Annotated in this window: 53 protein-coding genes and 1 other RNA gene (2 of these 54 cut by a window edge); 22 read left to right on the top strand and 32 right to left on the bottom strand. The window is 54.2% G+C overall.

Features of this window, described 5'->3' with window-relative positions; genetic code table 11:
* Window positions 1-1,051: the 5' portion of an MFS transporter gene (locus SD961_RS06850; protein ID WP_318789646.1), read on the bottom strand. It extends 113 nt beyond the left edge of the window; the window shows 1,051 of its 1,164 coding nt (coding positions 1-1,051); it begins with the start codon at window positions 1,049-1,051; the stop codon falls past the left edge of the window.
* A gap of 475 nt (window positions 1,052-1,526) precedes the next feature.
* Here SD961_RS06850 and SD961_RS06845 point away from each other — a divergent pair, with 475 nt between their 5' ends.
* Window positions 1,527-2,150 carry a serine protease gene (locus SD961_RS06845; RefSeq protein ID WP_318789645.1) on the top strand — a complete coding sequence of 208 codons (624 nt, stop codon included), beginning with the start codon at window positions 1,527-1,529 and terminating at the stop codon, window positions 2,148-2,150.
* A gap of 34 nt (window positions 2,151-2,184) precedes the next feature.
* On the opposite strand, the gene SD961_RS06840 is transcribed toward SD961_RS06845, so the two are convergent.
* A complete protein-coding gene (locus tag SD961_RS06840; RefSeq protein WP_318789644.1) occupies window positions 2,185-2,697 on the bottom strand; it encodes a cupin domain-containing protein in 513 nt (170 codons plus the stop codon).
* A gap of 321 nt (window positions 2,698-3,018) precedes the next feature.
* On the opposite strand from SD961_RS06840, the gene SD961_RS06835 reads away from it, so the two are divergent.
* On the top strand, window positions 3,019-3,735 hold the full coding sequence (locus SD961_RS06835; RefSeq protein ID WP_318789643.1) for a LuxR family transcriptional regulator: 717 nt from the start codon (window positions 3,019-3,021) through the stop codon (window positions 3,733-3,735).
* Window positions 3,736-3,738: 3 nt separating this feature from the next.
* On the opposite strand, the gene SD961_RS06830 is transcribed toward SD961_RS06835, so the two are convergent.
* The 6 genes from SD961_RS06830 to xerD all read right to left on the bottom strand — a co-directional run bounded on the left by SD961_RS06830 (window position 3,739) and on the right by xerD (window position 10,961).
* Window positions 3,739-4,377 carry an acyl-homoserine-lactone synthase gene (locus tag SD961_RS06830; RefSeq protein ID WP_318789642.1) on the bottom strand — a complete coding sequence of 213 codons (639 nt, stop codon included), beginning with the start codon at window positions 4,375-4,377 and terminating at the stop codon, window positions 3,739-3,741.
* Window positions 4,378-4,761: 384 nt separating this feature from the next.
* The gene (gene lysS, locus SD961_RS06825; protein WP_318789641.1) at window positions 4,762-6,282 is read right to left on the bottom strand and encodes a lysine--tRNA ligase; all 1,521 of its coding nucleotides are present in this window, start codon (window positions 6,280-6,282) and stop codon (window positions 4,762-4,764) included.
* Between the two features lie 9 nt (window positions 6,283-6,291).
* A protein-coding gene (prfB, locus tag SD961_RS06820) for a peptide chain release factor 2 (RefSeq protein ID WP_318789640.1) occupies window positions 6,292-7,390 on the bottom strand; the annotation gives its coding sequence in 2 pieces (ribosomal slippage) (window positions 6,292-7,314 and window positions 7,316-7,390; 1,098 coding nt in all).
* 181 nt (window positions 7,391-7,571) lie between these two features.
* Window positions 7,572-9,290: a single-stranded-DNA-specific exonuclease RecJ gene (gene recJ, locus SD961_RS06815; protein WP_318789639.1), complete on the bottom strand. Its 1,719-nt coding sequence runs from the start codon at window positions 9,288-9,290 to the stop codon at window positions 7,572-7,574.
* Entirely contained in the window at window positions 9,290-10,000 is a 711-nt protein-coding gene (gene dsbC, locus SD961_RS06810; protein ID WP_318789638.1) for a bifunctional protein-disulfide isomerase/oxidoreductase DsbC, read from the bottom strand. Before dsbC ends, recJ begins: the two co-directional genes overlap by 1 nt.
* A gap of 34 nt (window positions 10,001-10,034) precedes the next feature.
* Window positions 10,035-10,961 (bottom strand): site-specific tyrosine recombinase XerD, encoded by a 927-nt coding sequence (gene xerD, locus SD961_RS06805; protein ID WP_318789773.1) that lies wholly within the window; start codon window positions 10,959-10,961, stop codon window positions 10,035-10,037.
* 66 nt (window positions 10,962-11,027) lie between these two features.
* On the opposite strand from xerD, the gene fldB reads away from it, so the two are divergent.
* Window positions 11,028-11,546 carry a flavodoxin FldB gene (fldB, locus tag SD961_RS06800; RefSeq protein WP_318789637.1) on the top strand — a complete coding sequence of 173 codons (519 nt, stop codon included), beginning with the start codon at window positions 11,028-11,030 and terminating at the stop codon, window positions 11,544-11,546.
* Window positions 11,547-11,710: 164 nt separating this feature from the next.
* Here fldB and SD961_RS06795 read toward each other — a convergent pair whose 3' ends face one another.
* Window positions 11,711-12,109, bottom strand: a complete 399-nt coding sequence (locus tag SD961_RS06795) for a protein YgfX (RefSeq protein WP_318789636.1) — start codon at window positions 12,107-12,109, stop codon at window positions 11,711-11,713.
* Complete coding sequence (gene sdhE / locus SD961_RS06790; protein ID WP_318789635.1) at window positions 12,090-12,356, bottom strand: FAD assembly factor SdhE; 267 nt, start codon at window positions 12,354-12,356, stop codon at window positions 12,090-12,092. Before sdhE ends, SD961_RS06795 begins: the two co-directional genes overlap by 20 nt.
* 217 nt (window positions 12,357-12,573) lie before the next feature.
* Here sdhE and ygfZ point away from each other — a divergent pair, with 217 nt between their 5' ends.
* A complete protein-coding gene (gene ygfZ / locus SD961_RS06785) occupies window positions 12,574-13,557 on the top strand; it encodes a tRNA-modifying protein YgfZ (RefSeq protein WP_318789634.1) in 984 nt (327 codons plus the stop codon).
* Between the two features lie 29 nt (window positions 13,558-13,586).
* On the opposite strand, the gene trhA is transcribed toward ygfZ, so the two are convergent.
* Window positions 13,587-14,240 carry a PAQR family membrane homeostasis protein TrhA gene (gene trhA, locus SD961_RS06780; protein ID WP_318789633.1) on the bottom strand — a complete coding sequence of 218 codons (654 nt, stop codon included), beginning with the start codon at window positions 14,238-14,240 and terminating at the stop codon, window positions 13,587-13,589.
* A gap of 249 nt (window positions 14,241-14,489) precedes the next feature.
* On the opposite strand from trhA, the gene SD961_RS06775 reads away from it, so the two are divergent.
* The 4 genes from SD961_RS06775 (at window position 14,490) to SD961_RS06760 (ending at window position 19,122) form a co-directional block, all read left to right on the top strand.
* Window positions 14,490-15,098: an HD domain-containing protein gene (locus tag SD961_RS06775; RefSeq protein WP_318789632.1), complete on the top strand. Its 609-nt coding sequence runs from the start codon at window positions 14,490-14,492 to the stop codon at window positions 15,096-15,098.
* Window positions 15,099-15,229: 131 nt separating this feature from the next.
* The gene (locus tag SD961_RS06770) at window positions 15,230-15,958 is read left to right on the top strand and encodes a MurR/RpiR family transcriptional regulator (protein ID WP_318789772.1); all 729 of its coding nucleotides are present in this window, start codon (window positions 15,230-15,232) and stop codon (window positions 15,956-15,958) included.
* 157 nt (window positions 15,959-16,115) lie between these two features.
* On the top strand, window positions 16,116-17,627 hold the full coding sequence (locus tag SD961_RS06765) for a PTS transporter subunit EIIC (protein WP_318789631.1): 1,512 nt from the start codon (window positions 16,116-16,118) through the stop codon (window positions 17,625-17,627).
* Between the two features lie 55 nt (window positions 17,628-17,682).
* A complete protein-coding gene (locus SD961_RS06760) occupies window positions 17,683-19,122 on the top strand; it encodes a 6-phospho-beta-glucosidase (protein WP_318789630.1) in 1,440 nt (479 codons plus the stop codon).
* 140 nt (window positions 19,123-19,262) lie between these two features.
* Here the strand turns inward: SD961_RS06760 and SD961_RS06755 are convergent, their stop codons facing one another.
* The 4 genes from SD961_RS06755 to gcvT all read right to left on the bottom strand — a co-directional run bounded on the left by SD961_RS06755 (window position 19,263) and on the right by gcvT (window position 24,523).
* Entirely contained in the window at window positions 19,263-20,006 is a 744-nt protein-coding gene (locus SD961_RS06755; protein ID WP_318789629.1) for an SDR family oxidoreductase, read from the bottom strand.
* Window positions 20,007-20,067: 61 nt separating this feature from the next.
* Window positions 20,068-22,941, bottom strand: coding sequence for an aminomethyl-transferring glycine dehydrogenase (gene gcvP / locus SD961_RS06750; protein WP_318789628.1), 2,874 nt, complete (start codon window positions 22,939-22,941; stop codon window positions 20,068-20,070).
* 71 nt (window positions 22,942-23,012) lie between these two features.
* Window positions 23,013-23,399, bottom strand: coding sequence for a glycine cleavage system protein GcvH (gcvH, locus tag SD961_RS06745; RefSeq protein WP_318789626.1), 387 nt, complete (start codon window positions 23,397-23,399; stop codon window positions 23,013-23,015).
* A 29-nt stretch (window positions 23,400-23,428) separates the two neighbouring features.
* On the bottom strand, window positions 23,429-24,523 hold the full coding sequence (gcvT, locus tag SD961_RS06740; protein ID WP_318789625.1) for a glycine cleavage system aminomethyltransferase GcvT: 1,095 nt from the start codon (window positions 24,521-24,523) through the stop codon (window positions 23,429-23,431).
* Between the two features lie 406 nt (window positions 24,524-24,929).
* On the opposite strand from gcvT, the gene SD961_RS06735 reads away from it, so the two are divergent.
* Window positions 24,930-26,219: a hypothetical protein gene (locus tag SD961_RS06735; RefSeq protein WP_318789624.1), complete on the top strand. Its 1,290-nt coding sequence runs from the start codon at window positions 24,930-24,932 to the stop codon at window positions 26,217-26,219.
* Between the two features lie 28 nt (window positions 26,220-26,247).
* Here SD961_RS06735 and ubiI read toward each other — a convergent pair whose 3' ends face one another.
* The 4 genes from ubiI to SD961_RS06715 are packed head-to-tail and all read right to left on the bottom strand — an operon-like array spanning window position 26,248 to window position 30,557.
* Window positions 26,248-27,450, bottom strand: a complete 1,203-nt coding sequence (ubiI, locus tag SD961_RS06730) for an FAD-dependent 2-octaprenylphenol hydroxylase (RefSeq protein ID WP_318789623.1) — start codon at window positions 27,448-27,450, stop codon at window positions 26,248-26,250.
* Between the two features lie 13 nt (window positions 27,451-27,463).
* Window positions 27,464-28,642, bottom strand: coding sequence for a 2-octaprenyl-6-methoxyphenyl hydroxylase (ubiH, locus tag SD961_RS06725; protein WP_318789622.1), 1,179 nt, complete (start codon window positions 28,640-28,642; stop codon window positions 27,464-27,466).
* The gene (pepP, locus tag SD961_RS06720; RefSeq protein WP_318789621.1) at window positions 28,642-29,955 is read right to left on the bottom strand and encodes a Xaa-Pro aminopeptidase; all 1,314 of its coding nucleotides are present in this window, start codon (window positions 29,953-29,955) and stop codon (window positions 28,642-28,644) included. Before pepP ends, ubiH begins: the two co-directional genes overlap by 1 nt.
* Before the next feature lie 23 nt (window positions 29,956-29,978).
* Window positions 29,979-30,557 carry a YecA family protein gene (locus SD961_RS06715; protein ID WP_306210721.1) on the bottom strand — a complete coding sequence of 193 codons (579 nt, stop codon included), beginning with the start codon at window positions 30,555-30,557 and terminating at the stop codon, window positions 29,979-29,981.
* A gap of 171 nt (window positions 30,558-30,728) precedes the next feature.
* Between SD961_RS06715 and zapA the strand changes: the two genes are divergently transcribed.
* The 3 genes from zapA to SD961_RS06700 all read left to right on the top strand — a co-directional run bounded on the left by zapA (window position 30,729) and on the right by SD961_RS06700 (window position 32,161).
* Entirely contained in the window at window positions 30,729-31,058 is a 330-nt protein-coding gene (gene zapA, locus SD961_RS06710) for a cell division protein ZapA (RefSeq protein WP_318789620.1), read from the top strand.
* Window positions 31,059-31,100: 42 nt separating this feature from the next.
* Window positions 31,101-31,284: non-coding RNA, 6S RNA (gene ssrS / locus SD961_RS06705), on the top strand.
* Window positions 31,285-31,573: 289 nt separating this feature from the next.
* A complete protein-coding gene (locus tag SD961_RS06700) occupies window positions 31,574-32,161 on the top strand; it encodes a 5-formyltetrahydrofolate cyclo-ligase (protein WP_318789619.1) in 588 nt (195 codons plus the stop codon).
* 126 nt (window positions 32,162-32,287) lie between these two features.
* On the opposite strand, the gene serA is transcribed toward SD961_RS06700, so the two are convergent.
* Together serA and rpiA are read right to left on the bottom strand one after the other, a co-directional pair.
* Window positions 32,288-33,523, bottom strand: a complete 1,236-nt coding sequence (gene serA / locus SD961_RS06695; protein WP_318789618.1) for a phosphoglycerate dehydrogenase — start codon at window positions 33,521-33,523, stop codon at window positions 32,288-32,290.
* Between the two features lie 304 nt (window positions 33,524-33,827).
* Entirely contained in the window at window positions 33,828-34,487 is a 660-nt protein-coding gene (gene rpiA / locus SD961_RS06690) for a ribose-5-phosphate isomerase RpiA (protein ID WP_318789617.1), read from the bottom strand.
* A gap of 198 nt (window positions 34,488-34,685) precedes the next feature.
* Here rpiA and SD961_RS06685 point away from each other — a divergent pair, with 198 nt between their 5' ends.
* A complete protein-coding gene (locus SD961_RS06685; protein ID WP_318789616.1) occupies window positions 34,686-35,582 on the top strand; it encodes a LysR family transcriptional regulator ArgP in 897 nt (298 codons plus the stop codon).
* Between the two features lie 98 nt (window positions 35,583-35,680).
* Here the strand turns inward: SD961_RS06685 and SD961_RS06680 are convergent, their stop codons facing one another.
* From SD961_RS06680 to tkt, 7 genes are all read right to left on the bottom strand, one after another.
* Window positions 35,681-36,406 (bottom strand): oxidative stress defense protein, encoded by a 726-nt coding sequence (locus SD961_RS06680; protein WP_318789615.1) that lies wholly within the window; start codon window positions 36,404-36,406, stop codon window positions 35,681-35,683.
* A 156-nt stretch (window positions 36,407-36,562) separates the two neighbouring features.
* Window positions 36,563-37,183, bottom strand: coding sequence for an arginine exporter ArgO (argO, locus tag SD961_RS06675; protein WP_318789614.1), 621 nt, complete (start codon window positions 37,181-37,183; stop codon window positions 36,563-36,565).
* 240 nt (window positions 37,184-37,423) lie between these two features.
* Window positions 37,424-38,329 (bottom strand): small-conductance mechanosensitive channel MscS, encoded by a 906-nt coding sequence (gene mscS / locus SD961_RS06670; protein ID WP_318789613.1) that lies wholly within the window; start codon window positions 38,327-38,329, stop codon window positions 37,424-37,426.
* Between the two features lie 181 nt (window positions 38,330-38,510).
* Window positions 38,511-39,590 (bottom strand): class II fructose-bisphosphate aldolase, encoded by a 1,080-nt coding sequence (gene fbaA / locus SD961_RS06665; protein ID WP_318789612.1) that lies wholly within the window; start codon window positions 39,588-39,590, stop codon window positions 38,511-38,513.
* A gap of 94 nt (window positions 39,591-39,684) precedes the next feature.
* Window positions 39,685-40,845 carry a phosphoglycerate kinase gene (gene pgk / locus SD961_RS06660; RefSeq protein ID WP_318789611.1) on the bottom strand — a complete coding sequence of 387 codons (1,161 nt, stop codon included), beginning with the start codon at window positions 40,843-40,845 and terminating at the stop codon, window positions 39,685-39,687.
* Window positions 40,846-40,895: 50 nt separating this feature from the next.
* Window positions 40,896-41,915: an erythrose-4-phosphate dehydrogenase gene (epd, locus tag SD961_RS06655; RefSeq protein WP_318789610.1), complete on the bottom strand. Its 1,020-nt coding sequence runs from the start codon at window positions 41,913-41,915 to the stop codon at window positions 40,896-40,898.
* 431 nt (window positions 41,916-42,346) lie between these two features.
* The gene (gene tkt, locus SD961_RS06650; protein ID WP_318789609.1) at window positions 42,347-44,338 is read right to left on the bottom strand and encodes a transketolase; all 1,992 of its coding nucleotides are present in this window, start codon (window positions 44,336-44,338) and stop codon (window positions 42,347-42,349) included.
* Window positions 44,339-44,623: 285 nt separating this feature from the next.
* Between tkt and SD961_RS06645 the strand changes: the two genes are divergently transcribed.
* Entirely contained in the window at window positions 44,624-45,376 is a 753-nt protein-coding gene (locus SD961_RS06645; protein WP_318789608.1) for a M48 family metallopeptidase, read from the top strand.
* Window positions 45,377-45,433: 57 nt separating this feature from the next.
* Here SD961_RS06645 and speB read toward each other — a convergent pair whose 3' ends face one another.
* The 3 genes from speB to SD961_RS21700 are packed head-to-tail and all read right to left on the bottom strand — an operon-like array spanning window position 45,434 to window position 48,437.
* Entirely contained in the window at window positions 45,434-46,354 is a 921-nt protein-coding gene (gene speB, locus SD961_RS06640; RefSeq protein WP_318789607.1) for an agmatinase, read from the bottom strand.
* 12 nt (window positions 46,355-46,366) lie between these two features.
* The gene (gene speA / locus SD961_RS06635; protein ID WP_318789606.1) at window positions 46,367-48,343 is read right to left on the bottom strand and encodes a biosynthetic arginine decarboxylase; all 1,977 of its coding nucleotides are present in this window, start codon (window positions 48,341-48,343) and stop codon (window positions 46,367-46,369) included.
* Entirely contained in the window at window positions 48,336-48,437 is a 102-nt protein-coding gene (locus SD961_RS21700; RefSeq protein ID WP_412916661.1) for a virulence promoting factor, read from the bottom strand. Before SD961_RS21700 ends, speA begins: the two co-directional genes overlap by 8 nt.
* Window positions 48,438-48,927: 490 nt before the next feature.
* Here SD961_RS21700 and metK point away from each other — a divergent pair, with 490 nt between their 5' ends.
* The 8 genes from metK (at window position 48,928) to ruvX (ending at window position 56,372) form a co-directional block, all read left to right on the top strand.
* Window positions 48,928-50,082, top strand: a complete 1,155-nt coding sequence (metK, locus tag SD961_RS06630; RefSeq protein WP_318789605.1) for a methionine adenosyltransferase — start codon at window positions 48,928-48,930, stop codon at window positions 50,080-50,082.
* A gap of 404 nt (window positions 50,083-50,486) precedes the next feature.
* Window positions 50,487-51,884, top strand: coding sequence for a sugar porter family MFS transporter (locus tag SD961_RS06625; RefSeq protein ID WP_318789604.1), 1,398 nt, complete (start codon window positions 50,487-50,489; stop codon window positions 51,882-51,884).
* 77 nt (window positions 51,885-51,961) lie between these two features.
* Window positions 51,962-52,486, top strand: coding sequence for a SprT family zinc-dependent metalloprotease (locus SD961_RS06620; protein ID WP_318789603.1), 525 nt, complete (start codon window positions 51,962-51,964; stop codon window positions 52,484-52,486).
* A gap of 107 nt (window positions 52,487-52,593) precedes the next feature.
* A complete protein-coding gene (gene endA / locus SD961_RS06615; protein ID WP_318789602.1) occupies window positions 52,594-53,307 on the top strand; it encodes a deoxyribonuclease I in 714 nt (237 codons plus the stop codon).
* A 74-nt stretch (window positions 53,308-53,381) separates the two neighbouring features.
* Window positions 53,382-54,113: a 16S rRNA (uracil(1498)-N(3))-methyltransferase gene (rsmE, locus tag SD961_RS06610; RefSeq protein WP_318789601.1), complete on the top strand. Its 732-nt coding sequence runs from the start codon at window positions 53,382-53,384 to the stop codon at window positions 54,111-54,113.
* A 237-nt stretch (window positions 54,114-54,350) separates the two neighbouring features.
* On the top strand, window positions 54,351-55,295 hold the full coding sequence (gene gshB / locus SD961_RS06605) for a glutathione synthase (protein ID WP_318789600.1): 945 nt from the start codon (window positions 54,351-54,353) through the stop codon (window positions 55,293-55,295).
* A gap of 91 nt (window positions 55,296-55,386) precedes the next feature.
* A complete protein-coding gene (locus tag SD961_RS06600; protein ID WP_318789598.1) occupies window positions 55,387-55,950 on the top strand; it encodes a YqgE/AlgH family protein in 564 nt (187 codons plus the stop codon).
* Window positions 55,950-56,372, top strand: coding sequence for a Holliday junction resolvase RuvX (gene ruvX, locus SD961_RS06595; protein WP_318789597.1), 423 nt, complete (start codon window positions 55,950-55,952; stop codon window positions 56,370-56,372). The genes SD961_RS06600 and ruvX overlap by 1 nt, the downstream gene beginning before the upstream one ends.
* A 7-nt stretch (window positions 56,373-56,379) precedes the next feature.
* Here ruvX and SD961_RS06590 read toward each other — a convergent pair whose 3' ends face one another.
* Window positions 56,380-57,199: the 3' portion of a type IV pilus twitching motility protein PilT gene (locus tag SD961_RS06590; RefSeq protein ID WP_318789596.1), read on the bottom strand. The gene runs 206 nt beyond the window's last position; the window shows 820 of its 1,026 coding nt (coding positions 207-1,026); the start codon falls outside the window, past its right edge; its stop codon occupies window positions 56,380-56,382.

Raw genomic sequence — 57,199 nt, 5'->3', positions numbered from 1 at the left:
AACCGCTGCCAATCACCGCGCCGCCAGCCCAGGCCCCAAAGGCGTTGCCCACGTTAAACGCCGAAATATTCAGCGTAGAGACCAGATTCGGTGCCTCTTTGCCATGGCGAACCACGTTAATCTGCAGGCCAGGCACGGTGGCAAAGGTCGCCATCGCCCACAGGAACAGCGTGAGTTCCGCCAGCCACAGCGCATGGCTGGTCCAGCTGAAGATCAGAGAGAAGACCGCAATAAGCGAGAAGCTGAGGATCAGGCTGAGCGACAATTTTCTGTCCGCCAGTTTGCCGCCCAGGATATTGCCTACCGTCAGGCCGCCGCCAATCAGGAACAGCGTCCAGCTTACACCTTTGTCGCTGATCCCCGTCACCTGCAGCAGCAGCGGCGCAATGTAGCTGAACAGGGCAAACATCGCCGCAGCAAAGAAGACGGTCATCAGCAGCGACAGCCACAGCTTGCCGTTGGCCAGCGCGCTGATCTCACTGGCAAGATGAACCGGTTTCTCATCCCGATTGGTCGGCAGGCTGACAATCAGCGAGATAAACGCCAGAATGCCAATCACAGAGACGCCCCAGAAGGTGGCGCGCCAGCCAAACAGCTGACCAAACCAGGTGCCGAGCGGGACGCCCAGTACGTTCGCCAGCGTCAGGCCGGTGAACATCAGCGCCACCGCTGAAGCCTGTTTGCCCGGTGCGACCAGGCTGGCTGCCACCACGGCGCCAATGCCAAAGAAAGCGCCGTGACAAAGCGCCGTAATAACGCGGGCGGCCATCAGCAGGTTGTAGCTGTAAGCCAGCGCGCAGAGCACGTTGCCGATAATGAAAATCACCATCAGCAGCATCAGCGTGCGTTTACGCGGCAGTTTTGCCGTCAGCAGCGCCATGATTGGCGCACCAATCGCCACGCCCAGCGCATAACCGCTGATCAGCCAGCCCGCAGAGGGGATTGAGACCTGCAAATCCCCCGCTACCTCCGGCAGCAAACCCATAATAACAAATTCCGTGGTGCCGATAGCAAAAGCACTCAGCGCCAACGCCAGTAAAGAGACAGGCATGTCAGACTCTCCAGACAGGTCGACAAAATAAAAAGACAGCGCAGCAGGCGTTCTGCGGTGCTGAAGGGAAATTAAAATTTGATCCAGATCACATCAGCAATTAAAGCACAGCTCTCCTCAGGCTGAAACAGCCTGAGCATCAAAGGACTATTGCCTGGCAGGCAAAAGTCACAGAAAAGAGAAAATCTGCGGATAAAATCCCACCTGTTCGCTCAGGAAAAGAGCGCGGCTGCCTTTTTTACGCAATCTTTCACTACTAAAATTTGCTTCAGAAGCCCATAACATCATACTTTCTCAAGACTCACCCTAAACAACGATCGGCGTTGCCCGGCTCCAAAAGGAATACCTGATAATTTCCGGGCCGTGGGTTCATGCAAAAGCATTAAAGATTTGCCTTAAGGTGCCGATAAGATACAAGAGATTAAGAGGCGTTTTCTGGTGCTGTACTTAAGCAATTCATTACCGAGGAGTAGCGATGCGACGTGCTATCTGCCTGCTTGCCCTGCTTGTGGGCGGCTGTTCAGTGGGAAAATATGAGTACAGCAAAGAAGCGGAAAAGCGCGTAGATATGACCGTCACGGGTATTCCTACCGTGCTTGGCGTGGGCACGCTCGGCACCACTATTCCGCTCACGCCTGACTACAGCCTGACCGCCGCACACGTAGCAAAGTTTTCTCTCTATCGCGTTAAATCTTACCATCCTGAATGTGACCTGGCCGTGGTTTACCACAAGAATGGCAATGTCGCGCCGCCCCATTTCCGCAACGGCCTTATTGGCGATAAGATCAACCTTTATGGCTACAGTTTTATCTCCGCAATGCCGGTGGCATCCAGCGGCACCAATCTGGTGAATACCGGGTTGAAGAACGACTGGAATAAGGTGAGCTGTGTGGTGGTGGCATCTGATGCGGGCGTGGTAAAAGGCATGTCCGGCGGCGCGGTCTATAACGCTTCCGATGATTCAATTGGCGGCGTTATTGTGGGTTACTCAAACCGCATCAACGATCTGAAATCGGGCAAGCTGCTCTATAAAGATGTCTCTTTGTACGTGCCTTATGCCCGATTCAAAGCCTGGCTGGATGAGGCTGTCAAATCCTGATTGTGCACTTCTTTCTCCGCACCTTTACTCTCTGTCAGCCCGCATTTTTATTCAGTTTATCCGGCAGGCCGTTATGACTACCAAACTGCTGCTCAGGGGGATTTACCCAGCGATCTTCCCTGGTGGCTTCATAAACAGGATTAAGGGGATAATGAATCCGGTTTTCCGCTTTATTGGCTTCCCCTACCACGATCAATCGTGCTTCTTGACTGCTGTTATTGATAAACGTATGGCAGAGGCCGGTTCCTGCGGGAAAGCCCACCGAGTCACCTGCTTTAAGGGGATAAAGCTCACCGTTAATCCATGCATCCGGCGTCCCTTCCACTACAAATACAAACTCTTCTTCAGCACTTTCAGCATGAGGGTAGGAGACCCGGCGGCCGGGCAACAGCCGGATATGATGGATGCCAAGCCGGGTCAGACCCAGCGATCGGGCCAGCGGCGCACCTATCGCCATCAGCTCATCGCTACCGGTGTAATGCTTGTTATCAGGCTGCTCCAGCTCCTGCCAGTGGCGTATACAGTCCGGACGTGGTGTTGATTTCATGGCAATCCTTCAGGCTTGAAACTGCGGTTTGCAGTACTCACCACCTTAACGGAGGTGCTCATCCGCTGTCATGAAAAAATGAGGCATTCTGAGCGTAATTGCGCGGCGTAGCACAGCCTGAGATGTTACCCGGAGAGCAATGGATTGCTTGAGGAGGCTTAAAGCGGTACTTTTTATCTTTGAAAAGAGACATCAGATTATCTTTGAAGAGAGACATCAGATATTTTTTTGTTGCTGACTGGCTTCGAAGGTTTAGAATGGCCCCGTCACTGGTTGTCATCACGCCGCAAAACAGACTGACTCACTGGGAAACAAGCCGTTATGGAAAACGAAAATTATGTTAATAGCGTTATTAAAAAACACCTTGAAACCAAATTAAAAGAGTTAGGTGATTTTATCTGGGCCTATGTCGTGCTTTCAAAAAACAATATGTCAATTTCTGCGCATGCAACAAATTATCCAGATAAATGGGTAGAGTATTACCAGGAGAATAACCTGCAGTTTACCGACCCGGTGGTTATTACCGCATTGAATCGGTTGACACCTTTTTCATGGAATGAAAAAATAAACCTCGCTAATGAATCGTTTTTCTCGAGTATTTTTGAAAAGGCTAAGCTTTACAGTATAATCAGTGGCTATACTTTTGTTTTGCACGACTATAAAAAAAATCTGGTCACGCTGAGTTTGCTTATTGATCCTGCTAAAAGGGAAGAAACAGAGCGATTAATAAACCTGCATAAAGGCACCTTAGATCTATTGCTGGCGTCAGTCCATGAAGAGTATCTGGCACTTATTTCTCTTTCAAAAACGAATGATTCACACCTCGTTAATGAAAATATATTTACCACCCGTGAAAACGAAATCCTTTACTGGGCCAGCGTTGGGAAAACCTACTCCGAAACCGGGACCATTTTAGGAATAAAAACGACTACCGTTAAGTTTCATATGTCCAATATTGTCAAAAAACTGGGGGTAACAAACGCAAGGCATGCTGTACGTCTCGGCATAGAACTCCACCTGGTCAGGCCCGTTAGTTAATTTTTAAATATTTGAAGCATATAGAGGCCAACTATTTAACTCATTTTCATTAAGGCCACTCTCATTAATAATCGCAGACTTCATTGCCTGATGACTGTTTTCATCAGCATGTCCCAGTACAAGATATACAGGTTCATCTTTTTCAGATTGTCCGGTTTCTAACAGGGTGATATTCCAGCCAGAGCTCTTTATAATTTGCATCATAGGATGACTTGTTACAGCAATAACACCATCGTATTGATGCTGCCTGGCATAGCTTATCAGTGCCATAAATAAGACTTTGGTGACAGGAAAACGGTGGCCAGCTAAAAATTTAGCCCCTTGCTTATCAACAAAAAAACGGGTTGATTCAATATAGTTTCCTTCAGGTATTTCAACCTTGTTAAAAAAAGAGGAGAATGTGTTAGCCAGCATATTCTCATTCTTCATCGCAATAACTCTGCTCCCACATATTATTTTTTCATCCTTCACCCCATAAATATATTTAGCGTTGGCATTATCGAATTCATCCCTTTCCATTTCCCCTGTACAATTGACAGCCCACTGAAGCCTGTCTTTAAAAACACGCTTCCTTAATTTGAAAATCTCTTCTGATTTCTTACTATCCAGGGTGGAATAATCAGAACAGTAAACTTTAAGCATAATGATACCTGTATATAGATTCAGACACAGCCTGATAATACAGGTGGATGCTCTTAACTCATTATGCCGAGACTGGAGGATGATATTATCTTTTTCTGCTGAACGGTAGCACTCAGGCAATAATATAAAAAATATATTGCATATAATATAAAATAAATTCGCATGACTTCTATATTAACAATGGGGACGCCAGGCTGAGAAAGAATCTGAGGCTGCTTTAAAAATATTGATATGAATAAGCGGATAAGAAACTTTCTGGCCAGAGAGGTCTGGACAGAATCTACACAATTTTTAATCAGTAGTGCTGGTGGTATTTGTTATGTTGGGCATGATGTAAAAAAGGGGCGAATCGCTTCGCCCCTTACAACGCTTATTGCAGCAAACTTACTTACCGGTCGGACGCAATGCCGGGAAGAGGATCACATCACGGATGGTGTGGCTGTTAGTGAACAGCATCACCATACGGTCAATCCCGATACCCAGGCCCGCCGTTGGCGGCAAGCCATGCTCCAGCGCGGTCACGTAGTCTTCGTCGTAGAACATCGCTTCGTCGTCCCCGGCATCCTTCGCATTTACCTGCTGCAGGAAACGCTCAGCCTGATCCTGCGCATCGTTCAGCTCGGAGAAGCCGTTACCGATTTCGCGGCCGCCGATAAAGAATTCGAAGCGGTCGGTGATTTCCGGATTATCGTCGTTACGACGTGCCAACGGAGAAACTTCAGCCGGGTATTCGGTAATAAAGGTCGGCTGGATCAGATGGCTTTCGGCGGTCTCTTCGAAGATTTCAGTCACGATACGGCCCAGACCCCAGCTCTTCTCAACTTTGATACCCAGCGACTGCGCAATGGCGGCGGCTTTATCAAAATCGTCGAGATCGGCCAGGTTGGTTTCCGGACGGTATTTCAGAATTGCTTCTTTCATCGTCAGCTTTTCAAACGGCTTGCCGAAATCAAACTCCTGCTCGCCGTAAGGAACTACGGTGGTGCCCAGCACATCCTGCGCCAACGTGCGGAACAGGCTTTCGGTGAGTTCAATCAGATCGCGGTAGTCCGCATACGCCATATAGAGTTCCATCATGGTGAACTCTGGGTTATGACGTGGCGAGATACCTTCGTTACGGAAGTTACGGTTGATTTCGAAGACGCGATCGAAACCGCCTACCACCAGACGCTTCAGATAGAGTTCCGGCGCAATACGCAGGTACATATCGATATCGAGCGCATTGTGGTGAGTGATAAACGGACGAGCAGACGCACCGCCAGGGATCACCTGCATCATCGGCGTTTCCACTTCCATAAACTCGCGGCCCACCATAAAGCTGCGGATACCCGCCATGATTTGTGAGCGAATTCTGAAGGTTTTACGCGACTCTTCGTTAGCGATCAGGTCCAGATAACGCTGACGGTAACGCGTCTCCTGGTCCGCCAGACCGTGAAACTTGTCCGGTAGCGGGCGCAGGGCTTTGGTCAGCAGACGCAGTTCGTTACAGTGGATAGAAAGCTCACCGGTTTTGGTTTTGAACAGTTTGCCGCGTGCGCCGACGATATCGCCAAGGTCCCACTTTTTAAACTGCTCGTTGTAGATCCCTTCCGCCAGATCGTCGCGGGAAACGTAGAGCTGGATGCGGCCGCCGACGTCCTGCAGGGTCACAAATGAGGCTTTACCCATAATGCGGCGGGTCATCATACGACCGGCTACGCTTACTTCCACGCCCAGCGCTTCAAGCTCTTCGTTCTCTTTTGCATCAAACTCAGCATGCAGCTGCTCTGAAATGCTGTCACGACGGAAATCGTTAGGGAACGCCACGCCATTTTCGCGCAGCGCGCTGAGCTTCTCGCGACGTGCTTTCAGTTCATTGTTCAGCTCAAGTGCGACATCAGCGCTCTGCGGTTGTTGTTCAGACATGTCAGTTCCTTATAGACCGGCTTTCAAGCTGGCTTCAATAAAACGGTCCAGATCGCCATCCAGCACCGCCTGGGTGTTACGGGTCTCTACACCGGTACGCAAATCTTTGATACGGGAGTCATCCAGCACGTAGGAGCGGATCTGGCTTCCCCAGCCGATATCGGATTTGTTATCTTCCAGCGACTGTTTCTCAGCATTTTTCTTCTGCATTTCCAGCTCGTACAGCTTCGCCTTCATCTGCTTCATCGCCTGGTCTTTGTTTTTATGCTGAGAGCGATCGTTCTGGCACTGAGTCACGGTATTGGTGGGAATGTGGGTAATACGCACCGCCGACTCGGTCCGGTTAACGTGCTGACCACCCGCGCCCGAAGCACGGTAAACGTCAATACGCAGATCCGCCGGATTGATTTCGATATCAATATCGTCGTCCACTTCCGGGTAAACAAACGCGGAGCTGAAAGAGGTATGACGGCGGCCGCCGGAGTCAAACGGACTTTTACGTACCAGGCGGTGAACGCCGGTTTCGGTGCGCAGCCAGCCAAACGCATAATCGCCCATGATGCGCAGCGTGGCGGATTTGGTGCCAGCCACTTCGCCTTCGGACTCTTCAATGATTTCCGTTTTGAAACCTTTCGCTTCTGCCCAGCGCAGGTACATGCGTACCAGCATGCCCGCCCAGTCCTGGGCTTCGGTGCCGCCGGAACCAGCCTGAATGTCGATATAGCAGTCGGCGCTGTCATATTCCCCGGAGAACATGCGGCGGAACTCCAGCTCACCCAGCTTTTTGTCCAGCAGGTCGAGTTCGGCGATCGCTTCGTTGAAGGTCTCTTCATCGTCAGCTTCAACGGCCAGCTCAAGCAGGCCAGAGACATCTTCCAGCCCCTGCTCCATCTGATCCAGCGTTTCGACGATCGCTTCCAGCGAGGAGCGCTCTTTGCCCAGCGCCTGGGCGCGTTCAGGCTCGTTCCACACGTCCGGCTGTTCCAGCTCGGCGTTAACTTCTTCTAAACGTTCTTTCTTGGCATCGTAGTCAAAGATACCCCCTGAGAACGCCACTGCGCTCAGAGAGATCCTGAATTCGGTTCTTTACCGGATTAATTTCAAACATGATAAGAATCTTTTAGGACATGAATGTAACTGAGCAGTTTAACCGAATTTGCCGCCGGATTGTAGCGCTGAAGAGGGGGCAATTTGCGTCTCAGGGAGTAAGGAACCGCCTCAGCTGGCCACTGACCTGAAGCAGGCGGCGCAAAGGCGGATTTCGTGCAAAGAGAAGGGATAAGCCACGCCTACAGCGGCCAGAGATTTTCAATAATCAGCTGCACGCTGCGGTTGCCGCGAAACTCATTGATGTCGAGCTTATAAGCCAGTTCAACCTGCTTCACGCTGGGGTCTGGCCAGAGCGCAGTATCCACGTTGAAGGCGATGCCATCCAGCAGCGGGCCGCCGCCCAGAGGTTCGATCATCACTTTCAGATGGCGCTCGCCTACCAGCCGCTGCTGGATAAGCTTAAATTTGCCGTCAAACTGCGGTTCCGGGAAGGCCTGGCCCCAGGGACCTGCCTCACGCAGCAGTTCCGCCGTTGGCAGCGTCAGTTCCTGAGCCATCAGCTCGCCGTCTGACCACACCACGCCCTGTAGCGCCTCTTTGTCCAGCCATTCACCCACCAGATCGCCAAAGTGCTGGCGGAACTCGGCAAATTTCGCCTCTTCCAGCGACAGACCCGCTGCCATGGCGTGGCCGCCAAATTTAATAATCAAGCCGGGATGGAGCGTATCCAGCCGCTCCAGCGCATCACGCATATGCAGCCCGGAGATGGAGCGCCCGGAGCCTTTCAGCGTACCGTCGCCCGCCGGTGCGAAAGCGATGACCGGACGGTGAAAACGCTCTTTCAGGCGGGAAGCCAGGATGCCCACCACACCCTGATGCCACTCGGGATGGTACATCGCAATACCCAGCGGCAATGCTTCGCTGCTGCGCTCCAGCGCCTCACACAGCGCCAGCGCTTCCCGCTGCATGCCCTGCTCAATCTCTTTACGGGTCTGGTTCAGCGCATCCAGCTCACTTGCCAGCATACGGGCCTGAGCAATGTCTTCGCTCAGCAGCAACGCCACGCCAACAGACATATCGTCCAGCCTGCCCGCCGCGTTCAGCCGTGGGCCAAGCGCAAAGCCTAAATCACTGGCCGCCAGCTGACGGGGATCGCGGTTGGCAATCTCCAGCAGCGCTTTAATGCCGGCACGGCATTTTCCGGCACGAATACGGCTCAGTCCCTGCCAGACCAGAATACGGTTATTGGCATCCAGCGGCACCACATCCGCCACCGTACCCAGCGCCACCAGATCCAGCAGTTCCGCCAGGTTAGGCAACACTTCTGCCCCGCTGTCGCGCAGCCGCGCGCGCAGCGCCAGCATCAGATAGAACGCCACACCCACCCCCGCCAGCGAGCGTGAAGGGAAAGCGGACTCTTCCAGATTGGGATTTACGATCGCTTCCGCATCCGGCAGCGTTTCACCGGGAAGGTGGTGATCGGTAACCACCACGGCAATGCCCTTCTCGTGCGCCAGCGTCACGCCAGCATGGGAGGAGATGCCGTTATCCACGGTAACAATCAGCTGCGCGCCCCTGGCGGCGGCCTGCTCAACCACTTCAGGACTCAGACCATAGCCATCATCAAAGCGGTTAGGCACCAGATATTTGACGTTGCGTCCGCCCATGCTGCGCAGCGCGAGAACGGCCAGCGCGGTGCTGGTAGCGCCGTCGGCGTCAAAGTCTCCCACGATCATGATACAGAGGTTATCCGCAATGGCTTTTTGCAGGATCTCAGCCGCTAACTCAATGCCCGACAGAGAGTGAAAAGGATGCAGGTTTTTCGCCCCGCGCTCCAGCTCACTGGCATGCAGAACCCCACGATGCTGATAAAGACGACGCAGCAGCGGATGGAGTTCGTCGGGGAGCTTAGCCCCTTCCACCGCCACACGACGGCGGAGTTCAGTTTGGCTCTTCACTAGCCCTGACCGCCCGCTTTCTGGCTATCCAGCAGCTGTTTCATCTCCTGCGGGCCCTGGTAACCCGGGATCATCATCCCGTTTTGCAGCAGAATGGCTGGCGTGCCCTGAATGCCGTAGAGGATGCCCAGCTTGTAATGCTGTGAAAGGTCGATTTTGCAGTCGATGGGCGACACTTCCCCGCCGTTCATGGCGGTGCTGAAGGCTTTTTTAGGATCTGCGGCGCACCAGACGGATTCCATGTTTTTCGCAACCTGACCATTCATGCCTTCACGCGGGAAGGCAAGGTAACGCACGGTGATGCCCAGCGCGTTATAGTCAGCCATTTGTGAGTGCAGCTTGCGGCAGTAGCCGCAGGTGATGTCGGTGAACACGGTGATCACATGCTGCTCTTTTGGCGCTTTGTACACGATCATCTCGCTGCTTAACGCTTCCACTTTCTTCTCAAGCAGTTTGTTGGTGACGTTGACCGGCTGGCCACCGCTGACATCGTACAGCGGCCCCTGGATAAACTGTTTGCCATCTTCAGTAACATACAGCACGCCGCTCTCTGTCAGCACGGTTTTCATTCCGGGCAGAGGCGAAGGTTGGATCTCAGTCTGCTGTAAACCCAATTTTTTCAGTGATTGCTGGATGGCCGCGTCATCCGCATGCGCAAGGCCGCTGACGGCGGTCATCAGCAAAGTCAGTAACAGGTAATGCTTTTTCATCGGGTTATCCTTAGCCTTGTTCTCTATCCCCGCCTCAGGCGCGAGGATGATGCTGTTGATGTAACTGACGCAGCCGCTCGGTGGCGACATGCGTATATATCTGGGTAGTGGAGAGATCGCTGTGCCCTAAGAGCATCTGTACGACACGCAAATCGGCCCCATGATTCAGTAAATGGGTGGCAAAAGCGTGGCGCAACACGTGCGGCGAAAGCTTCTCACTGTCGATCCCTGCCAGTGTGGCGTAATGTTTGATGCGATGCCAGAAAGTTTGCCTGGTCATCTGCCGGGCGCGACTGCTGGGAAACAGGACATCCAGCGTCTGACCGTTCAGCAGCCAGGGGCGGCCATACTCCAGATAGTGCTCCAGCCAGTGTACCGCTTCTTCTCCCAGCGGCACCAGGCGCTCTTTATCCCCTTTGCCAATCACCCGCACCACGCCCTGGCGCAGGCTGATATTGTTTAACGTCAGGCTAACCAGCTCGGTAACGCGCAGTCCGGTGGCATAAAGCAGCTCCAGCATCGCCTTGTCACGCAGCTCAAGGGGCTCTTCAATGCTGGGCGCCTGTAGCAGGCGGTCTATCTGAGCTTCACTGAGATCTTTCGGCAGACGCTGGGGCAGCTTTGGCGAAGCCAGCAGCGCGCTGGGATCGTCATCGCGAAGCTTTTCACGGTAGAGATACTGAAACAGCCGACGCATGGCGCTCAGCAGCCGGGCAGAACTGGTGGCCTTATAACCGCCCTCGATCCTTTCTGCCAGAAAACCCTGCAGATCGACCGCATCCACGCGCAACAAATTTGTCCCATTGTGCGCTAACCACCCCGCCAGTGACATCAAATCCAGGCGATAAGAAGCCACGGTATTTTCGGCCAGATTGCGCTCTATCCATAAGGCATCAAGAAATTGCTCAATCAGATCGCTGTCCTGCACGTCATCCCCTTTTGCTGGCTGCGGCTGCCGCATTACGCCGCTGAGGCTCAATTCTGATATAATCCGCGTCATTGCACCAAGTAAATTGAGTTATCGGATATGAATATCGGACTTTTTTATGGTTCCAGCACCTGCTACACCGAAATGGCAGCAGAGAAAATCCGCGATTTTATCGGCGACGATCTCGTTACGCTGCACAACCTGAAAGATGATTCGCCCCAGCTGATGGAGCAGTATGACATGCTAATCCTCGGCATTCCGACATGGGATTTCGGCGAACTGCAGGAGGACTGGGAAGCGATCTGGACCGATCTGCCTGGCCTGAAGCTGGAGGGCAAAATTGTCGCGCTCTACGGCATGGGTGACCAGGGCGAATACAGCGAATGGTTTTTAGACGCGCTGGGCATGCTGCACGAGGTACTGGCCCCTTCCGGGGTGAAGTTTGTCGGCTACTGGCCCAATCAGGGGTATGAGTTCACCAGCCGCAAGCCGCTGACGCCGGATGGCAGCCATTTTGTCGGCCTGGCGCTGGATGATATCAATCAGTTTGAGGCCACCGATGAGCGCATCGCCCAGTGGTGTGAGCAGATCCTCACCGAGATGGCCGACGCGCTGTAGTCCATGGGCCGCAAAGACAGAAGCCTTTGCCGCGCAGGCTATAACGCCAACCGCGCCTGCGTATCGGATGTTCGGTAATGCTGAATTCCTGTACGACTATCGTCATGCTGGAGGGTGCGGCCGATACTGCTCATAATGCCCGTTGCCATCATTGAATGGCGGTTTTATCTCTCGGGCAGCAGATGCTGACGCAGCAGGCGCCACTCCTCTTCATCCATGCTGTCCCGACAGAGCCACAGCTTTTCTTTCTCGCCCGCTGATGAGCGCAGCGCCAGCAGCATAGCCTGTCGGCTCATCCAGGGACGGCCGCAGATCTGCCACCGCTTCTGTCGCCACTGTAGCTGACCAGCCTCCAGCAGCGCGATCTCTCCTTCCCGGCCACGTATCCTGCGCTGGCTGCGTACGCATTCAAACACCACCAGCGTGAGCAACAGCATCCACACTAAGGTAAAACGTGCAGGCCAGGGCGCCAGCAGCAGTGCCAGGATTGCTGTGCCATGCAGCAGCAGAGAGACCCATTGAGCAAGCCAGGAGACCCGCAGGTCAGAGTGCCACAGGGCCACGTTGCTGGTTTCGCTGTTGAATCAAGGTCACTATCTGCTTCAGCTCAGCGTCATCCGGCTCGCCGTGATTCATCAGCCAGTTAAAGAGATCCGGGTCCGGGCTTTCCAGCAGGCGGATAAACTGCTGTTTCTCCTGGTCGGTCAGGGAATCATACTCATACTTGAAGAACGGCATGATGGCGATATCCAGTTCCAGCATGCCACGGCGGCACGCCCACTGAACCCGTGCTTTGTTATTAATATCCATTTTATCCATCGTCAGTCAGTCAAACATGGCGGCTAGTGTAGCGCTTTTTTACTCGCTTGTTGATGACGCAGTGCTGAGGTTGCTGGCTCTCTTCAAACGCGTCCACTTTTGTTGCAGGGTTATCAAGCGATTTGTGCCGCATTTTCCGGAAACAGGTTGCAAAGCCAGTGGGCTCTTTTAACATGAAGCATATAGTTCCTCTATTCAGGATGGATGCATGCCAACACTCTCTTTCCCCCCTCGTCACCCCACGGCGGCCTCACGTCTGCCGCTTACGCTTATCTCTCTGGAAGAGTGGGCGCTGGTAAACGTGACTGGCGCTGATCACGTCAGCTATCTGCAGGGTCAGGTGACGCTGGACGTCGCCGCGCTGGCGGAGAATGGCCATCTCCCTGCTGCCCATTGTGATGCCAAAGGCAAAATGTGGAGTAATCTGCGTCTCTTTCACCGTGGTGAAGGCCTGGCCTATCTGGAGCGCCGCAGCCTGCGCGACAACCAGATTAGCGAGCTGAAAAAATATGCCGTATTTGCCAAAGTCACTATCGAAGCGGATGAAGAAGCCGTGCTGCTGGGCGTCGCCGGTTTTCAGGCCCGCGCTGCGCTCAGCGGCTTCTTTACAGCGCTGCCGGATGCAGAAAACCCGGTGGTGCAACAGGGCGATAGCACCCTTTTATGGTTTGGCACGCCGGCAGAACGTTTCCTGCTGGTGACCAGTCGCGAACAGGCACAAAGCATACGCCAGAGCCTGGAAGGCGAAGCGCAGTTAAATGACAGCACCCAGTGGCTGGCGTTGAATATTGAAGCAGGCTTGCCGGTAATTGACGATGTTACCAGCGCCCAGTTTATTCCTCAGGCCACCAATCTACAGGCGCTGGATGCTATCAGCTTTAAAAAAGGCTGTTATACCGGTCAGGAGATGGTTGCCCGCGCTAAATTCCGTGGCGCCAATAAGCGCGCGCTTTACTGGCTTGCAGGCAGCGCCGGGCGCGTTCCTGCGGCCAATGACTCGCTGGAAATGAAACTGGGAGAAAACTGGCGCCGTACCGGCACCATTCTTTCAGCCTGTCAGTTAGACAACGGCGAAGTCTGGGTTCAGGCGGTGTTGAATAACGATCTGGAGCCGGATACGGAACTGCGTGTGCAGGGAGATGAGGGCGGCAAACTGACTATTCAGCCGTTACCTTATTCTCTCAGCGAGTAAACAGAACAGGAGCCTTTCGGCTCCTGTTTTCACATCACATAGAGATAGATCGCCAGAAAATGGCACAGGCTGCCGCCCAGTACAAACCCATGCCAGATGGCGTGGTTATAGGGGATGCGCTCCATCACATAGAAAATTACCCCCAGCGAATAGGTTACTCCTCCCGCGGCCAGCAACCAGATCCCGCCTGGTGAAAGTTTCATCGCCAGCTGATACACCACAATCAGCGAGAGCCAGCCCATCAGTAAATAGGTGATAACGGAGAGCGCCTCAAAGCGATGAATAAATGCCAGCTTAAAGAGCACGCCAATCAGCGCCAGACTCCAGATCACCACCATCAATCCGTGTGCCAGCGGTGACTGCAATCCCACCAGCAGAAAAGGGGTGTAGGTTCCGGCAATCAAAATATAGATAGCGCAGTGATCCAGCCTCTTAAGCCAGAATTTCGCACGCGGGTTTGGGATCGCGTGATAGAGCGTGGAAGCCAGATAGAGCAGAATAATACTGCCGCCGTACAGACTGTAGCTGGCGATAGCCAGGGTGCCGGCCTTTGCTTCTGAGGCCTGCGTCAGCAGCAGTACCAGTCCTATAATGCCTAACAGTAAACCAATGCCGTGGCTGATGCTGTTCGCCACCTCTTCAGCCAGTGAATAGCCTTGTTCTGATATAACTTTTTCCGTCATGAAGCTTTCTCTCCATACCCTGAACGGGCCTGAATAATAGTTGAGACCCACTCGGCCTCTGTTACGCAGAGCGGGACAGGCCAGCAGCTTGAGCACGAATAGCCTATCTGAGAATAATTTCAGAGTACAGGTGTAAGCTTAAAATAAAGCGTGACCGGGTGTAACCCACACTTTTAAGCGCGACCTGCGCAATCGTTTCCCTTACACTGGTTGCCAACTTTTTTCTGCAGGAAAATAACGAGGCCAGCGATGTCCGAGAGCGTATCCGCCGTTGATTTCGGTGAAATGACAGAGGTTATTCAGTTCCTGATGGAGTTGGATAAATTAAAAAGCGTCGAGCGCCGTACCCGGCTGATTGGCAATTCCCGCTACGAGAACTCTGCCGAGCACAGCTGGCAGCTGGCAGTGGCGGCGATGAGCCTGGCCCCCTACTCCGGCTCTGAGGTGAATGTGACGCGCGTGGTGCAGATGGCGTTGCTGCATGACGTGGTGGAAATTGATGCAGGCGACGTGATGGTTTATGACCTCGCGGCCCGCGAAGCCATTCACGCTCAGGAAGTCGCGGCCGCCGACCGGATTTTCGCCCTGCTCCCGGATGCGCTGGGTAAAAAATTTCGCGCGCTCTGGGATGAATATGAAGCGGGCGAAACGCCAGATTCCCGCTTTGCGAATATGCTTGACCGCGCCCTGCCCGTTATCCAGAACCTGCACAACCAGGGACAAAGCTGGAAAGAGAACCATATCCGTCTGGAACAGGTGATCAGCCGTAATGTCGCCATTGAAAAAGAGTGGCCTGCGCTCTGGCACTACCTCAAACAGCATCTGGAACAGGCTCAGCAGCGGGGCTGGTTAATGTAGAGGAGAACCGGGGTGCGTACTGCTGCGCTCCGGAACGCCATTTTGCGAGCAACTTCTCAGCTCTGGTAAAACGGCCACACCCTGAGATGAATTCTGCTAAGGTAGTGATTCTTCAGAATTTGAGCGCCGCTATGTTCACGCATCACACTCTCGCCACCCTGAATGCCCTGGAACTCCAGGTCTATAACTACGTGATTAAGAACCGCGATAAAGTGATGTACATGACCATTCGCGAGCTTTCCGATGCCGTGCAGGTTTCCACCACCACCGTGCTACGTTTCTGCCGTAAACTGCACTGTGATGGCTACTCAGAATTTCGTATTCGCTTCAGACTCTATCTGGAGCAGGAGCAGCATCAGCCCGCTTATTCCGGCGTGGGTGAACTTATCGGCTTTTTTAAAAGCATTAACAATGATGACTTTGAGCATCTGATCAATCGTGCAGTCGATCATCTGCTCCATGCGGAACGTATTATCTTTGTTGGCGCTGGCACTTCAGGAACGTTAGGAAAATATGGCGCCCGCTTCTTTTCCAATGTTGGAAAGTTCAGCAGTTATATCGATGACCCTTATTACCCGGTCAACAGTGATATGTATGAAAATGCCGTAGCGGTTATATTATCTGTCTCCGGCGAAACCCCGGAAATATTACGGTTAGCCAGCCAGTTCAGCCTGCATCACTGCCAGGTGATCTCTGTCACTAATAATGAAAATGCTTCGCTGGCAAAAATGGCTGACTTCAATCTTTCCTACCATATGCCACGGTTGCTGGTAGCGGATGAATATGACGTGACCACGCAGGTCCCCGTTATCTATATCTTAGAAACGCTTGGCCGCAGGCTGGCAGCGCGGCTTAAATAAAAACACCCTGTTTTTTCGATGTAACAAATTACGGAATCGCAAATTTGTTATATCGTGACATTCTTTATTTGCTTGATAAACTCGCCACAATAATAAAAACATCGCTTCAGAAAAAGATTTACTTCAGAAGCTGAAATACCCTGGCGAGGAGAAGATCATGGCGTTGAATTTTGCTGAATCCGCAGTAGAGATCGTCAAGCTGGTCGGTGGTAACGATAACGTGATCAATATCACGCATTGTGCCACGCGGTTGCGTTTTATATTAAAAGATGGCGGGAAAGTTAATAAGGAACAATTAAAGCGGGTAAAAGGTGTGATTACCGTTATCGAAGCGGGCGGCCAGCTTCAGGTGGTGATTGGTAACCATGTGGACGCCGCTTACCAGGAAGTGGTAAAGCTGGTGAGCGTGGATGAAAATGCGGCCATTTCCGCGCCAGACATCGGCATTGTCAGCCGCCTGATGGATATTATCTCCAGTATCTTCGCCCCTTTCCTCTACCCTCTTGCTGCCTGTGGCATTCTGCAGGGCCTGCTGTCACTGGTCACGGCGCTCGGCTGGATGGATCAGGCCAGTGGCGCGTACCGTATCCTGAATTTTGTCTCCTGGACCGGCTTTACCTTTCTTCCGGTGCTGGTGGCCTTTACTGCCGCCAAAAAATTCAACGTGAACCCCTTCACCGCCGTGATTGCCGCCTGTGCGCTGGTCAGCCCTGACTATATGAATATGCTGACGGCCAACAAAATCATGCTGGCCAATTCTGCCGACCCGGCACTGCAACTGCTGATGAAAGAGGCGGTCAGTAATCCGGAAACAGCCAGGATACTGGCTGAGGTAGCTGGCGTTCCGGTGAATGCGCCAGCGCTTGATTTCTTCGGTCTTCCGGTGAAATACCTGAGTTATACCGCCTCGGTGATCCCGATCATTCTGATGGTCTGGATAATGTCTTACATTCAGCACTTTTGCGAGCGCGTGCTGCCGCTGGTGATCCGCAATCTTTTTACCCCGATGATTTGCCTGGCCATTATGGTGCCGCTGACGCTGCTGGCCTTTGGCCCGACAGGAAATGCGATTGGTGGCGCTATCGGCGGTATCTACAACACGCTTTACGCTCTCAGTCCGGTGGTGGCCGGGTTTGTGGTGGGCGCGCTCTGGATGCCGCTGGTCACGCTGGGGGTACACTGGGGGATTACGCCCGTCACCGTCGGGAATTACGCCACGCTGGGCTATGACACCTTTACCGCGCTGCAGGCCTCCGCCGTGTTTGCCATGGCGGGGGCGACCTTTGGCGTCTGGCTCAAGTCAAAAGATCAGGAGATGAAGCGCGTTTCTCTTTCGGCAGGCTTAACGGCGCTGTTTGGCATCTCTGAACCGGCGCTGTATGGCGTGGCGCTCCGGCTGAAAAAACCGATGCTGTGCGGCTGCCTGGCGGGCGCTATTGGCGGTTCGGTGGCGGGTTTCTTTAACGCCGTCTCCTGGAGCTACTGCCTGCCCGGCATTGCCGTACTCCCGGTCTTTTTCAAAGAGGGGCATATGCCGCAGTTTATCGGCTTTTTGCTCTCAATCAGCCTCGCGTTTGTGCTCGGTGCGGCGTTGACCTGGGTGGTTGGATTCAGCGAACGGCCAGGCACGCCAGATGAAGCAGAGAAGTTTAAGCCAGCCAGCGCCTGAATCAAGGGGCGGAAAAGGCGGCCCGACAGTTTAGTTAATCAGAAGGAGAGGATGAATGGGCAGAGATCAGCAGTTGCCAGCGGACTTTTTATGGGGCGGTGCCGTAGCCGCGCATCAGGTTGAAGGCGGTTGGGATCGGGATGGCAAAGGCATCAGTATTGCTGATGTTCTTTCCGGTGGCGCCCACGGCGTAGACAGGGTCATGACTGACGGCGTGCAGGAGGGCTTCAGTTACCCAAACCATCAGGCGGTGGAATTTTACTCCCACTACCAGCAGGATATTGCGCTGTTTGCGGAGATGGGATTTAAATGTTTCCGCACCTCCATTGCCTGGAGCCGTATTTTCCCCAACGGCGATGAGCAGGAGCCTAATGAAGCGGGCCTGCAGTTTTATGACGACCTGTTCGATGAGCTGCTAAAACACCATATCGAACCGGTCATCACGCTTTCTCATTTTGAGATGCCTTATCACCTGGTCAAAGCCTATGGCGGCTGGCTGAACCGCAAGGTGGTGGATTTCTTTGTACGCTTTAGCGAAGTGGTGCTGGCGCGCTATAAGCATAAAGTTAAGTACTGGATGACCTTTAACGAGATCAATAACCAGCGTAACTGGAAATATCCGCTCTTTGGCTACTGCTGCTCTGGCGTGGTGTTTACCGATCATGAAAAGCCTGAACAGGCGATGTATCAGGTGCTGCATCATCAGTTTGTCGCCAGCGCGAAAGTGGTCAAACTCGGGCATGAGATCAACCCCGAGATGCAGATTGGCTGCATGATTGCGATGGTGCCGCTCTATCCCTGGTCCTGCCATCCGGATGATGTGATGCTTGCCCAGGAAGCGATGCGCGAACGTTACCTGTTTAGTGATGTGCATATGCGTGGCTATTATCCTTCCTACATCGTTAACGAGTGGGTGCGCAAGGGTTACCAGATTGATATGCAGCAGGGCGATGCAGAGATCCTGCTTGAGGGATGCGCCGATTATATTGGCCTGAGCTATTACATGAGTAATGTCGTGCAGGCGAGCGCCAGAGGAACGGGAAGCGCGGTATCAGGGTTTGAGGGCAGCGTGCCTAATCCGCACGTTAAGGCTTCTGACTGGGGCTGGCAGATCGATCCCGTTGGGCTGCGATATTCGCTGGCAGCGCTCTATGAGCGCTATCAGAAACCGCTGTTTATTGTTGAAAACGGCTTCGGCGCTATTGATAAGCCGGAAGCTGACGGCCAGATTAACGATGACTACCGCATCGCCTATCTCAAAGCACATATTGAACAGATGAAGCTGGCTGTTTTTCACGATGGCGTTGAGCTGATGGGCTATACGCCCTGGGGCTGCATCGACTGCGTTTCGTTCACCACCGGTCAGTACAGCAAACGCTACGGCTTTATCCATGTTGATAAAAATGACGATGGCAGCGGCACATTGAAACGATCGAAAAAGAAGAGCTTTGCGTGGTATAAGCAGGTTATCACCAGCAACGGCGCAGAGCTGTAGCCTTATGTAAACCGCCAGAGTTTATTAACCCTGGCGGTATCGGGCGGTAATGCCAGTAAGCCAAAGCAGTGAATAAATTCTGATGGCAGCAAGCATTAGCGATACCCGGTCTCTTTCCCGGTGTTGCCTGACGTCTGTTGCTATCGCCCGCCCGCGGCATCAATAAAGGTACCGGTAATATAGGAAGCTTCGTCACTCAGCAGCCACAGAATAGCCTGAGCGATCTCTTCAGGCTGCCCGCCTCGCTGCATGGGTAAACCGGGAGCAACCCGATCCACTCTTCCGGGTTCGCCGCCATCGGCATGCATTTCCGTATAGATTAAGCCAGGGCGTACGCCATTCACTCTGATGCCCTGAGCTGCAACCTCCAGCGAAAGCCCTGTGGTCAGCGTATCCATCGCGCCTTTTGATGCCGCATAATCGACATATTCACCAGGCGCACCGAGCCGCGCTGCCGCTGAGGAGACGTTGACTATCGCGCCGCCCTCTCCACCGTGGTGGTGAGCCATTCTTTTTACCGCCTCACGACAGCAGATAAAACAGCCTGTCACATTAGTGGCAAAGACCCGATTGATCCGCTCAGCCGTCAGCTGCTCTACGCGGGTCTGCTGAAACAGGATACCCGCATTATTCACCAGGGCACGAAGCTGACCCGGCTGACGATCAATCTGTGCAAACATCGCCACAACCTGCTGCTCATCAGCAATATCAGCCTGAACGGCAAATGCCTTGCCACCCTGCTCTGTTATCAGCGCCACCACTTCTGCTGCCGCTGCGACATTCTGGCGATAATTTACCGCCACGTTGTATCCGCGTCGGGCCAGCAGTAAAGAAGTTTCCCGTCCTATTCCCCGGCTGCCACCGTTTACTAACGCAATCTTCATGGTTTTCTCCATAAAAAAAGGCACTTGCTGTGCCCTTTTTACTTTAGCCTGAAATGCCAGACTACTCGTATTCGCTCATCGGTACACAAGAACAGAAGAGGTTACGGTCGCCGTAAACATCATCAAGACGCTTCACGGTTGGCCAGTATTTGTTGTCACTGCCTGCCGGGAACACCGCCAGCTCGCGGCTGTAAGGATGGCTCCACTCGCCGACGATTTCCATCTGGGTATGGGGTGAGTTGACCAGCGGGTTGTCATCCACAGGCCACTCTCCATCCGCCACCCGATCGATTTCCATACGGATCGCCAGCATGGCATCAATAAAGCGGTCCAGCTCGATTTTGCTTTCAGATTCCGTTGGCTCAACCATCAGCGTTCCTGCAACCGGGAAGGACATGGTTGGCGCATGGAAACCGTAGTCGATCAGGCGCTTGGCAATATCCAGCTCGCTGATGCCGGTCTGCTCTTTCAGCGGACGAATATCCAGGATGCATTCATGCGCCACGCGGCCATCACGTCCGGTATAAAGGATGGGATAAGCTGATTTGAGACGAGTGGCAATGTAGTTGGCATTAAGGATAGCCACCGAGCTGGCCTGTTTCAGTCCTTCAGCCCCCATCATGCGGATATACATCCAGCTGATCGGCAGAATCGAAGCGCTGCCAAAAGGTGCGGCAGAAACTGCGCCATTCTGCGTCAGTACACCTTCAATCTGCACCACGCTGTGCCCCGGCACAAAAGGTGCAAGATGCGCTTTCACGCCGATAGGTCCCATGCCCGGACCACCGCCGCCATGCGGAATACAGAAGGTTTTATGCAGGTTGAGGTGAGACACATCCGCGCCGATATAACCTGGCGTGGTGATCCCAACCTGGGCATTCATGTTGGCACCGTCCAGGTAGACCTGACCGCCAAACTGATGAACGATCTGGCAAACTTCGCGGATAGTCTCTTCGTACACGCCGTGAGTAGAAGGATAGGTCACCATGATGCAGGAGAGCGCGTCGCCGGTCTGCTCCGCTTTCGCCCGCAGATCGGCCAGGTCGATATTGCCCTGCTTGTCACAGGCCACCACCACAACGGACATGCCAGCCATCTGAGCCGAGGCCGGGTTGGTACCGTGCGCTGAGCTTGGGATCAGACAGATATTACGCCCGCCTTCGTTGCGGCTTTCGTGATAGCGGCGGATCGCCAGCAGGCCAGCGTATTCACCCTGCGCGCCAGAGTTTGGCTGCATGCAGAGCGCGTCATAACCGGTCAGCTGCACCAGCCACTGGGAGAGCTGACCGATCATCTGCAGATAGCCCGTCGCCTGGTCTGCCGGGCAGAATGGATGCAGCTCAGAGAATTCCGGCCAGGTGATCGGGATCATCTCAGCCGCCGCATTCAGCTTCATGGTGCAGGAGCCGAGCGGGATCATCGCCTGATTCAGCGCCAGATCTTTACGCTCCAGGCTGTGCATGTAGCGCATCATCTCGGTTTCGCTGTGATGACGGTTAAATACCGGGTGCGTCAGAATCGCATCCTGGCGCAGCAGCGCAGCGGGCACGGAGGTGCTTTCTGTGGCAACGGCTGCATCCAGAGAGTCGATATCCAGCCCGTGGTTTTCACCCAGCAGGATAGAGAATAACGCCGTGATATCTTCCCGCAGCGTGGTTTCATCCAGGGTGATCCCTACCGCGTTATGGATATCGGTACGCAGGTTCACACCAAAGCTCAGCGCGCGATCCAGCACTGCGGCTTTATCAGCCACTTCGACGGTCAGCGTATCAAACCAGTGCTGGTGGCGCAGCGTCAGGCCGCCTTTCTGCAGACCAGCCGCCAGGATATCGGTGAGACGATGAATGCGGGAAGCTATGCGCTTCAGCCCCACCGGCCCGTGGAACACGGCGTAGAGGCTTGCGATATTGGCTAACAGCACCTGCGAGGTACAGATGTTGGAGTTCGCTTTTTCGCGGCGGATATGCTGCTCGCGGGTCTGCATAGCCATACGCAATGCGGTGTTGCCTGCCGCATCACGCGAAACGCCGATGATACGTCCCGGCATAGAGCGCTTATGCTCATCACGCGCTGCAAAGAAGGCTGCATGCGGGCCGCCGTAGCCCATAGGTACGCCGAAGCGCTGTGCCGAACCAAACACAATATCCGCGCCGATTTTGCCCGGTGCCTGCAGCAGCACCAGCGACATAAAGTCTGCCGCGACGCTGACAATGACCTTGCGGTTTTTCAGTTCGGCAATCAGATCGGTATAGTCGTGAGCTTCACCCGTGGTACCAACCTGTTGTAACAGAACGCCAAACACCTCCTGGTGGTCGAGTACCTTTTCTGCGCTGTCGACCAGCACTTCAAAACCAAAGGTTTCCGCACGGGTACGCACTACATCCAGCGTCTGCGGATGAATATCGTCCGCCACAAAGAAGCGGTTAGCGTTTTTCAGCTTGCTGACGCGTTTTGCCATCGCCATCGCTTCAGCCGCAGCGGTAGCTTCGTCCAGCAATGAGGCGGAGGCGATATCCAGCCCGGTGAGATCCAGCGTTACCTGCTGGAAGTTCAGCAGCGCTTCCAGACGGCCCTGCGAAACTTCTGGCTGATAAGGCGTATAGGCGGTGTACCAGCCCGGATTTTCCAGCATATTGCGCAGGATAACCGGCGGCGTCAGTACCGGGGTATAGCCCATGCCGATATAGGATTTATAGCGCAGATTCTGACTGGCAATCGCCTTCAGCTCCGCAAGCGCCTGATGCTCGGTCAGCGCATCCCCTACCGCAGGCGGGCTTGGTAGCTGGATATCGGCGGGCACAATAGACGCAATAAGGTCATGGAGTGAGCTGGCACCGGTAGCATTGAGCATCGCCGTTTGCTGCTCCTGCGACGGGCCAATATGGCGTTCGATAAACGCACCGGTGTGTTCAAGCTGGCTGAGAGTCTGAGTCATTAGCGGTAAATCCTGAATCGGGCAGGGTAAGCAGGACGGGACGGTTAAGACCGGCCCGCCCGCATAAGCAGTTATTCGTCGATGCTCTCTTTATAAGCATCCGCATCCAACAATCCATCCAGCTCAGCTTCATCGCTGGCTTTGATTTTGAACAGCCAGCCTTCGGCGTAAGGAGCGCTGTTAACCAGCTCCGGTTCGCTATCCAGCGCGCTGTTTACTGCAATAATTTCGCCGCTGACTGGCGCATAAATATCGGAAGCCGCTTTCACCGATTCGGCTACGGCGCAGTCATCGCCCTGGCTGTAGGTGTTGCCTACATCGGGGAGATCAACAAAAACCATGTCGCCCAGCAGTTCCTGCGCGTGCTCGGTAATGCCCACGGTATAAGTTCCGTCAGCTTCTTTGCGCACCCACTCGTGGCTGTCGCGGTATTTCAGTTCATTTGGGACATTGCTCATAGCCCTGCTCTCCTGAGAAGTTATCGTTATTAGGCGACGGGTTTTCCGGCGCGAACAAAAACAGGTTTGGTGACTTTTACCGGCATTTCCCGGTTACGGATCTGTACGATGGCCCGATCGCCAATGCCAGCAGGAACGCGTGCCAGGGCAATGCTGCAGCCTAAAGTTGGGGAGAAGGAACCGCTGGTGATGATCCCTTCCTGCAGATTGCCTTCGCTGTCGGTAAAGCGTACCGGCAATTCATTTCGCAGTACGCCTTTCTCCGTCATGATCAGGCCGACCAGCTGGTCAGCGCCCTTTTCACGCTGCGCTTCCAGCGCCTCACGCCCGATGAAATCACGATCTTCAGGCTGCCACGCTACGGTCCAGCCCATGTTGGCGGCCAGCGGAGAAACGCCTTCGTCCATCTCCTGACCATATAAATTCATACCGGCCTCCAGACGCAGCGTATCGCGTGCGCCCAGACCGGCGGGTTTAACGCCTGCCTGCAGCAGCTTCTGCCAGAACTCAGCGGCCTGTTCGTTCGGCAGGGCAATTTCGTAGCCCGCTTCACCGGTATAGCCGGTGGTGGCGATAAACAACTCACCCGCCTGCATGCCAAAGAAGGGCTTCATGCCAGCAACCGCTTCACGCTGCGCCTCATCAAACAGCGTCCGGGCTTTTTCCTGCGCCTGCGGCCCCTGCACGGCAATCAGCGCCAGGTCATCGCGCGGCGTCAGTTGCACACCGTAAGGTGCCGCGTGCTCTGAAATCCACGCCAGATCTTTTTCGCGGGTCGCCGAGTTGACCACCAGGCGGAAAAAGTCTTCGGTCATAAAGTAAACAATGAGATCGTCAATTACGCCAGCGGAGGCATTCAGCATTCCGCTATAAAGTGCTTTACCGGGCTGAGTGAGTTTGGCGACGTCGTTGGCGAGCAAATAGCGCAGGAACTCTCGCGTACGCGCACCGTTGAGATCGACAATAGTCATGTGCGAAACGTCGAACATGCCGGCATCAGTGCGCACGGCATGGTGCTCATCCATCTGCGAGCCGTAATGCAACGGCATCATCCAGCCGTGAAAATCGACCATACGCGCGCCTGCTGCCTGATGCTGTTCGAACAAGGGGGTTTGCTGAGTCATATCAATCCTGTAAGGCGATGAGTTGGATGCTCTGCCACGGCTTTGCGCCGTACGCAAACGATAACCTGGATCTGAAGTTACCACTGAATGCGGGCATTAACCATAAGTAAAACGGGGTCGAAAATTTCCGCTCCGCTCAGAACCAGCAGAGAGTTTCCAAAATTTTTCACCATAAATCTGTAAAGAAGCACGCAAAAATGACAATTAACGCCCTTGTGACCAGTTTAAAAATAGCGTTCCGGCAGAGAGACCAAAATAATTCGGTAAAATAAAAAGTCTTATGCATAAAAATAACTAATCTGAAAATCAGGGTGAAATTAGAATTTTTCAAATGAAGCTGTGCTAAAGGAACCCTTCATCCAAACTGAACACTTAACGTGACGATCTCTTTTCTGGTTTAAACGCTATGGATATTAAATCAACCTCGGTGAACGTCTTCCCGCTTCATCAGGCGGTGGAGCAGCACGACACCACGACTATCACTCAGCTAAGAGAGGAAGGACATAAGACTAACCAGCTTAATGAGGCCAACCTCTCACCTGTAGATCTGCTCTCCAGAAGACGATCTATCGATCAGACGCTGCGTGAAAAAATGCACGGTGCGCTGCTCTCGTCGATGAACCCCACAGCACCAAAAGGCTATACCAAACCTGAGGCGCTGCATGGCTCTCCCTGGGGGTTTGAGATCCTGGCATCGGGCGAACTGAGAGGCGGCGTCAATGATGCCAAAGGCGGGACGCAATCGCTGGAAGGAGAGGTCTTTTTTTCCGATCGCAGCCCAGAAAAGTTGTCTGAACGGGTTACCCGTAATAATTTCAGAAGCCACCCCCGCCTCTATTCTCACGGAAAAGGGATACACAGCAGTAACCCCGTGGCCCGGGCTTTTCAGCACCGTATGACTCAGGCTATCGGTGATTATCTGGCAAGTGGACGACCGCTGCCCTCCAGTGGCAATTCCCTGAAATTGCAGACGAACGCTGATCAACAGGTTAGTGAGATCGCCGCGCGCTGGTTACAGGATTTACTGACCAGCGCACGCAACAATGGGGCAAAAAAGTTTGAAAATGTGCAGGCAGAGGAGAGTGTCGCTTTACTGAAGTTTCCTGCGTCCATCACGATCAATTTTTCTGATAACCATCAACAGGTTTTTGACGGCCAGGCGCTGAAATCTCTGCTGGCGGATGCAGCAAAAACGCTGCAGCAACAACTTGAAGGGGGTAAAGCACCGTTGCTGGCGATGATCAATAAGGGTGAAATTGTTCCCATGGTATTTGGCTTCAGTAAGATTGACGATCTCAAAACGCACGCCATAAACGGCTCGCTGGGGGGTGAAGCGAAGCACTACCGCTATCAAAGTGAAAACCATCCTCTTGCCGGCTCGGCAAAAGGAGGGAAATTAAAGGAGATTGAACTCAATACCCTTCAGGATCTGGCAACCCTGAGCCTGACCTGTCTGGCAAAGGGAGTGAAAATCCCCGCCGATACCCTGATCCGGATTAATCCCAACAGGCGGGATAAAATGGATAGCGGCATGCGGGCGCACTACCTTGACCCACAGCAGTTGGGGCGGTTTCAGCAGCAACTGGCCACGTCATTGGGTGAAAAGGGAGTGACGTTAAGCCAGGCTACTCTGCCCGAACTGCAACAGATGAATCAGGAAATACGCGGCAAGGATCTTGCCGCGTGGGTGGCATAGCGGCATTCGCCGCAACGGCAGGCAAATATTACCGCAGCCACTCCGGCAGATCGTTCAGCCCCATGGCCTGTTTCAGCAGGCGGGGTTTTACGCCGGGCAGGTTATTGGCCAGGCTCAGGCCAACGTCACGCAGCAGCTTTTTCGCCGGGTTAGTGCCGCTGAACAGCTCCCGGAACCCCTGCATGCCCGCCAGCATCATGGCCGCGCTCTGTTTACGGCTGCGTTCGTAACGACGCAGGTAGAGATGCTGCCCGATGTCTTTACCCTGCTGTTGCAGGCGTTTCACCTCGCCTATCAGTTCCGCTGCGTCCATAAAGCCCAGGTTCACGCCCTGCCCCGCCAGCGGATGAATGGTATGCGCAGCATCGCCTACCAGCGCCAGGCGGTGCGCCGCGAAATTACGCGCATAGCGCCCCATCAGCGGGAACGTTTTACGCTCGCTCTCTACCTTACACAACCCCAGCCGCAAATCGAACGCCACGGAAAGCTGCTGATTGAAGACTTCGGCAGGCATTGACTGTAAACGGGTCGCTTCCTGCGGGGAAACGGACCAGACGATGGAACAGAGATCGGGTTCGTTCAGCGGTAAGAAAGCCAGGATACCGTCGCCATGGAAGACCTGACGCGCTACTGCCTCGTGAGGCTGCCCCGTGCGGATGTTGGCGACCAGCGCATGGTGATCGTAATCCCAGAAGGCCAGCGGAATATCAGCTTTATTACGCAGCCAGGAGTTTGCGCCATCGGCGGCCACCAGCAGCCGGGCACTCATCATGGTGCCATCCTTCAGGGTCACAAAGGCTTCGTTGTCACCAAAAGCGACCTGCTGAAGTTCAGCGGGAGCGATAAGCGTGACATTGCTGAGCTCGCTCGCTTTTTTCCACAAGGCGTGGTGAATAACCGGATTCTCGACGATATGCCCAAGATGCGCCAGGCCCTGCTGACCATCGTCAAAAGCAATGCGCCCGAAGCTGTCGCGGTCCCACACTTCCATGCCATGATAAGCGCTGGCGCGTGTTGCCAGGATGGTGGTCCAGACATCAAGATGCTGAAGCAGACGCTCGCTGGCCGCATTGATAGCAGAGACGCGCAGCGCGGGTTCTGCTGTGACGGTAAACTCTTTCTCTGGCTCGCGTTCCAGCACGGCGATTTTCAGCCCCGTGCCCTGCAGGCCACAGGCTACGGCGAGTCCAACCATACCGCCGCCCGCGACGATGAGATCATAAGTTTGCATTACTGCTTTCTCCTTAACGCTCGACCCAGCCTAACGTACGCTCGGCAAGCAAATTCCGCACTGGCGGCAGCGCGTCCATGACCATCAGGCCAAGAGTGCGTCCTGCCACCAGCGGTGTATAGCGGTTAGCAAACAGCCTGACCAGCGTGTCGGTAATGCCAATGGTGGCGGCTGCATCCGGCTGGCGGCGCTGCTGATAACGCTGCAACGTGGCGTAACTCCCCACATCCTCGCCGGCGCGCCAGGCCGCAGCCACGGTTTCTGCGAGAGACATCACATCCCTGAGGCCCAGATTGAATCCCTGACCAGCAATAGGGTGCAGCGTTTGTGCCGCATTGCCCACCAGCGCCAGCCGGTGAGAGACGTGCTGAGAAGCGGCCTGCAACTGAAGCGGATAGCTGTGGCGCTGCCCGACCTGAGTGATACGGCCCAGCCGCCAGCCGAACGCTTTCTGCAGCTCCGCCCTGAACTGGCTGTCGCTCCAGCTATCAACGGTGGCCTTCTCCTGCAGCGGATGGCACCAGACCAGTGAACTTCTTCCTGCCGACATCGGTAACAAGGCCAGCGGACCGTGCTCGGTAAAACGCTCAAAGGCGCGTCCACCGTGCGGCTGCTGTGTGGAAACGTTGGCGATAACCGCCATCTGCTGATAATCGTGCGACTGCCACTGTACGCCACAGGAGGCTGCTACGGCAGAACCTGAACCATCTGCGGCTACCAGCAGCTGAGCTTCCAGAGTTTCGCCATTGCTCAGCGTTACGCTGGTGCTCTGCTGGCTGCGCGCCACCTGAGTGACTTTAGCCGGGCAGCAAACCCGCACGCCGGGCGCTTTCTCCAGCAGGCTGAACAGACGCTGCCCGACATCATGCAGCTCCACCACCTGCCCCAGCGCAGAGATGCCGTGTTCAGCCGCAGCCAGCGAAACAAAGCTGGCATGTCCGCGATCGCTGACGTGTACGTGGGTGATTGCCGTGGCGCAGGAGGAGAGAGACGGCCACAGATTAATGGCGGCCAGCTGCTGGCAGGTTCCTTCAGCCAGCGCAATCGCCCGGCCATCAAAGCCGGGATGCGTCCGGCTGGCTGGCGCAGTGGCTTCCACCAGCGTGACCGGTACTTTTCCCTGCGTGAGATGAGAAACAGCCAGCGCCAGCGTGGCGCCAGCCATTCCTCCGCCTGCAATTACAATGCTCATTACGCCTTCGCTGCCGCCATCAGTGCTTCAATCTCATCCGCCTCTTTTACCACGCTGTCGGTCAGATTTTCATTGCCGTCGGCGGTGATAATGATGTCATCTTCAACGCGGATACCTATACCGCGGTACTCTGCCGGTACATCTGCATCCGGAGCGATATAGAGGCCCGGTTCAACAGTGATAACCATACCTGGCTCCAGCACGCGGTCACGATCGTGACCGTAATAGCCTACGTCGTGAACGTCCAGCCCCAGCCAGTGGCTCAGCCCGTGCATAAAGAACTGGCGATGCGCCTGCTCTTCAATCAGCGTCTCTACTTCACCTTTCATCACGCCCAGCTTCACCAGCCCGGTGACCATAATGCGAACCACTTCCGCATTCACTTCGCGGATGCTGGTGCCAGGGCGAAACAATTTGAGCGCTGTGTTCAGCGACTCGAGAACAATGTCATAAATAGCGCGCTGAGGCGCCGTAAACTTACCGCTGACCGGGAAAGTTCGCGTGATATCACCCGCGTAGCCCTGTAGCTCACAGCCTGCATCAATCAGCACCAGATCGCCCTCGCCCATCTGGCTCTCGTTCTCGGTGTAATGCAGAATGCAGCCGTTTTCGCCTGCGCCAACGATGGTGTTGTAGGAAGGATAGCGCGCGCCATGGCGGGTAAATTCGTGATGGATCTCCCCTTCCAGCTGATATTCGAACATGCCGGGACGGCACTGCTGCATAGCGCGGGTATGCGCCAGCGCGCTGATACGCCCCGCTTCGCGCAGGAGAGCCTGCTCTTCCGGTGACTTGAACAGGCGCATTTCATGGACGATGGGACGCCAGTCGGTAACCGAGGCGGGCGCTTTCAGGTTCTGGCGAGAACCTGCCCGCAGTTTTTCCAGAGCGGCAAACAGCAGCGCATCGGCTTCGGCGTACAGCCCCTGCGCATGATAAACGCCATCCAGTCCGTTCAACAGTTGCGGCAGCTGCTCAGCAATATCGCCAAAAGGTAACGCGCGGTCTACAGCAAGCTTTTCCGGAGCGGCATCCTGCCCAAGACGGCGACCAAACCAGATTTCTGCCGTCAGGTCACGCACGCGGTTAAACAGCACGCTGTGATTATGGCTCTCGTCGCTTTTGATCAGCACCAGTACCGCTTCAGGCTCGTTGAAGCCGGTGAAATACCAGAAATCGCTGTTCTGACGGTATGGGTATTCGCTGTCGTTGCTGCGCGTGGCTTCCGGGGCGGCAAAGATCACCGCCGCCGTGGCCGGGGCCATTTTGCTCAGCAGCGCCTGCCGACGACGTAAGAATTCTTGCTGGGTCATCCCTCTCTCCTGATATTGCCCGCTTAGTGCAGGGTCGGTTTTTTCACTTCTACAGCCGTGGGCACAATGTGGGTGAAGGTATCATGGCAGAGCAGCGCCGCAACGCGAACGTACTCAATCACCTCTTCCAGCGACTGCTCCAGCTCTTCCTGATCTTCATCTTCATCGTAGCCCAACTGCGCAATAGTTCGCAGATCGTCGATCGCTTCGCCCGTCTCGCCTTTCACCTTGTCGAGCTTGGGTTGAGAGACACCCAGGCCAAGCAGGAAATGGTTCACCCAACCCGCTAAGGCATCAGCGCGATCGAACACGCTGATATCTTCATCATCCGGCAGATAAAGCTGGAACAGGAAACCCTCTTCCTCAAGCGTGTTGCCGATGGCTTCATGCAGCTGCTGCAGCGGCAAAGCCAGCGACTGGGAGAAAGCCATGCCTTCATTGGTCAGCTCATGGACCAGCGTTTGCCAACCGCTCTCTTTCGTGCCGCCACAGATCATTCCGCTGAGTAAGCCGTGCATTTCGGCAGGTGTCATCCCTACGCCCTGCTGCGTCAGTGCTGAAGCCAGCGCATCATAGCCCGGCATTGTGTTTGATAGTGACATACGTTTTGGTCATCGTTGGCTGGATAAGTTCGTGTTATGCTACCACCAGGTGCCTCAACGATTCCAGAAAAGGGGTTGTTTCTTCTATAAGGCGTAGTTATAGTCGCCTACCCTCCCAACCCATTGAGGGGCGGGGAGATTGGCGGTAGAGTAATCAGTCAGGATGGTGGCATGTCTGCACAACCGGTAGATATTCAAATTTTTGGCCGTTCGTTACGAGTAAATTGTCCGCCAGAACAGCAAGATGCGCTGAACATGGCTGCTGAAGATCTCAATCAACGGTTGCAAGATTTAAAAGTTCGCACTAGAGTCACAAATACCGAGCAGCTGGTTTTTATCGCTGCCCTGAACATCTGCCATGAGCTGGCTGCGGAAAAAGTCAAAACCCGCGACTACGCCAGTAACATGGAGCAGCGTATCCGGATGCTGCAGCAGACCATTGAACAGGCATTGCTTGAACAGGGTCGTATTACAGAAAGAACCGGAAGCAAGTTCGAATAACACCTCATCGTTATTCATGCTAGAGTAACGGTGAAGTAAAAAAATTCTCTGAGATGTTTGCAAGCGGGCCAGTCCCCTGAGCCGATATTTAATACCAACAGAGTCTGACGCTCTGTAACCTGTGTGCAAGCTCGGTTCGTCCGAGAAGCCTGATGGTTACGACGGCAGTCTCACCTTGAACCAAGGGTTCAAGGGTTACAGCCTGCGGCGGCATCTCGGAGATTCCTCATTCAGTTCCATCCCAGCCGCGCTCACTCCACATAGTCATGTTTTCTCCGGTAAAATATCTCTTTTCAACATGATTTTTCTCTTTAACAAAGCGCCTCTCTTTTGCTGCGTCTGTTCGCACAAGAATTTCTCTCTGTCTGGTGCTTCCTGATTTCCTGTAAACAGGCTTTGCCCACTAAAATTCACTGCTGATTTTAGCCAGTCGCGACTGACAGGCTCGTACTCCAGTCTGAGCTGTGGCACCCTTCTCTGTAACCTCTATTAGCCAGCCTGACCCTGGGGAATGTATGAGCCTCAATCTTTTTGACCGACAGGATATCCGTACCCATGTGCGCCATCTGCGGCGTGCGCTGACGCCAGAGCAGCAGCAGATGGCTGCGGTGCAGGCCGCCGAACGGGCGCTGAATTTCGCACCGCTGCAGCAAGCAAAAAAAATCGCCCTGTTTCTCTCTTTTGATGGCGAGCTGAGTACCCGGCCGCTGATTGCCAAACTCTGGCAGCACAAGCAGCAGGTCTATTTGCCGGTGCTTCACCCCTTTTCTGCCGGACAGCTTCTTTTTATGCGCTACGAGCCCACTACCCTACTGACGCCAAATCGCCTGAACATTCCTGAGCCGCCGCTGGATATACGCCATCTGGCAACGCTGGACGAGCTGGATCTGGTGATGGTGCCGCTGGTGGCCTTTGACCGGCAGGGACAGCGTCTGGGAATGGGCGGCGGATTTTATGACAGAACGCTGCAAAACTGGCAGCAGCACGGCTTTCTGCCGGTGGGTCTGGCGCATGACTGCCAGCAGGTCGATAAGTTGCCGGTGGCTGAGTGGGATGTGCCGCTGCCAGCAATAATTACGCCTTCGCATATCTGGCAATGGTAAGCAGATAAAACAAAGCCCCGGCAGAAAATCTGTCGGGGCTTTACGGGCTGGCGCCAGCATGCGGATAAAGCGGCTATATCAGCCGGACAGTCAGAAAGTCAGATTCACTTTCTGCCTCTTTTAAGCTCAGAACAGCAGGCGGGCGCGAATAGTTCCCGGGATCGCTTTCATCAGCTGCAGCGCGGTGTTGGCAACATCCTGCGGCGCGTCGATATCAATTACCACATACCCCATTTGCGGGGTTGTCTGCAGGTACTGGGCGGCGATGTTGATGCCCTGACCAGCAAAGATGTTGTTGATAGCCGTCAGCACGCCAGGGCGGTTCTCGTGGATATGCAGCAGGCGGCTCTGGTCGCCATGCATCGGCAGAGAAACTTCCGGGAAGTTAACGGCAGAGAGCGTAGAGCCGTTATCGGAATATTTCGCCAGCTTACCGGCAACTTCAATCCCGATATTCTCCTGCGCTTCCTGCGTTGATCCACCAATGTGCGGCGTCAGGATCACGTTATCAAACTCACACAGCGGCGAGTTGAATGGATCGCTGTTGGTTGCTGGTTCTTCCGGGAAAACGTCAATCGCTGCGCCAGCAAGGTGCTTGTCTGCCAGCACTTTGCACAGCGCAGGGATATCCACCACGGTGCCGCGAGAGGCGTTGATCAGCAGCGCACCCGGCTTCATCATCGCCAGCTCCTCTGCGCCCATCATGTTCTGCGTGGAGAGCGTTTCCGGCACGTGCAGGCTGACCACATCGCTCATGTTAAGCAGATCGGAGAGATGGCGAACCTGGGTGGCATTACCCAGCGGCAGCTTGTTCTCAATATCATAGAAGAACACGTGCATACCCAGGCTTTCTGCCAGCACGCCCAGCTGCATGCCGATATGGCCGTAACCAATAATCCCCAGCTTTTTGCCACGGGCTTCGTAAGATCCTACCGCCAGTTTGTTCCAGATGCCGCGGTGGGCTTTGGCATTGGCTGCCGGCACGCCGCGCAGCATCAACAGCAGCTCGCCGATAACCAGCTCTGCTACGGATCGGGTATTGGAGAATGGCGCGTTGAATACCGGCACGCCGCGCTTAGCGGCGGCATTCAGGTCAACCTGATTGGTGCCGATACAGAAGCAGCCTACCGCCACCAGTTTTTCCGCCGCGGCGAAAATCTCTTCAGTGAGGTTGGTACGCGAACGGATACCGATGAAATGCGCATCGCGGATCGACTCTTTCAGCGCTTCGCTGTCCAGCGCACCTTTGTGAAATTCAATGTTGGTGTACCCTGATGCGCGCAGGTTTTCCACCGCGCTCTGGTGAACGCCTTCCACCAGCAGGAACTTAATCTTGTCTTTCTCCAGTGATACTTTTGCCATTTCCCGACCCTATTTAGCAGACTTCAGATGTGCCAGCTTACCCCTGTCTTAACCCGGGTATAAGTTAGCCTTCTGTCAAAATATCAAATTTTCGCCCTGCGGCAATACAAACGATTGCCTGCACGGTAGCATGGCGACGGGGAGCGGCAGCACATTTCGGCAGATAATCATGGCGCGCGCGGCAGGATCAGCAGGATTACCCTGCGGGGGTCTGTTATGTGACATAAGTCACCAAATTTCACTCTGCTCATAAAAGATGTTTTTTTAGCTGGAATCACCCGACGCCGCTCCGGCGCCGGTAAGATCATTTTTGTATGGTCTTAACACCATTGGCCGTGCCGATCAGGGCAACATCCGCTGAACGCGCCGCAAACAGCCCTACCGTCACCACGCCAGGCAGCGCATTGATGGCCATTTCCAGCGCAGCCGCATCAAGGATCTTCAGATTATGCACGTCGAGGATGATATTGCCGTTATCGGTCAGCACATGCTGTCGGTATTCCGGCAGGCCGCCCAGCTTGACCAGTTCTCTCGCTACATAGCTGCGCGCCATAGGGATCACTTCCACCGGCAGCGGAAAACGGCCCAGCACATCTACCTGCTTGGATTCATCTGCGATGCAGACAAACTTATCCGCAACGGCAGAGATAATTTTTTCCCGCGTTAAAGCTGCGCCGCCGCCTTTGATCATCTGCATCATGCCGTTGATTTCATCCGCGCCATCAACATAGACAGAGAGAGAATCAACCTCATTAAGGTCGAAGACCGGAATACCCAGCGCTTTCAGCTTTTCGGTAGAGGCCTCTGAGCTGGAGACTGCCCCCTCAATCTGATGCCGGATAGAGCCTAATGCATCGATAAAGTGCGCGGCAGTGGAACCCGTTCCTACGCCAACAATGGTGCCTGGCGAGACATAATCCAGCGCGGCCCAGCCAACGGCCTTTTTCAGTTCATCCTGTGTCATGGTCAGTTTCAATTCCGATGGGCTTAAGTGTGGCGCCAGTATAAAACAACCTGGTCAGAAATCACCGCCTTCAGGCGGCATTTGTTGGCAGTTTGGAAGCCGGCCCACAAAGCGATAAAGTGATTATTGCCCTGGGGGAAAATGGCAAATTTATGGCATAGTGCAGTTTCCACACCTGAAAGAGAGTTTATACCCACAATGAAACGCCCGGATTATCGAACGCTTCAGGCGCTGGATGCCGTCATTCGCGAGCGCGGCTTTGAGCGCGCAGCACAAAAGCTTTGTATCACTCAGTCGGCTGTTTCCCAGCGAATTAAACAGCTGGAAAATATGTTTGGTCAGCCGCTGCTGGTGCGCACCGTGCCGCCGCGCCCCACTGAGCAGGGGCAAAAGCTGCTGGCGCTGCTGCACCAGGTCGAGCTGCTGGAGGAGCAGTGGCTGGGTGATGAAAACGGCGGAACCACGCCTCTGCTGCTCTCGCTGGCGGTTAACGCCGACAGTCTGGCAACCTGGCTGCTCCCGGCGCTGAAAACCGTGTTAACGGACTCGCCGGTCCGCCTGAATTTGCAGGTAGAGGATGAGAGCCGTACTCAGGAGCGCCTGCGTCGCGGGGAAGTGGTTGGGGCAGTGAGTATCCAGCCGCAGCCGCTGCCAAGCTGTCTGGTTGATCAGCTCGGCGCGCTGGATTACCTGTTTGTCGGCTCGAAAGAGTTCGCCGCACGCTATTTTCCCAACGGCGTAACCCGCTCGGCCCTGCTGAAAGCGCCTGCGGTGGCGTTTGACCATCTGGATGATATGCATCAGGCGTTTTTGCAGCAGAACTTTGACCTGTCGCCAGGCAGCGTGCCCTGCCACATCGTCAACTCTTCTGAAGCCTTTGTGCAGCTGGCGCGGCAGGGAACCACTTGCTGTATGATCCCGCATCTGCAGATAGAACGTGAGCTGGCCGAGGGCGAGCTGATTGACTTAACGCCAGGGCTGTTCCAGCGGCGGATGCTCTACTGGCACCGCTTCGCCCCGGAAAGCCGCCTGATGCGTAAAGTAACCGATGCGTTGATTGGCCACGGCCATCGCGTTCTGCGTCAGAGCGCATAACCAGCAAAAAGGCCTCCCGAAGGAGGCCCTGAAGTTGCTATCGGCTCATGCTGAAACAGCCAGCATGGGCCGACAGCAAAAACGTTATCCGTTACTTATTACTGGCCGCGCTGCAGCTCAAAAACAACGTCTACCTGATCGTCAAAGTGAATGCTCTGCTTCTCATAGGTTTGTGCGGCTGAAGTCATTGGCGCCGCGTCAGCCATCTTATACATTCTGGCCACCGGCATCGGCTGATAGTTAGCAACGTGATAACGGATGCTGTAAACCGCTCCCAGCTTGGCGTTAAACCCTTTTGCCAGCTCGCCCGCCTGCTGCGTGGCGTCATCTATAGCCGCCTGTCGCGCTTTATTACGATACTGGTCAGGATTTGCCACGCCCAGTTCAACAGAACGGATTTCGTTGAGGCCCGATTTCAGTGCGCCGTCCAGTAGCTCATTCAGCTTGTCCAGCTGGCGAAGCGTTACCTGCACCTGACGCACCGCGCGATACCCTTTCAGAACCGCTTTACCCTCTTTGGTGTAGTCGTATTCAGGTTGGGTACGCAGGTTTGCGGCATCGATATCTTTTTTCTCAATCCCGTTCTTATTCAGGAAATCAAAATATTGCGCGACGCGTTCGTCCGCCTGTTTTTTGGCGTCAGCGGCATCTTTAGCGGTGATGCTGACTTCGATAGCCAGCGTGGCGATATCCGGCGTGGCGTCAACGCTGGACTGGCCGGAGGTAACAACGTGTGGGCCGTTTGGCAGTTCATCTGCCAGGGCGAGTGCGGGTACTGTTCCAAGTCCAATTAGTGCGGCCAGAGCCAATTTGGTAAGCTTCACTGGGTTCCTCCGTGGGGGGCTTTCAGTCATATCCGGGAGCCAACTGGCGATGAAAAAAGGCTCACCGCCAGAGAATTGTGCCGTTAAAACGCAACAGGCTATGTTATTGCGTTTTCAGGTATCAGGCTATGACCTTAATTCCTGGAGTGAGTTCCCTCAAGCCCAGCCTACCGCCTGCAGCGCCAGCTTAAGCGCAATGCCCCACATCATCACGCCGACTAAAGCGTTAATTACCCGCTGCGCTTTCGCGGTATTGAGCACAGGTGACAGCCAGGCGGCCAGCGAGGCGAGACCAAAGAACCACAGCAATGAGGCGCTGGCCGCCCCCAGGGCGAACCAGCTTCGCGCCTCTGCTGGTAGCTGTCCGCCAAGACTGCCAAGCACGACAAAGGTGTCGATATAAACGTGAGGATTAAGCCAGGTCACCGCCATCATGGTGGCGAAAATTCGCCAACGGCTCTGCTTCATTGCCGCTGATGAGGCGAGATCGACTTCTCCGCTAAAAGCGGTGCGAAGGGCTCCCCAGCCATACCAGACTAAAAATGCCACGCCGCCCCAGGTAACAAGATTCAGCAGTAACGGCGACTGAGTCAGCAAGGCGCTACCGCCAAAGACCCCGGCACAAATCAGCACAATATCGCTCAAAGTACAGAGTCCGGCAGTCATCAAATGATACTGACGACGGACGCCCTGATTCAGCACCAGCGCATTCTGTGGCCCCAAAGGGAGAATGAGCGCAGCGCCCAGCGCCATGCCCTGAAAGAAAACAGATAACACAAAAATTCCTCAGCCAGATTATTTCAGCCGAGTGTATAAGGGAGAATTCATTAGAGGAAATGGAAAAATCTTATGCTATATCAGTTTAGCTAATACCAGCGATCTGAATAAGGCGAACCGGAGTTCGCCTTTTTAGCGCAGTAAATTCAGTGATCTGCGGCCATATATTGTTATAGGAAGCAGCCTGGCCAGGCCGTGGTGAAATTGCGCCACACCTTAGTCATCCCTGCCCCCTGAAATTTACTCCGGCTTTGGCAAGGTCTGTATCACCCGTGGCGCTGCGTCACTCTGCTGTGCTTCAGAAGTTTTAACCTGATGCAGGTGAACATCCATCTGCGGATAAGGGATACCAATATTGTGCGCGTCCAGCGTACGTTTGAAGTTCTTCATCAGGTCCCAGTAAACATTCTGCAGATCGCCCGCGTTGCTCCAGCAGCGCACAACAAAGTTCAGGGAAGAGGCAGCCAATTCTTGCAGGCCAATCTGCACGCCCATATCTTTCAGCACACGTGGCTCGGCATCCACCACTTCCTGCAGCAGTTGAATAACCTGGTCCACATCGGCATCGTAAGCCACGCCAATGATGAACTCGTTACGGCGAACCGGCTCCCGGGAGAAGTTAACAATATTGCCCGCGATAATTTTCCCGTTAGGCACCACCACGATTTTTCCGTCGGCGGTTTTCAGCGTGGTAGAGAAAATTTGCACGTTCTGCACGGTTCCCATCACGCCAATGTCAATAAACTCGCCAGTACGGAAAGGACGGAAGGTGACCAACAGCACACCCGCCGCCAGGTTTGCCAGCGATCCCTGCAAGGCCAGACCAATAGCTAAACCTGCCGCACCCAGTACGGCAATAACGGAGGCGGTCTGAACCCCTACCCGACCCAGCGCGGCAATCAGAGTGAAAGCAATAATGCCGTAGCGTACCAGCGCGGAGAGAAAATCAGCAACCGTGGCATCAATATGACGTGCCCGCAGGACTTTATTCAGCATGTTAGAGATGATGCGCGCGACGATCATCCCGATGATGATAATTACGACGGCCGCGACGATGTTGACAGCATAGCTCAACAGCAACGCCTGGTTGCGCACCAGCCAGCCACCAGCGCTGTTGATACCATGTACCACGTTAAGATCTTCCATTTCGTTATCCTGTTGTTGTTCTCAATGGGGTGATATCGCCAGAAGAAACTGACAGCCCAAATGCAAAGGGTAACTAAAAATAGTCTGTTCTGCCAAATAAGCAGTCAAATTAACAATTTGTTACCCGCTTCAGGCATAAAAAAGGCCCCATAAAGGGGCCTTTTCGGCTTAGTCAGGTGACTTACAGAACGTCAACGTCGTTGAGTTCTTTGAAAGCCTGCTCCAGTCGCACGATCATTGAGGACTGGGATGCGCGAAGCCAGACGCGCGGATCGTAGTATTTTTTGTTTGGCTTATCTGCGCCTTCCGGGTTACCCAGCTGAGCCTGCAGGTAGCCTTCGTTCTTTTTGTAGTACTGCAGGATACCGTCCCAGGTTGCCCATTGGGTGTCGGTATCGATGTTCATTTTAATCACGCCGTAGCCGATAGATTCTTCAATCTCAGCCGCTGATGAACCTGAACCGCCGTGGAAGACGAAATCCAGAGAATTATGTGGCAGGTTGTGTTTCTTGCTCACATAGTCCTGAGAATCACGCAGGATGGTTGGGGTCAGCTTAACGTTACCTGGCTTGTACACACCGTGTACGTTACCGAAGGAGGCCGCAATGGTGAAGCGTGGGCTGATAGCGTTCAGTTTAGTGTAAGCGTAATCAACATCTTCTGGCTGCGTATAGAGGGCAGAAGCGTCCATGTGGCTGTTATCCACACCATCTTCTTCACCGCCGGTGCAACCCAGTTCGATTTCCAGCGTCATATCAATCCTGGCCATACGCGCCAGATACTTGCTGCAGATTTCGATGTTCTCTTCCAGCGGCTCTTCAGAAAGGTCGATCATGTGGGAAGAGAAGAGTGGCTTACCGGTTTTCTCGAAGTGTGCTTCACCCGCATCCAGCAGACCGTCGATCCACGGTAGCAGTTTCTTGGCGCAATGGTCGGTATGCAGAATAACCGGCACGCCATACTGTTCAGCCATCAGGTGCACGTGGTGTGCGCCAGAGATTGCGCCCAGGATAGCCGCAGCCTGCGGCTTGTCAGATTTCAGGCCTTTACCGGCGATGAAACCAGCGCCACCGTTAGAGAACTGGATGATGACCGGAGCTTTAACTTTAGCAGCGGTTTCCAGTACGGCATTGATAGAGTCAGTGCCCACGCAGTTAACGGCTGGCAGAGCGAATTTGTTCTCTTTCGCTACTTTAAAGACTTTCTGCACGTCGTCGCCGGTGACAACGCCTGGTTTTACGAAATCAAAAATTTTAGACATGTTTTTTGTCCTGTTTCGTCGGTCGTATTAAGAGATTTGGCGCCCGATTGCCGGGCAAATCAGTCCGGCGGGAGACGCGCTCCCGCCCCAGAGATTACTGTTTCGCACGCTCTTCAAGCATGGCGACTGCTGGCAGTTTTTTGCCTTCCACGAACTCCAGGAAAGCACCGCCGCCGGTAGAGATATAGGAGATTTTATCTTCGATACCGAACAGATCGATGGCTGCCAGCGTATCACCGCCTCCGGCGATAGAGAATGCGTCACTCTCTGCAATCGCCTTAGCTACAATTTCCGTTCCTTTACGGAAGTTCGGGAATTCGAACACGCCAACCGGGCCATTCCACAGAATAGTTTTGGCTTCTTTCAACAGTTTAGCCATCGCCAGCGCGGTTTCGTCACCGAAGTCCATGATCTCTTCGTTATCTTTGACTTCATTCACTTTCTTGACGGTGGCAGGGGCAGTTTCAGAGAATTCTGTACCTACGCGGGAGTCGGTCGGAACCGGGATTTTGAATTCATCACGCAGTTTTTTCGCCGCTTCAACAAAATCTGGCTCGTACAGAGATTTACCGACGTTGTTATCAATAGCCACGAAGGTGTTGGCGATACCGCCGCCCACAATCACGGTATCCGCAATTTTCACCAGCGAGTTCAGCACGTCAAACTTGGTGGAAACTTTAGAACCGCCGACCACAGCAACCATTGGGCGAGCCGGGCTTTTCAGCGCCTTGCCCAGGGCTTCCAGTTCGTCAGCCAGCAGCGGGCCTGCACAGGCAACCGGAGCAAATTTGCCGACGCCGTGAGTGGAAGCCTGCGCGCGGTGAGCGGTACCAAAGGCATCCATCACGTAGATGTCGCACAGGGCAGCATATTTTTTAGAGAGGGCTTCGTCGTCTTTCTTTTCGCCTTTGTTGAAGCGAACGTTTTCCAGAACGACCAGTTCACCTTCGGCAATCTCTACGCCATCAAGGTAATCTTTCGCCAGGCGAACAGGAGAAGAGAGTTTGTCTTTCAGATAATTAACAACGGGCAGGAGAGAAAACTCCTCGTTGTATTCACCTTCAGTTGGGCGACCAAGATGGGAAGTTACCATCACTTTTGCGCCCTGCTTCAGCGCCGCTTCGATGGTCGGCAATGAAGCACGGATACGTGCATCAGACGTCACTTTCCCTTCTTTTACCGGCACGTTCAAATCAGAACGGATAAGTACGCGTTTGCCAGCAAGATCCAGATCGGTCATCTTAATTACAGACATGGTGAATCCTCTCGTTGATTCTCTAAGTTTTGACGGGCGCAGTCCGCGCCCTACCTGAAACCGCTTGCGGCCATCGCTAACGTGGTGTCGATCATCCGGTTAGCAAAGCCCCACTCGTTGTCGCACCAGACCAGCGTCTTGATCAGGTGCTGACCGCTGACCCGCGTCTGCGTGCCATCGACTATGGCACTGTGCGGATCATGGTTAAAATCTATTGAGACTAACGGTAGTTCCGTATAGTCAACTATACCACTAAATGCCCCTTCTGACGCGTTTCGCAACAAGGCATTAACTTCACACGCCCCTACCGCTCGCCTGACGCTGACGCTCAAATCAATCGCCGTCACGTTTATGGTAGGAACGCGCACCGCTATAGCCTCAAACCGGTCATTAAATTTAGGAAAAATACGAGTAATCCCGGCGGCAAGACGCGTATCGACCGGAATAATAGACTGACTGGCCGCGCGCGTACGCCGCAGGTCGCTGTGATAGGCATCAATCACCTGCTGATCGTGCATTGCAGAGTGGATGGTGGTCACCGTTCCCGACTCAATGCCATAGGCATCATCCAGCAGTTTAATCACAGGAATAATACAGTTCGTCGTGCAGGAGGCATTGGAGACAATCAGATGATTCGGCTGTAGTTCTTTTTCATTCACACCGTAGACCACGGTGGCATCCAGGTCATTCCCGCCGGGATGGGAAAACAGCACTTTTTTTGCACCCGCAGCCAGATGCGCTTCGCCATCTTCGCGGCTGCCGTACACGCCGGTGCAGTCGAGCACTACATCTATATTCAGCTCCCGCCACGGCAGCCCGGCAATCTCCGCACGGTGCAGCAAACGAATCGTGTCTTCGCCTACCGAGAGCAGATCCCGCTCCTGGCGCACGTCCCAGCCAAAGCGTCCGTGGCTGGTGTCATACTTCAGTAAGTGCGCCATGCCAGCCGCTTCCGCCAGCTCATTGACAGCCACCACAGTGATTTCCGCCCGACGGCCAGTTTCATAGAGCGCACGCAGCACGTTACGCCCGATGCGGCCAAACCCGTTTATGGCAATGCGAACTGTCATATCACTCCAGCATCTGAATTCAGTGTAAAACTGGAGCGTTAGCCTGAGGCAGACGATCGGGTTTGTACAGGGAATTTTTGTGTCAGACCACCGGCCTGAAAATCCGTCAGACATCAGCACAGAGACGAACTGAAACGGTTCAGCCAGAATAGTTGAACTCAGGAATAATAGGAATGACCGGGATCAATTGCAGCGACAATCTTTGGATCTGCGTCACAGATTAAGAAAATTAAGAGGACAGCGGCAGCGGGAAAAGTAGCGGTTAAGAGAACGCTTCTGATAATTGTTAAAACCTGCGGCGGAAAGGTCATCAAAGGGAAATTGTCTGGTCGTACTGTAAGAGGCGGCAGAAAAGATATCGAAGGCAGACTCTCTGGCATGGATGAAAACAGACAGCAGTAAGGGGGCGGGATGACTCCCGCCCCAGCGTATTACAGCAGTTCTTTGGTTTTAGCGACCACGTTATCCACGGTGAAGCCAAACATCTCAAACAGCTGCTCAGCAGGTGCTGACTCACCAAAGGTGGTCATGCCTACGATAGCGCCGTTCAGGCCGGTATATTTGAACCAGTAGTCGGCAATACCCGCTTCGATAGCCACGCGAGCGCTGACCGCTTTCGGCAGTACCGCTTCACGGTAGGCGGCATCCTGCTTGTCGAAGGCATCGGTAGAAGGCATAGAAACTACGCGAACTTTACGCCCCTCTGAAGTCAGCCGGTCATACGCGCCTACCGCCAGCTCCACTTCGGAACCGGTAGCGATCAGGATCGCTTCAGGCTGCCCTTCGCAATCTTTCAGCACGTAACCACCGCGCGCAACGTTAGCCAGCTGCTCAGCATTACGATCCTGCTGCGCCAGATTCTGACGGGAGAAGATCAGCGCCGTTGGGCCATCGACACGCTCGATGGCATATTTCCACGCCACCGCAGACTCAACCTGATCGCAAGGACGCCACAGGCTCATGTTTGGCGTAACGCGCAGGCTTGCCATCTGCTCAACCGGCTGGTGCGTCGGGCCATCTTCACCCAGACCGATAGAGTCGTGGGTATAGACCATAATCTGACGAATTTTCATCAGGGCAGCCATACGGGCAGCGTTGCGCGCGTATTCAACAAACATCAGGAAGGTTGCGGTGTATGGCAGGAAGCCACCATGCAGCGTGATGCCGTTGGCAATGGCGGTCATACCGAACTCGCGAACGCCGTAATGGATGTAGTTACCGGCTGCATCTTCATTGATTGGCTTAGAGCCGGACCACATGGTCAGGTTGCTTGGCGCCAGGTCGGCAGAGCCGCCCAGGTATTCAGGCAACAGTTTACCAAAGGCTTCCAGGCTGTTCTGTGACGCTTTGCGGCTGGCGATTTTCGCCGGGTTAGCCTGCAGCTGTTCAATAAACTTCTGCGACTCCGCCTGCCAGTTAGCTGGCAGCTCGTTACCCATACGGCGGCTGAACTCTTTTGCCAGCTCAGGGTAGGCTTTAGCATAGGCCGCAAACTTCTCGTTCCATGCGGCTTCTTTAGCCTGGCCTGCTTCTTTGGCATCCCACTGCGCGTAGATATCCTGTGGAATTTCAAACGGCGCGTGGCTCCAGCCAAGCTGCTTACGGGTCAGGGCCACTTCGTCATCACCCAGCGGCGCGCCGTGTGAGTCGTGGGTGCCTGCTTTGTTCGGCGAGCCGAAACCGATAACGGTTTTGCACAGCAGCAGAGAAGGTTTGTCGCTGACGGCTTTCGCTTCTTCCACCGCTTTTTTGATCGCTTCAGCATCGTGACCATCCACACCGCGCACTACGTGCCAGCCGTAGGCTTCAAAACGCTTAGCGGTATCATCAGTAAACCAGCCGTCGATGTGGCCGTCGATAGAGATGCCGTTGTCATCATAGAAAGCCACCAGTTTGCCAAGCGCGAGCGTACCCGCCAGCGAGCAGACTTCATGGGAGATCCCTTCCATCATGCAGCCATCACCCATAAATACATAGGTGCTGTGATCGACAATATCGTGACCAGGACGGTTAAACTGAGCGGCCATTGTGCGCTCTGCAATCGCCATGCCTACGGCGTTCGCAATACCCTGCCCCAGCGGGCCGGTGGTGGTTTCAACGCCTGCGGTATAACCAAATTCCGGATGACCTGGAGTTTTAGAGTGCAGCTGACGGAAGTTAGCCAGTTCAGAGATTGGCAAATCATAGCCGCTGAGGTGCAGCAGGCTGTAAATCAGCATCGATCCGTGACCATTGGACAGCACAAAGCGGTCGCGGTCAGCCCAGAGTGGGTTAGTGGGGTTATGGTTCAGGAAGTCACGCCACAGCACTTCGGCGATATCTGCCATGCCCATCGGGGCGCCCGGGTGGCCAGATTTGGCTTTTTGTACCGCATCCATACTTAATGCGCGAATGGCGTTAGCAAGCTCTTTACGAGAAGACATGTTCTACTCCAGGTCGGATTAAACGCTTCGCCGTCCTTAACCTATTTTAATCAATGAGTTATCAGGCAAAGTTGTAAAAGTCGACCCACAATGTACATGAAACACAGGCCTCCTGTACATGGCGAAACGTGCAAAATACCGGGAGGAAACTTGCGCTTTGAGAGCTTAGCCACTATGCATTTGTCTCGGGGAAGGTTATAACGCCCTCTTTATTGTTCGCTTTTTTATCTCCCTTTTTGGCAGGTTCTTGTTTTTATTACCTTGTTACCCACTGGATGAAATAATATGAAATTACGTAACTCTGTACTTACCCTGGGTCTGATTTCCGCACTTTCTGGTTGCCAGAATTTCGACAGTAATGCGCTGTTGCAGTCCGGCGCGCAGGCTTATCAGGCTGCCACGCTGAGCGATGAACAGGTCAAAGAGCTGAGCGTGAAGTCGTGCGAACAGATGGACAGCGAAGCGCAGATTGCTCCCGCCAGCAGCGTATATACTCAGCGCCTGAACAAAATTGCGGCGGCGCTGGGCGACAACATCAACGGCACGCCAGCCAACTACAAAGTTTACGTCACCAAGGATGTTAATGCCTGGGCGATGGCGAACGGCTGTATCCGCGTCTACAGCGGACTGATGGATATGATGACCGACAATGAAGTGGAAGGCGTACTCGGTCATGAAATGGGCCACGTTGCGCTGGGCCATACCCGTCGCGCCATGCAGGTTGCCTACAGCGCCACGGCTGCCCGTACGGCTGCGGCATCGGTGGGCGGCATCGCCGCTACGCTTTCTCAGTCTCAGCTGGGCGACCTGGGCGAGAAGCTGGTTAATGCACAGTTCTCGCAGAAACAGGAATCTCAGGCGGATGACTACTCGTTTGACCTGATGAAGAAGCGCGGCATCAATCCGGAAGGTCTGGTCACCAGCTTTGAAAAACTCTCGAAGCTGGAAGGCAGCCACGAAAGCACCATGTTTGACTCCCACCCCTCTTCCACTTCACGCGCCCAGCACATCAAAGATCGTATTGCTGCCGGTAAATAACTGAAGCGATAAAAAAAGGGCGCACCCACAGGCGCGCCCTTCTCTTACCTGCCGTTATCAGCCTTTATTGACGGCCTGAACGTGCAGCATATCCAGCGCCAGCGTTGCCGCCGCAAGCGCAGTGATATCGGACTGATCGTAGCCCGGTGCCACTTCCACCAGATCCATACCGACGATATTCAACCCCTGCAAACCGCGCACCAGCCTGGTCGCTTTATCCGTGGTTAATCCGCCAATCACCGGCGTGCCGGTACCCGGCGCGTGAGCCGGATCCAGACAGTCGATATCAAAGGTCAGGTAAACCGGCATATCGCCAACGATCTCTTTCACCTGAGCGATGATGTCATCCACGCTGCGATCGTTGACCTGCGCCGCATCAAGCACGTTAAAGCCCAGCGAGGCGTCGAATTCAGTGCGGATACCGATCTGCACTGAGTGTGCCGGATCGATCAGCCCTTCCTGCGGCGCATGGTGGAACATGGTGCCGTGGTCAAACTTCGGTCCGTTAGAGTAGGTATCAGTGTGGGCATCGAAATGCACCAGCGCCATCTTACCGAAGTGTTTCGCATGTGCGCGCAGCAGAGGCAGCGTCACGTAATGATCGCCGCCGAAGGTCATCATGCGCTTGCCGTTCGCCAGCAGTTTTTCCGCGTGCGCCTGCAGCTTATCGGTCAGATCCTGCGAATCTCCAAAGGCATAGACCAGGTCGCCACAGTCAATTACCTTCAGGCGCTGACGCAGGTCGAAGTTCCACGGCCAGCGGCAGCCTTCCCATGCCAGGTTAGTGGAGATCTGACGAATGGCACCCGGCCCCAGGCGGCTGCCCGGTCGGCCAGAGGTCGCCGCATCGAAAGGAATACCGGTAATCACCCACTCGGCATCGCTGTCGTAGGGTTGGAAGTTAACCGGAAAACGCATAAAACCAAAGGCGTTTGAAACCAGCGAGTTATCATACTGGTTGCCCAGGGTGTTATTCATACACAATCCTCTTTATTCATCTTCCAGATAGGTATAGCCGTAGAGGCCAGACTCAAACTCTTGCAGGAATTGCGCGCGCAGCTCCTCGTCCAGATCGCTCTCTTTGATCTGATTGCGGAAGTGCGTCAGCAGCTCCTGAGGATCAAGCTGCACATACTCCAGCATATCAGCAACGGTGTCGCCTTCATCTGAAAGCTGCACGTCAACCCGACCATCGGCATAGGCAAAGACGTCAACCGCTTCGGTATCGCCGAACAGGTTGTGCATATTGCCAAGGATCTCCTGATAGGCGCCGACCATAAAGAAGCCCAGCATCGGCGGGTTATCCACGTCGTACTGCGGCATTGGCATGGTTGTCGCAATGCCGTCACCGTCTACGTAGTGATCGATGGTGCCGTCCGAGTCACAGGTGATATCCAGCAGCACGGCGCGACGCTCTGGCGATTTATTCAGCCCTTCCAGCGGCATAACCGGGAACAGCTGGTCAATTCCCCACGCATCCGGCATCGACTGGAACAGCGAGAAGTTGACGTAGATTTTATCCGCCATGCGCTCCTGCAGTTCGTCGATAATCGGACGGTGGGCGCGGTTGCTGGGGTCCAGGTGCTGCTGGATATAGTGGCAGATGCTCAGATAAAGCTGCTCGGCCCAGGCACGCTGCTTCAGATCGTAAGTTCCCTGCGAGTAGCCGGTGTGGATATCAAAGAGATCCATCTGGCTGTCGTGCAGCCATTCGCGCAGCGAGCGGCGATTGTCTGGCTCGTGCATCTCCTGCCAGGTATCCCACATGCTGACGATAGGACGTGGCGAATCGCCTTCAGGCGGATGCGGTTCGCTGAACTCGTTACGCTCCACGCCGATGATGTTTGACACCAGCACGGTATGGTGCGCGGTTACCGCACGACCAGACTCGGTGATCACCGTAGGGTGCGGCAGATTGTGCTCTTCACACGCATCGCCTATCGCCCAGATTACGTTGTTTGCATACTCATTCAGGCCATAGTTTACCGAACAGTCGGACTGCGAACGCGTACCTTCATAGTCCACGCCCAGGCCACCGCCCACGTCAAAGCACTGAATGTTTACGCCAAGCTTAGCCAGCTCCACATAGAAACGCGCCGACTCACGCACGCCAGTAGCGATATCACGGATATTCGCCATCTGCGAACCGAGATGGAAGTGCAGCAGTTGCAGGCTTTCCATCCGGCCCGCTTCGCGCATGATCTCGACCAGCTTCAGAACCTGCGTGGCCGACAGACCAAATTTAGATTTTTCGCCGCCGCTGGACTGCCATTTACCGGAACCCTGCGAAGCCAGGCGCGCACGGATACCCAGGCGCGGGATCACGTTCAGCCGTTCAGCTTCTTCAAGCACCAGCTTCACTTCGGTCATTTTTTCCAGCACCAGATAGACTTTATGGCCCATCTTTTCGCCAATCAGCGCCAGACGAATGTACTCACGGTCTTTGTAGCCGTTACAGACAATCACCGAGCGCGTCATGCCCGCATGTGCCAGCACTGCCATCAGCTCAGCTTTGGAACCAGCCTCTAAGCCCAGCGGTTCACCAGAGTTGATCAGCGACTCGATCACGCGCTTGTGCTGGTTAACTTTTATCGGATAGACAAGGAAATAATCACCGCGATAGCCATAGGATTCACGCGCACGTTTAAAGGCCGCGTTTATCGAACGAAGGCGATGTTGCAGAATCTGAGGGAAACAAAACAGGGCGGGAAGACGCTGGCCTTCAGCCTCACGCTCTTTAACCAGTTTCGCTAAATCGACGCGTGCTTCCGGCACGTCCGGATCGGGGCAGACACTGATGTGCCCCAGCTCATTGACGTCATAATAGTTATTACCCCACCAGGCAATATTGTAGGTGCGCAGCATCTTGCTGGCATCTTGATCGCTCATAGCCACCTCCTGCATGGAGCGGAGTACACCCTGTTCGCCTGCTGACGAACCCTTGATAGTCTTCATGTCGTCAGACATTACGAGCCTCAAATTCAAATGATGCGAAACAGTTAACTACTATCGCAGGGAAATGCTGCGACAACAACCCATCGACTACCGGGAAATCCAGCATAAAACACTGGCGAATCACACCAATCGGTCTGTGAAGTATAACATTAAACATGACGTACACTTCCCACGGCACTCACTCTCAGCTAACGCTGAATAAGGGAGAAGCCTGATAAAAGAGTAGACGGCGTAGGTGTCGGAAAGATGAAGGAGGTCGGGACAGTGCAACGCAGCGGCGTTTTATACAGCCGAAACGCCCAAAATGCAAAATCTAAATCGCTGAAATGCGTACCCTGTCATGAATCTTTTCCACTTTGCGCCTCATCTGAAAAAAGCTTTAAAGAAAAAAGGCTGGCAATCCGATTAATGAGTAACCTAAAATAGCCGTCCAGATGTTAATCCATCTATACTGGTTAACTTCTAAGCGTCTTCTTTTATATGTACTGCTCATGGCTTTGCCTGAGGGGGCGCTGAGAGCCTGAACCGGTTAACGGTGACAGTATTTTCGCGCTATGCAGTCGATTTCAACCCGTATTCAGTAAGGTAAAGAATTAATGGCTAAACACCTTTTCACTTCCGAGTCCGTCTCAGAAGGACATCCTGATAAAATCGCCGACCAGATTTCCGATGCCGTGCTTGATGCTATTCTTGAGCAGGATCCGAAAGCTCGTGTGGCTTGCGAGACGTATGTAAAAACGGGCATGGTGCTGGTTGGCGGCGAGATCACCACTTCTGCCTGGGTTGATATTGAAGAGATCACCCGTAACACCGTGCGCGAAATCGGTTATGTCCATTCCGATATGGGCTTTGATGCCAACTCTTGCGCCGTACTGAATGCTATTGGTAAACAGTCGCCGGACATTAACCAGGGCGTTGACCGTGCTGACCCCCTTGAGCAGGGTGCAGGCGACCAGGGCCTGATGTTTGGCTACGCCACCAACGAAACCGATGTGCTGATGCCAGCTCCCGTGACCTATGCGCACCGTCTGGTGCAGCGTCAGTCAGAAGTGCGTAAAAACGGCACGCTGCCGTGGCTGCGCCCGGATGCCAAAAGCCAGATCACTTTCCAGTATGATAACGGCAAAATTGTCGGTATCGATGCTGTCGTTCTCTCTACTCAGCATTCCGAAGATATCTCGCAGAAAGATCTGCAGGAAGCGGTGATGGAAGAGATCATCAAGCCGGTACTGCCTGAAGAGTGGATCAACAGCAGCACCAAATATCATATCAACCCGACCGGCCGTTTTGTTATCGGTGGACCAATGGGTGACTGCGGATTGACCGGACGTAAAATCATCGTTGATACCTACGGCGGTATGGCGCGTCACGGTGGTGGTGCTTTCTCCGGTAAAGATCCCTCTAAAGTTGACCGTTCAGCGGCCTACGCGGCACGTTACGTAGCTAAAAACATCGTTGCTGCTGGCCTGGCTGACCGCTGCGAGATCCAGGTTTCTTACGCTATTGGCGTGGCTGAACCTACCTCAATCATGGTGGAAACCTTCGGTACAGAGAAAATCTCAACCGAGCAGCTGACCCTGCTGGTGCGTGAGTTCTTCGACCTGCGTCCATACGGTTTGATCCAGATGCTGGATCTGCTGCACCCTATCTACCGTGAGACAGCTGCTTACGGCCACTTTGGTCGTGAACACTTCCCATGGGAAAAAACCGACAAGGCTGCGCAACTGCGTGAGGCAGCTGGCCTGAAATAAGCCAAAGCAGGCACACCTGAGGGCACCCAGCGGGTGCCCTTTTTGATCCCTGCGGCTGGCAGAATAGTCTTCTGTGGCTACACTTCTTTTGGCCCTGACGCGCTTAATTGTTAACGGTTACACGCAGAAACATTCTGTAAATCTGACAATTAAGAATTAACACGCTTAACAAGGTGTGGCGGAATGCGCTATTTTCAGCGCTGTCCGATAGCAGGGCACTTGGGAACTAAGTGAGACTACCTCACTATCTGGTTACAAAGCGTAAGCGCGCGTGAAAATGCTGTTTTTCGGATTGATCTGGTGTGTAACCGATTACACCAATGTGATCTCCAGCACAGTCTTGCGGGCTGAGGTTTTCTAACATTTATAACAACAATAAGCAGTACCACTTTAATGGAGGCGTTATGCCTGATAATAAGAAACAGAGCAGAACATCGAACAAGGCGATGACCTTTTTTGTTTGTTTCCTTGCAGCACTGGCCGGTCTGTTGTTTGGTCTGGATATCGGCGTTATCGCCGGCGCCCTGCCATTTATCGCCAAAGATTTTAACGTTACCCCGCATCAGCAGGAGTGGATTGTCAGCTCAATGATGTTCGGCGCCGCCGTCGGCGCCGTCGGCAGCGGCTGGATGTCTTCCCGTCTGGGACGTAAAAAAAGCCTGATGATTGGCGCAGTCCTGTTCGTCATCGGTTCCCTGTGGTCTGCCATGTCCTCTAACCCGGAAATGCTGATCTTCGCCCGTGTTGTGCTGGGTCTGGCTGTGGGTGTGGCTTCTTATACTGCGCCGCTTTATCTTTCCGAGATCGCTCCGGAAAAAATTCGCGGCAGTATGATTTCGCTTTACCAGTTGATGATTACCATCGGCATCCTGGGTGCCTACCTCTCTGACACCGCCTTCAGCTATACCGGCGAATGGCGCTGGATGCTGGGTATCATCACCATTCCTGCAGCTCTGCTGCTGGTGGGGGTTTGCTTCCTGCCCAACAGCCCGCGCTGGCTGGCGGCAAAAGGCGACTTCCGCACCGCTCAGCGCGTGCTGGACCGTCTGCGTGATACCAGCGAGCAGGCAAAACGCGAGCTGGATGAAATCCGTGAAAGCCTGAAGATCAAACAATCTGGCTGGAGCCTGTTTAAAGACAACAGCAACTTCCGCCGTGCGGTTTATCTGGGCGTACTTCTGCAGGTGATGCAGCAGTTCACCGGCATGAACGTCATTATGTATTACGCGCCGAAGATTTTTGAAATCGCTGGCTTTACCAACACCACCGAGCAGATGTGGGGCACCGTCATCGTTGGCCTGGTCAACGTACTGGCTACCTTTATCGCTATCGGTCTGGTTGACCGTTGGGGCCGTAAACCAACGCTGAAACTGGGCTTTATGGTGATGGCGGTAGGCATGGGCGTGCTGGGAACCATGCTGCATATGGGCATTCATTCTGAAGGCGCGCAGTACTTTGCTATCGCCATGCTGATGATGTTCATCATTGGTTTCGCCATGAGCGCCGGTCCGTTGATCTGGGTACTCTGTTCTGAAATCCAGCCGCTGAAAGGCCGCGATTTCGGTATCACCGTTTCCACCGCGACGAACTGGATCGCCAACATGATTGTCGGCGCAACCTTCCTGACCATGCTCAATACGCTGGGCAATGCGAACACCTTCTGGGTCTACGCCGGTCTGAACATCGTGTTTATCATCCTGACCATTATGCTGATTCCGGAAACCAAAAACGTTTCGCTGGAACACATTGAACGCAACCTGTTGGGCGGCAAAAAGCTGCGCGATATCGGCCAGCGTGACTAAACAGTAAAACAGTACTGGCCGGGGAATCCCGGCCAGCTTTATTGTAATCCTCTTCCTCCGATCGTATTCTTTGCCGTATGAAATCCCCCAGACTTCCCATTGCGCTGCAACAGGCGGTGATGCGCTCGCTGCGTGAAAAATTGCAGCAGGCAAACCATCGGCTCGAACGCCACTACCCTGAACCCAAACTTCTCTACCAGCAGCGCGGCACGGCTGCGGGCACCGCATGGCTGCAACAGTGGGAGATCCGCCTGAATCCGGTGCTTCTGCTGGAGAATCAGCAGGCGTTTATTAATGAAGTCGTTCCCCATGAGCTGGCCCATCTTCTGGTCTGGAAGCATTTTGGCCGCGTGCCGCCGCACGGCAAAGAGTGGAAGTGGATGATGGAAAGCGTATTAGGCGTGCCTGCACAGCGTACCCATAAGTTTGAGATTGATTCTGTACGCAGCCGTGCATTTCCTTATCGCTGTGGCTGTCAGCAGCATCAGTTAACCGTACGCCGCCACAACCGCGTATTACGGGGGGAAAGCGAGTATCGCTGCGTCTCCTGCGGTGAACGCCTTCTGCCTGGTGAGTTCCAAAAATCTGAAAAACTGGCCTGAGGGTGAAAAATAGCGCCAGTAACGTCCTGATTACTTCCGGCTGATTTCCCGTAACCGTCTCCATCTGTTACTCTCGCCGCCTCGTTTTCAGGAGAGATTTTCAGAACATGCCTCGCAACATTATTCGCAGCTTTTCACTCTTTTTGCTCTTTTCCCCGCTGGTTGCGCACAGCTTCAGCCAGAACAACTATCATCAGAACAGTTTTGGCCAGGCTAAAGAGTATGCGGCTAAGCTCAATGCGGATGCGCCGGGTTCATTCTACTGTGGCTGTAAAATCACCTGGAAAGGCAAGAAAGGCATTCCTGACCTCGCCTCCTGCGGCTATCAGGTGCGTAAAAACGCCAGCCGCGCAAAGCGTATCGAATGGGAACATGTGGTACCGGCCTGGACCTTTGGACACCAGCGTCAGTGCTGGCAGAATGGCGGGCGTAAACAGTGTGCCAAAGATGCCGGCTATCGCCGTATTGAAACGGACCTGCACAACCTTCAGCCCGCAATAGGTGAGGTGAACGGCGATCGCGGTAACTTTATGTACAGCCAGTGGAACGGCAGTGAGCGCCAGTATGGTCAGTGTGAAATGAAAATCGACTTTAAAAACAAACTGGCCGAGCCGCCAGCCCGCGCCCGTGGTGCCATAGCACGGACCTGGTTTTATATGCGCGACCAATACCAGATAAGCATGTCAAAGCAGCAAACCCAGCTGATGACAGTCTGGGACAAGCTCTATCCGGTCACCCCCTGGGAGTGTGAGAGAGATAACCGCATTGCTAAGGTACAGGGCAACCATAATCCTTATATACAGCAAGCTTGCCAGCGGTAAAATCGCTGACCTAAACTAGAGCACATCTTCAGGCCGTGCCCATTGCATGACCATTAACCTTTAGCAGGATTTCCATGCGAATACCCCGCATTTTTCATCCCGAGACGTTGACCGCTGGCAGTGAAATTGCCCTCAGCGACGAGGCCGCTAACCATGTAGGTCGCGTACTGCGCATGGGGGCCGGACAGGCCCTGGAATTGTTCGATGGCACTAATCTGACTTTTCCCGCAGAAATTGTGCAGGCAGATAAAAAAAGCGTTCGCGTTTCGGTGGGCGAAAGCCGCGAAGAGAGCCGTGAATCCCCGCTTCATCTGCATCTGGGTCAGGTAATGTCCCGTGGCGAGAAGATGGAGTTCACCATTCAGAAGGCCGTTGAACTCGGGGTAAATGTGATTACCCCCTTGTTTTCTGAGCGCTGTGGCGTAAAGCTGGACGCCGATCGTCTGGCTAAAAAGCATCAGCAGTGGCAAAAAATCGTGATTGCCGCCTGTGAACAGTGCGGCAGAAACAGCGTGCCGGAAGTGCGTGAAGCCATGACGCTGGAAGCGTGGAGCGCAGAGCAGGATGCGGGATTAAAGCTGAACCTGCATCCAAGAGCCAGCCAGAGTATTAATACGCTGCCGCTCCCCGTCGAACGTGTCCGGCTTCTCATTGGTCCGGAAGGTGGCCTGACCGCTGATGAAATCAGTATGACGGCAGGCTACGGCTTTACCGATATCCTGTTAGGTCCACGCGTCCTTCGCACTGAAACAACGGCGTTGACGGCGATTACTGCTCTTCAGGTTCGCTTTGGCGATCTCGGGTAAGCCTGGAGAGAGAAAACAGCACGCATCACTTCATCCCACCTTTCAGCGCGGGACGGAAAGCCCAATTGGTGATGCAAAATTATTATAGTTGGGTAAGTTATGCCAGACCGCTGAGCCTGAGCCTCCTCGTTGCGGGCACGCCAGCGTGCAGAAACTTCAGCGAACTCAAAGGCGCGTGAGTTTCAGACACGACCAGCGTTAAACATGGCAAATAAGATAGCTCACTGGAGAGACAAAATGATTAAGCTTGGCATTGTGATGGACCCTATTACCTCCATCAATATTAAAAAAGACACCAGCTTCGCAATGTTGCTGGAAGCACAGCGCCGTGGTTACGAAATCCATTATATGGAGATGAAGGATCTCTATCTGCGCGGTGGCGAAGCTCGTGCACGCACCCACAGCCTTAGCGTTGAGCAGAACTATGACAAGTGGTTTGAGTTCGGCAGCGAGCAGGACATTGCGCTGGCCGATCTGAACGTGGTTCTGATGCGTAAAGATCCGCCGTTTGATACTGAGTTCATCTATGCTACCTATATCCTGGAACGTGCAGAGGAACAGGGAACGCTGATCGTCAACAAACCGCAGAGCCTGCGTGACTGTAACGAAAAGCTGTTCACCGCCTGGTTTGCTGAACTGACGCCAGATACGTTGGTGACCCGTAATGCGCAGCAGATACGTGAGTTCTGGCAGGAGCATGGCGATATCATCCTGAAACCGCTGGATGGCATGGGCGGCGCCTCTATTTTCCGCATCAAGCAGGAAGATCCCAACCTGTCAGTCATCATCGAGACGTTAACCGAGCACGGTAACTTCTACTGCATGGCGCAAAATTATCTGCCTGCTATTAAAGAAGGGGATAAGCGCGTGCTGGTTGTGGATGGCGAACCTGTGCCCTACTGCCTGGCCCGTATTCCTAAGTCTGGTGAAACGCGAGGAAATCTGGCGGCTGGTGGACGTGGTGAAGCGCGTCCGCTTTCTGAAAGCGACTGGGAAATTGCCCGCCGCGTGGGTCCGACCCTGAAAGCCAAAGGGCTGATTTTTGTAGGTCTGGATATCATTGGCGATAAACTGACCGAGATTAACGTGACCAGCCCAACCTGCGTCCGTGAGATCGAGGCCGCATTCCCAATTTCAATTACTGGTATGCTGATGGATGCCATTGAAAAACGCCTGGCCTGACGGTACGCGGGGTCAACGGGCCCCTTTATTAACCCGTTAATTACGCACGCGGCCGGGCCGCGTGCGGTTAACCCGAATACAGAATCCTGATATGAATTTACAGCATCATTTTTTGATTGCGATGCCCACGCTGCAGGACCCGTTATTCAAGCGCTCGGTGGTTTATATCTGCGAGCATAATGATGACGGAGCCATGGGCCTGATTGTGAATAAGCCAATGGAAAATTTAACCGTTGACGGTATTCTGAAGAAACTCAAAATTATGCCCACGCCCCGTGAGCCAGAGGTCAAACTCGACAAGCCGGTTTTCTCCGGTGGCCCGCTGGCAGAAGATCGTGGATTTATCCTGCACTCTGCCCAACGAACTTTCGCCTCCAGCATCCGCGTTTCCGATAATACGGTGATTACCACCTCGCGTGATGTGCTGGAAACCCTGGGTACGCCAGAACAGCCGGGCAGTGTGCTGGTTGCGCTGGGCTACTGCGCCTGGGAGAAAGATCAGCTGGAAAATGAATTGCTGGAGAACGCCTGGCTGACGACGCCCGCTAACAGCAACATCCTGTTCCAGACCCCGATAGCCGAACGCTGGCGGGAAGCGGCAAAAAGCATTGGTGTAGATATTCACAATATCACCAGTGATGCAGGTCATGCCTGATGAGTCATATGACCCTGCTGGCATTTGATTTCGGCACTAAAAGTATTGGCGTGGCCATTGGGCAGCAGCTCACCGGCACAGCCAGACCCTTAGCGGCGCTGAAGGCGCAGGACGGCACGCCGGACTGGAATAAAATTGAAGCGTTACTGAAAGAGTGGCAGCCGGACCGCGTGGTGGTCGGCCTGCCGCTGAATATGGATGGTACCGAACAACCGCTGACGGTACGCGCCCGTAAGTTTGCCAACCGCATTCATGGCCGCTTCGGCGTGCAGGTTGACCTCCACGATGAGCGTCTGAGCACCATTGAAGCGCGGGCAGAGCTGTTCGAACGCGGCGGCTTTCGTGCGCTGAGCAAAGGCAGCGTGGATTCTCTCTCTGCTGTGATCATTCTTGAAAGCTGGTTCGAGAACAGCTGGTCCTGAGGGCAGGTTAACCAGCCTGAACCCGGTCTGGCCCGGCGATTAATCCTGCTTTTCTCCGCTCGGCCAGACTTTGCGCAAAGGTCTGCATCCCGCTTTGCATACCCGTTTCCAGCAAGCCAGCAAGCTGATGGGTTTTTCCCTCGCGGATCAGGTTGGCTACCGCAGGGGTATTCACCAGCACTTCAAATAGCGCCACCCTTCCCTGCCCCTGTTCCGCTCCCTGCTCCAGCCGCTGCGCTATGACCGCTTTCAGGCTGCCAGCCAGCTGGCTACGCACCCGGTTTTTCTCCGCGCCGGGAAAGAGATCCACCAGCCTCTCCACTGCCTGCGTTGCGCCACGGGTGTGCAGCGTCGTCAGCACCAGATGCCCGGTTTCTGCCGCAGTCAGCGCCTGTTGAATGGTCTCGCCATCACGCAGTTCACCGAGCAGGATAATATCGGGATCTTCCCTCAGCGCGCCGCGCAGCCCTTCACTGAACGAAATGCTGTGCTGACCAATTTCCCGCTGCTGGATCAGCGAGCGCTGGCTGTGATGGATAAACTCGATCGGATCTTCCAGCGTGAGAATGTGCCGCGCCTGCTCTCTGTTGATCTCGCCAATCAACGCCGCCAGCGTAGTGGATTTACCGCTGCCCGTTGCACCGGTTACCAGCACCAGTCCATCGTTCAGGGTTAACAAGGTGTGAGCGATGGCAGGCAACTTCAGCTCAGTAAGATCGGGGCAATGGCTGGCTATCAGCCTCAGCGCCAGCGAAAGCCCCTGCTGCTGGCGGAACAGATTGGCACGCAGACGCACGCCATCCGCCATGGTCAGAGCAAAATCGAGC

It is taken from the genome of Erwinia sp. MMLR14_017 (genome assembly GCF_033657285.1).
In the GTDB taxonomy this organism is placed as follows: domain Bacteria; phylum Pseudomonadota; class Gammaproteobacteria; order Enterobacterales; family Enterobacteriaceae; genus Erwinia.
This window is presented reverse-complemented; position numbering and strand designations above follow the sequence as displayed.

What these genes read in the sequence shown, in the direction of transcription:
- SD961_RS21700 (WP_412916661.1), bottom strand. Translation starts at nt 48,437, where the DNA reads ATGCTGGATTTCCCGGTAGTCGATGGGTTGTTGTCGCAGCATTTCCCT.
- speA (WP_318789606.1), bottom strand. Translation starts at nt 48,343, where the DNA reads ATGTCTGACGACATGAAGACTATCAAGGGTTCGTCAGCAGGCGAACAG.
- sdhE (WP_318789635.1), bottom strand. Translation starts at nt 12,356, where the DNA reads ATGGATATTAATAACAAAGCACGGGTTCAGTGGGCGTGCCGCCGTGGC.
- tkt (WP_318789609.1), bottom strand. Translation starts at nt 44,338, where the DNA reads ATGTCTTCTCGTAAAGAGCTTGCTAACGCCATTCGCGCATTAAGTATG.
- SD961_RS06685 (WP_318789616.1), top strand. Translation starts at nt 34,686, where the DNA reads ATGAAACGCCCGGATTATCGAACGCTTCAGGCGCTGGATGCCGTCATT.
- ubiH (WP_318789622.1), bottom strand. Translation starts at nt 28,642, where the DNA reads ATGAGCATTGTAATTGCAGGCGGAGGAATGGCTGGCGCCACGCTGGCG.
- SD961_RS06600 (WP_318789598.1), top strand. Translation starts at nt 55,387, where the DNA reads ATGAATTTACAGCATCATTTTTTGATTGCGATGCCCACGCTGCAGGAC.
- SD961_RS06775 (WP_318789632.1), top strand. Translation starts at nt 14,490, where the DNA reads ATGTCCGAGAGCGTATCCGCCGTTGATTTCGGTGAAATGACAGAGGTT.
- gshB (WP_318789600.1), top strand. Translation starts at nt 54,351, where the DNA reads ATGATTAAGCTTGGCATTGTGATGGACCCTATTACCTCCATCAATATT.
- ruvX (WP_318789597.1), top strand. Translation starts at nt 55,950, where the DNA reads ATGAGTCATATGACCCTGCTGGCATTTGATTTCGGCACTAAAAGTATT.
- fldB (WP_318789637.1), top strand. Translation starts at nt 11,028, where the DNA reads ATGAATATCGGACTTTTTTATGGTTCCAGCACCTGCTACACCGAAATG.
- epd (WP_318789610.1), bottom strand. Translation starts at nt 41,915, where the DNA reads ATGACAGTTCGCATTGCCATAAACGGGTTTGGCCGCATCGGGCGTAAC.
- SD961_RS06835 (WP_318789643.1), top strand. Translation starts at nt 3,019, where the DNA reads ATGGAAAACGAAAATTATGTTAATAGCGTTATTAAAAAACACCTTGAA.
- trhA (WP_318789633.1), bottom strand. Translation starts at nt 14,240, where the DNA reads ATGACGGAAAAAGTTATATCAGAACAAGGCTATTCACTGGCTGAAGAG.
- SD961_RS06760 (WP_318789630.1), top strand. Translation starts at nt 17,683, where the DNA reads ATGGGCAGAGATCAGCAGTTGCCAGCGGACTTTTTATGGGGCGGTGCC.
- mscS (WP_318789613.1), bottom strand. Translation starts at nt 38,329, where the DNA reads ATGGAAGATCTTAACGTGGTACATGGTATCAACAGCGCTGGTGGCTGG.
- xerD (WP_318789773.1), bottom strand. Translation starts at nt 10,961, where the DNA reads ATGCGGCAGCCGCAGCCAGCAAAAGGGGATGACGTGCAGGACAGCGAT.
- rsmE (WP_318789601.1), top strand. Translation starts at nt 53,382, where the DNA reads ATGCGAATACCCCGCATTTTTCATCCCGAGACGTTGACCGCTGGCAGT.
- fbaA (WP_318789612.1), bottom strand. Translation starts at nt 39,590, where the DNA reads ATGTCTAAAATTTTTGATTTCGTAAAACCAGGCGTTGTCACCGGCGAC.
- ygfZ (WP_318789634.1), top strand. Translation starts at nt 12,574, where the DNA reads ATGCCAACACTCTCTTTCCCCCCTCGTCACCCCACGGCGGCCTCACGT.
- zapA (WP_318789620.1), top strand. Translation starts at nt 30,729, where the DNA reads ATGTCTGCACAACCGGTAGATATTCAAATTTTTGGCCGTTCGTTACGA.
- SD961_RS06715 (WP_306210721.1), bottom strand. Translation starts at nt 30,557, where the DNA reads ATGTCACTATCAAACACAATGCCGGGCTATGATGCGCTGGCTTCAGCA.
- gcvH (WP_318789626.1), bottom strand. Translation starts at nt 23,399, where the DNA reads ATGAGCAATGTCCCAAATGAACTGAAATACCGCGACAGCCACGAGTGG.
- gcvT (WP_318789625.1), bottom strand. Translation starts at nt 24,523, where the DNA reads ATGACTCAGCAAACCCCCTTGTTCGAACAGCATCAGGCAGCAGGCGCG.
- SD961_RS06830 (WP_318789642.1), bottom strand. Translation starts at nt 4,377, where the DNA reads ATGCTTAAAGTTTACTGTTCTGATTATTCCACCCTGGATAGTAAGAAA.
- SD961_RS06625 (WP_318789604.1), top strand. Translation starts at nt 50,487, where the DNA reads ATGCCTGATAATAAGAAACAGAGCAGAACATCGAACAAGGCGATGACC.
- metK (WP_318789605.1), top strand. Translation starts at nt 48,928, where the DNA reads ATGGCTAAACACCTTTTCACTTCCGAGTCCGTCTCAGAAGGACATCCT.
- dsbC (WP_318789638.1), bottom strand. Translation starts at nt 10,000, where the DNA reads ATGAAAAAGCATTACCTGTTACTGACTTTGCTGATGACCGCCGTCAGC.
- SD961_RS06765 (WP_318789631.1), top strand. Translation starts at nt 16,116, where the DNA reads ATGGCGTTGAATTTTGCTGAATCCGCAGTAGAGATCGTCAAGCTGGTC.
- SD961_RS06845 (WP_318789645.1), top strand. Translation starts at nt 1,527, where the DNA reads ATGCGACGTGCTATCTGCCTGCTTGCCCTGCTTGTGGGCGGCTGTTCA.
- SD961_RS06770 (WP_318789772.1), top strand. Translation starts at nt 15,230, where the DNA reads ATGTTCACGCATCACACTCTCGCCACCCTGAATGCCCTGGAACTCCAG.
- SD961_RS06735 (WP_318789624.1), top strand. Translation starts at nt 24,930, where the DNA reads ATGGATATTAAATCAACCTCGGTGAACGTCTTCCCGCTTCATCAGGCG.
- pepP (WP_318789621.1), bottom strand. Translation starts at nt 29,955, where the DNA reads ATGACCCAGCAAGAATTCTTACGTCGTCGGCAGGCGCTGCTGAGCAAA.
- SD961_RS06620 (WP_318789603.1), top strand. Translation starts at nt 51,962, where the DNA reads ATGAAATCCCCCAGACTTCCCATTGCGCTGCAACAGGCGGTGATGCGC.
- ubiI (WP_318789623.1), bottom strand. Translation starts at nt 27,450, where the DNA reads ATGCAAACTTATGATCTCATCGTCGCGGGCGGCGGTATGGTTGGACTC.
- serA (WP_318789618.1), bottom strand. Translation starts at nt 33,523, where the DNA reads ATGGCAAAAGTATCACTGGAGAAAGACAAGATTAAGTTCCTGCTGGTG.
- speB (WP_318789607.1), bottom strand. Translation starts at nt 46,354, where the DNA reads ATGAATAACACCCTGGGCAACCAGTATGATAACTCGCTGGTTTCAAAC.
- endA (WP_318789602.1), top strand. Translation starts at nt 52,594, where the DNA reads ATGCCTCGCAACATTATTCGCAGCTTTTCACTCTTTTTGCTCTTTTCC.
- rpiA (WP_318789617.1), bottom strand. Translation starts at nt 34,487, where the DNA reads ATGACACAGGATGAACTGAAAAAGGCCGTTGGCTGGGCCGCGCTGGAT.
- gcvP (WP_318789628.1), bottom strand. Translation starts at nt 22,941, where the DNA reads ATGACTCAGACTCTCAGCCAGCTTGAACACACCGGTGCGTTTATCGAA.
- SD961_RS06700 (WP_318789619.1), top strand. Translation starts at nt 31,574, where the DNA reads ATGAGCCTCAATCTTTTTGACCGACAGGATATCCGTACCCATGTGCGC.
- SD961_RS06840 (WP_318789644.1), bottom strand. Translation starts at nt 2,697, where the DNA reads ATGAAATCAACACCACGTCCGGACTGTATACGCCACTGGCAGGAGCTG.
- lysS (WP_318789641.1), bottom strand. Translation starts at nt 6,282, where the DNA reads ATGTCTGAACAACAACCGCAGAGCGCTGATGTCGCACTTGAGCTGAAC.
- SD961_RS06645 (WP_318789608.1), top strand. Translation starts at nt 44,624, where the DNA reads ATGAAATTACGTAACTCTGTACTTACCCTGGGTCTGATTTCCGCACTT.
- SD961_RS06755 (WP_318789629.1), bottom strand. Translation starts at nt 20,006, where the DNA reads ATGAAGATTGCGTTAGTAAACGGTGGCAGCCGGGGAATAGGACGGGAA.
- pgk (WP_318789611.1), bottom strand. Translation starts at nt 40,845, where the DNA reads ATGTCTGTAATTAAGATGACCGATCTGGATCTTGCTGGCAAACGCGTA.